Here is a 57,671-nt window from a genome sequence, read left to right as displayed (position 1 = left end):
TTTCAATCACTCCGGAGTATTTAAGTACATTATTCCACAGGGAGATGAATGTTAATTTCCCATCCTTTGTAAATAAATTCAGGGTAAGTCATGCGAAACGGTTGCTTAGAAGTACTGATAAAAAGATATATGAAGTAGCTGAAGAAGTAGGATTCTCTGATACTAAATATTTCAACAGGGTATTCAAGGATATTGAAGGAGTATCACCAAAGGAATTCAGGATGACATAAAAATGGGGGGGAAATATGTGTGGAGTACGGCAAAAACGTAAACGGTGGAAATTTATTGGGCTATTTATGTCCTTTTTCTGTGTGGTTTTATTAGCAGGATGTCATTTTGATCAGTTGAATAAAGAGAATATGGAGGATATAACCCAGAAAGAGGAATTGTTATTATGGTCATATTACGAGACTGATGCACAAAAAGAGGGGCTGGATAAGGTTACGAAATCCTTCAATGAAAATCAGGATAGATATGAGATAAAGTGGGAACATGTTCCCACCACAGAATTTGTCAGGATGATATCGAGAGCTTATACAGAGCAGGAATTACCTGATCTTGTGATAATAGATAATCCTGACATGCAGCGTTTTATTCAGCTTGGGATGTTTGAGGATATCACAGAGTATGCAGACAAACTGGATTTGGAGAAGAATTATTTTCCAACAGCTGTGGGAACTATAAAATATGAGGATAAATATTACGGAGTACCATTTAACAGTAACAATGTGTGTCTGATATACAGGCCTGATCTTTTGAAAAAGGCAAAGATTAGGCCTCCATCAACATGGGAGGAATTTGATAGAGCTGCTCATGTATTGTCAAAAGATGGAAACTACGGATTCCTCATGAGCGCAATTGATGCTGAGCAGGGAGCTTTTCAGCTTGGGAACTGGATATTGTCAGCAACAGATAAGAAAGGCCTTATTACAGAGGAAGCGGTTGAAAGAACATATGAACTTCTATCGGGACTTGTATTTGACGGATGTATGCCGGCAGATTGTATAAATTATTCTCAGACAGATGTTGCAAGAAGATTCATCGATGGAGATATTGCCATGATGGAGAACGGACCATGGATATATTCTATGCTGGATGCCGCCGGAGTCGAATATGAGATGGTTCCTATGCCTGCAAATAAAAGAAACAGCGTGGTTCTTGGGGGAGAGAATCTCGGGATAATTAAGGGAAAAAATACAGAAGGAGCAATAGAGTTTATAAAATATTGTGCTGAAAAAGGTGGCATAGAGGATTTTTGTGAGATAGCGGATTTATTACCCAGCAGGATTGAATCAGCTAAAAATCTGATTTCAAAGAAGCCTGAACTTGAAATCGTTATGGCTCAGATGGATAGTGCTGTTGCGAGGACTGATATAGATGGATGGAGTAATATTTCTAATAGTCTGACAGAAGGTTTTTTAAAGGTTATTACAGGTGAGATGACATGTGAAGAAGCTGCAAGACTAATCTATTAAAAACTAGAAACGCTATAGATTCCTGTTTTTCTTCAGAAAAACGGGAATCGTATCGGACCAGGCCCTCGCGAAATGAGGAGCGCATCCTGCAGAATAATTAGGCAAGCCTATATGAAATAGGGAATAACTTATATGAATTATTTCCACCTTTTTTAAATAATTGGAATTTTTTAATATTAAAACCTCTCTTAGAATACTTGTTAGAAGGAGATGAGAGCATCTCCGGTACATCAAAATGATGTGTAACAGGCAAACTAAAGGGAGGTATTTTTATGGGTTACAAAAAGCTAGTATCAGTCATGGCAACAATGGCAATGACAGCATCTGTCCTTACCGCTTGTGGTGGTTCAAGTTCCGCTCCTGAGGGCGCTGCAACGAATGATCCTGCTGCAGAAAAAACCGAAACTACTCAGATCAGTGATTCTGAAACAGCCAAGTCGGCATCAGGAAAAGAAGAGGTAGTTATTTGGGACTATTTTGAGACCGATGCACAAAAAGAAATGATGGATACACTGCTCACAGGCTTTAATTCATCACAGGATAAGTATGAAGCTACTCACACATATGTACCGTTTGCTGATTATGAAAAACAGCTTACCCTCGGTATAGCATCAGGCGAGCTTCCGGATGTGGTAATTCTTGATGGTTGCGATATGGCGTCATTTATCTCTATGGATCTTTTTGGTGATATTTCAGATGCGGATATTGACTGGTCTGAATATATCGAAGGACCTATGAATTCCACGATGATGGATGGAAAACATTATGGCCTTCCTTTTGCAACAAACTGTACGGCACTGTTTTACAACAAAGATATACTTGATGCAGCAGGAGTTGCTTATCCGGATGAGAATACTACCTGGGAAGAATTCCATGAAATGGCAAAGAAGCTTACAGATTATGGTGTAACCGGATTTGGTAATGCTGCTATCGGAACTGATGAGGGAACATTCCAGTGTCTGCAGTGGCTATATACCGCAGGTGGTTCATACACAGACATTGAAAATGGTAAAGATGCATATGTACTTATGCAGGATATGATAAAAGATGGTTCATGGTCTAAGGAATGCGTAAACTGGGCACAGTCAGATGTATGCTATAACTGGGAAGCAGGAAACATTGCAATGATGCAGAACGGACCATGGCAAGTACCCGGAATTGCCAAGGATGCACCTGATATTAACTATGGCGTGACAGTACTTCCTAAAAAAGATGCATCAGCAGGACAGGCAACATCCATACTTGGTGGAGAAAACATGGGCGCTGTTAAAAAGGATAATATGGAGGGCGCTAAGGCATTCCTTGAATACTATAACAAGACAGAGGTTATGGTTCAGGCTATGAAGCAGTATGGTTCATTCCCTCCCAAGACAGAAGCAGCTAAAGATACATACTGGACAAATGATCCTATTATGTCAGAGTTCATTACACAGCTATCAACGTCAATACCAAGAGGACCTTCAGCAATATGGCCTTCATATTCAAATGCTATCCAGACCGGTTTCCAGGAAGTTCTCACTCTTTCAAAGGATCCCGATAAAGCAGCCAAGGATACACAGGCAGCGGTTGATGCAGTTAAGTAATGCTACAGTAAGCGCCAAAAGCATTGGCTGCTTGCTATAAATAAAAAAATGCGGGAGGGCAACTGTTCTCCCGCAATATTTTTAGAAAGGAAGGGAAAAATGCTTGCTGAAAATAAGAAAATTAGCCTGTTTAAAGAATCCGGAAGCATTGTAAAAGAAATAAACAGTGGTGAACTTGTGGTTTTTCCTGAAAGAGAGAACACAGATAATCACCATATTATAAGAAGAAAACTGTCAAGTCAGGGGAAAATGGGATTTTTGTTTTCACTTCCGGCTTTTGTTTATATGATTGTTTTTGTGGGATATCCTACTGTCTCCAATTTCATACTTAGTCTTAAAAATGTGAATGTTTACAATTTTTCCAGGCCTGAAGCTCAGGAATTTATAGGAATCTCTAACTATATAGAACTTTTTACTGATGCGAATTCAGTTATGGGGACTGCTATAGGTAACACTCTGGTATTCACGGTATCATCGATTTTTTTCCAATTTATTATTGGATTTGTACTTGCTCTTTTATTCAGTAAGAAGTTTGTGGGATCGTCATTTTTCCGCGGTGCAACTATGATATCATGGCTTCTCCCGGTAACTGTAGCCGGACTATTATTCAAATTCATCTTTGCTACATCAGGAGGAATTGCCAATCAGTTACTGATGCAGCTTCATATCATAAATGCCCCTGTCGACTGGCTCTTAAATGGTAATACCGCAATGATTGCTATTGTGGTTGCCAACATCTGGATCGGTATTCCGTTCAATATGATGCTTCTGCTCACCGGTTTAACAACAGTTCCGGCGGATATTTATGAGAGTGCCAAAATAGATGGAGCAGGAAAACTTCAGACTTTGTTTATGATAACTATTCCGGTGATAAAGCCTGCTATAATGTCTGTTCTTACTCTTGGCTTTGTATACACATTTAAAGTATTTGACCTTGTCTGGGTTATGACCAAGGGCGGACCTATAAATGCAACTGAGCTAGTAAGTACCTATGCGTATAAATTATCCTTTGACCAGTTTGAATTCAGTAAAGGTGCGGCCTCTGCCAATATTCTTTTCCTGATACTCTTTATTGTCGGAATGTTTTATATAAAGCTTATTAATTCTGAAGAGGAGGTAATGTGATATGAGGGATAGTAAAAAAGAAACTACCTTAAGCTTCGGAGCAGGACTCCTGATATTTATTATCCTGATGTTTCCTCTCTATTGGATGGTTGTAACTGCACTAAAGACTCAGGTTGAGATATTCGAGGTACCGACACCGATCTGGCCAAGGAATCTTACATTTGAAGCATTTATAAGTCAGTTTTCAAGGTCAAGTGATACTATAAAGGGATTTAGGAACAGTTTTTTAATTGCATTTTCAGCAATGCTTATATCCACTGTATTATCCATCCCTGCTGCATATGGCCTTGCAAGATTCAGATTCAGATCAAAGAAGCTCCTTATATTATTTTTCCTGATGATGCAGATGTTACCATCAACACTTATTCTGACACCACTTTATATAATGTTTTCAAAAATGGGGCTTTTGAATAATTACCTTGCTCCGATAATAGCAGATGCTACCTTGGGAATTCCTTTTTCAATAATAATTCTGCGCACATACTTTTTGTCTATTCCCAAAGAGCTTGATGAAGCGGCTGCTATAGATGGTTGCAGTCCTGTTGCATCCTTTATAAAAATTATGCTTCCAATAGCAAAGCCGGGAGTTATAGTGGCAGCTGTATTTTCATTTGTATATGCCTGGGGCGATCTTATTTATGGAATTACCTTTATGACAGATCCCAATAAACGTCCGATAACTTCAAATATTTATAACTATGTACAGCAATATCAGACTTTATGGAATGCAACCATGGCATTTGGAATAGTTGCTATTTTCCCTATCGTTATTATTTTCATATTCATGCAGAAATATATTGTAAGCGGACTGACTAATGGTGCGGTTAAGGCATAGGAGGCAAAATGAAATACAAAGCAAATTCAACGATACCGCTTTCAGACATAAAGATAAATGATGGTTATTTTAACAAATACAGAGATCTTGTGGGGAAAGTGATCATACCTTATCAATGGGATGTTCTTAATGACAGACTTGAGGATGTTGAAACAAGCCACTGCATCGAGAATTTCAAAATTGCTGCCGGGCTATCAAACGGTTCTTTTCAGGGTGCAGTTTTTCAGGACACAGATCTGGCAAAATGGCTTGAGGCTGTGGGATTTTACCTGTCATCCTATGGAAGAGATGAAAAACTGGAGAAGCTGGCAGATGATGCTATTGATCTTATAGAAAAAGCACAGCAGCCTGATGGATATCTTGATACATATTTTATAATATGCGCTCCTGATAAGAAGTGGAAAGATCTTCAGGAGGGGCATGAATTATATACCGCAGGGCATATGATGGAAGCTGCTGTGGCATATTATGAGGCGACCGGAAAAGAAAAATTCCTGAATGTAGTAAGAAAGCTGGCAGATCTTCTGGTTAAGACCTTCGGAGATGAAGATGGAAAATGTAAGGGATATCCGGGTCATCCTGAGGTCGAAGTAGGTCTTATAAAATTGTATAGAATTACCGGAGAAAAGAAATATTTAGAGCTTGCCAGATTTTTTGTAAATGCAAGAGGCGTAGGCGAAAACTATTTTCTTGAAGAGGAAAAGAAAGCGGATTTTGAGCGAATATTCCCGGATTTCAATGACTATGATCCGGCATATTCTCAATCGCATAAACCTGTGAGGGAGCAGAAAACAGCGGAAGGACATGCTGTAAGGGCTGTTTATCTCTACAGTGCAATGGCTGATCTGGCGGCTGAATATGGGGATGATGAGCTTACTGAATGCTGCATAAATCTGTGGGATAACATAGTTCACAAAAGAATGTATATAACAGGAAGCATTGGTTCCTCAGGCTTTCTGGAGCGATTCACCACGGATTATGATTTACCCAATGACTGTAATTATTCGGAATCCTGTGCATCTATAGGTCTTGCAATGTTCGGAAAAAGGATGGCAGAGCTCACACATGATGCAACATATTTTGATGATGTAGAGAGAGCGCTTTATAATACTGTTTTATCTGGTATTGCAATGGATGGTAAGGGATTTTTCTATGTTAATCCATTGGAAGTATGGCCGGATGCATGTATGGAACATACATCCAGAGCCCATGTAAAAAGCGAGAGGCAAAAGTGGTTTGGAGTAGCATGCTGTCCGCCCAATATAGCAAGAACCCTTGCTTCCCTGGGGCAGTATATATTTTGCAGCAGAGAGGATGGAATAGATATCAATCTTTTTATCTCCTCTGAAACAAAGGCAACAATATGCGATAAGCCTGTGATCATACGCATAGACAGCAGGATTCCATGGGAAGGAGATGTGAAGATTCAGATAGAATCAATTGATGAGAATGACGAATTAGCAGGGGAAATATATATTCGCGTGCCATATTATGCTGAAAACTGTGTTGTAGGCATGAAGGCTGATAATATGGATATAGATGGAGCTGAATATGAGATAAGTCATGGATATATTCCGCTAACTTTAAAGGGAAAAAGCTATACTGTTACTATGAAATTTGATATGAAGGCATCATTTGTTCATGCAAATCCGTTGGTACGTGCTGATAGCGGTAAAGTCGCAATCATGAAAGGACCTCTTGTATACTGTCTGGAGGAACAGGATAATTTTGAGAATCTTGCTTCTGTATTTATCAAATCTGATGTGGAAATTGGCGAAGAATTCGATACAAGTACATTTGGAGGAAGTGCTAAACTATCCTTCGATGGCTTCAAATTGAGTGAAGAAGGATGGGATAGCAGAACTCTATATGGGAAAAGGAGTCCTCATTTCGATAAAGTAAAACTGACTGCAATTCCTTATGCTTACTGGGGGAATCGGCAGCATAATCGTGAAATGATCGTATGGATTAAGGAAATTAACCATATTGTTTAATGATGCAGTTAGTTTACGGCGGGTCTTATGAAGATAAGACTCGTTATTTTTTTGAGCAGAGCATTTACGTTTCGATGAGTATATGGATTTTGTGCACTTTCACATTTGTAATTTTGGCGGAGTTTCAATAAAATGGGAGATAATATTAAAACGATTAAAATGTTATTGCTTGCAAAAATAAGAGGGAAAGTATGGAAAAAGAAACTATTAAGAAAGGCCTTATAATGGAAGGCGGTGCTATGCGTGGAATGTTTACCGCCGGAGTCACTGATGTTTTCATGGAAAACGGCATCGAGTTTGATGGGGCAGCTGGAATATCAGCAGGTGCGATTTTTGGATGTAACTATAAATCTCATCAGATAGGCCGAACAATCAGATACAACAAAAAGTATGGCAGGGATTCCAGATATTGCAGCATAAGATCGCTAATTAAAACCGGGGATTTGTATGGTGTTGAGTTCTGTTATCATACTGTACCGGAAAAACTGGATATTTTTGATCGTGAAACTTTTGAAAACAGCCCAATGGAATTCCATGTGGGAGCGACGGATGTAGCAACCGGAAGAATCGCTTTTCACAATTGTCTTGATGGAAGAGCAAAAGACATAGAGTGGATGCGGGCTTCGGCATCCATGCCATTTGTATCAAGACCTGTGAAGATTGATGGGAGATTATATCTTGATGGTGGCATAACAGATCCTGTTCCTTTCAGACACATGGAGAAGCTCGGATATAACCGAAATGTAATTATATTGACACAGCCCAAAGGATATCAGAAGAAAAATCATCACAATTCTGCTTTGATAAAGATGCTTCTGAGAAAATACCCTAAAGTTGCTGAAGCTATGATTAGGCGCCCTAAGATTTACAATCATCAGATGGAAGAAATCATGGATAGGGAAAATAGTGGACAATGTCTTGTGATCCGTCCACCGGAACCGCTTGGAATCAGCCGTACAGAAAATGATCCATCAGAGCTTGAGTGGGTTTATCAGGTAGGCCGCATAGAAGGTAAAAAGCGGCTTCAGGAGGTTATCAATTTTTTAAAGGGGTAAGCCTGGAGAAAACAGGTAATGAAGAATCAGAATAGTTTGTTTATAACGTTTTTATACATGAGTCCAATAAGATTTAAAGCCCAAAATGCAAAAATGATTATTTTTTGATTGAGACTATTAATTTTATTTGGAATTTTCCGATATACATATAGCAATGGATTGCCGGACGTTGGTGGAATGATTCCGCCAGGGTCTGGCTTTTTGTTTGAGCAAGTCCTCTTGTGGAGGCTTAGCCAAGCCTTGCCTAGTGCAGCTGTTTGTTTAAGTATGGAGGTGTTTCGATGTATATGAACAAAATAAAGGAACTAACAGGTCAGGGACATATTTATACCCATAGTCTGAAGCCAAGTGAAAATATGCGATCCAAATCTACATTTCTTGAAATGTTTAACAATGCTGCACAGGAATATGTGAAGGACAACAGACCATGCGAGTATTTTGACCTGGCTGGCAAAGATGGAATAATTCAATACAATAGGGCAACATTTGTCTGCAATAAAGAAAATAATACATTAGAACTGGGGGACTGCTCTAATGAAAGTAACTGCATTCGTGTGAAGCTATCAAAGGGTGGAAGTCTTCTTGTGAACAGGGAAAATGTTGATGAACTTCTGATGAGCATTGGTATGTTTTCATCTAAAGATCAGGGGCTCATCATGCAGGCTGTAATGAAGGATAAGATGGCTCAGGCTGCAAAAGATAAGCTTGAGAAAGGTGATGAAGCAGAAAAACTGATGGAAATGGTAAAATAATCGGTTTTTCATAAATAGTATGGCAGAGAGTTTAAACTGATATATATGTTGGTAGATTAAATCAGTAATAAGCTGTAATGTCTAATAGGCAAATGGCAAGAAAAAGTCGTTCCGGAATGTGTGATAACCGGAACGACTTTTTGGATATATAGTTCATCGACAAATGATGAAAACGTAACAGGTTCAGGTTATGACTTAAAGAATTTCATTTCTTCGTTCAGCTTATTAGCAATTTCTTTAAGTCCGTTAGCGGATCCTGCAAGATAATTGCTATAATAAGAGGGACAGCTGCTACAAGGAGCATTACACCAATAAGTTTTGTTTATATATTCCCGTGGGCTTAGGATAATGGGGCTGTTTATGACATGATTTTTTGAAAATAAGATAAATTAAATAAATATAAAATATATTATATTTAAGAAGGCGAATGAAATGATTAATGTATTTGGTACATTGGGACCAGCCTGTAATAGCAGAATAATTTTAAAGGATATGTTTGCATACGGTATGACCGGAATCAGAATCAATCTGTCACATGTCATGTTGTCAGATTGCATTGAGAGCATAGATAGGATTCATGATGCTGCAAAAGATATCGGGATTGTTCCGCTTATTCTCATTGATATGCAGGGGCCAGAGCTAAGAATAGGGAGATTTGAAGGCGAGATCAGCTTAGAAGAGGATGATCTGATACAACTTGGTAAAGAGGGAATACCGCTAAGTGATAAAGTAATTGCCGGTATGCAGGAAAATGATGAGATTCTGTTAGATGATGGAAAGATAATGGGGATAGTAACTTCAATATCAGAGGGCTGCGCCGAAATGAAGGTGCAGCGCGGCGGCAGACTTACTCAAAGAAAGAGCATACTGATAAAAGGAAAGGACATTATTCTTCCGGCAATTACCGATGATGACATGGAGAATTTAAAAATTGCCAAAGGGCTTGGGGTAACCGGAATAATGCAGCCTTTTGTAAGAAGCAGGGCCGACCTTTTGCAGGTGAAGGATGCGCTTGAAACTTGTGGATGCAGTGACCTTAGGATTTATGGAAAGATAGAGAATAGACTGGGAATCCGGAATATTACAGATTTTATGGATTTATGTGATGAGATAATAATTGCCAGAGGTGATCTGGGTAACAGTATGCCTCTATGGGAGCTTCCTCGCGTACAAAAAGAGATTTCAAAGGTATGTAACGATAATAAAAAGCCTTTCATGGTAGTAACACAAATGCTTGCATCAATGGAAAAGAGTGCAGTCCCGACCAGGGCTGAAGTAAGTGATATTTATAATGCTGTTCTTGACGGAGCTGCATCTGTGATGGTAACGGGAGAGACTGCAATAGGGGAAAATCCTGTAGAAGTTATCAAATATCTGTATAATACTTCACAAGAAGCACTGCAATCAGTTAATTTAAGGAAGTATTAAGATTTGATGGACATTTGTTAGACAACGTATTTTATAATTTTTATAAGTTATGTTTATTAGGAGGGTAGATAGTTGAAAAAGTCAAAATTATTTCTTATGAATTTGGGGATTTGTATTCTCATAGCCGGGTGTACGCCACCTGCACAAAGTAGTTCAGAGAACCTGTTTGAGGCAAAGTCTGAGGAAAACGCTGCAAATTCAGCAGAGGAAACCACTTCAAAAGAAACTGCCAGTGATAGTACGGAAGAGGGAGTAAGCAACGAAAAGGGTGCTCTTAACGATGTGGTTTCAGGGAATGGAAAAATAAGCCTTAAATACTATACCGATAACGTTATGGGTAAATCAGATGATGCCTATATAGATGAGGTATTAGGACTTATTCCTGCCAATGAGGAATACACAATATCTGAATTGGTGGAGAAGTTAAATGAGATTGTACATGATGAGAATAATTATTTTTCTGAAGGAGATGTGACAGCTACTGAGTTTGCGTACCTTGATTGCGGTGCAGATAATGTACCTGAACTTGCCCTTAGATTTGTCGGACCATTTGTCGAACCTGAGAGTGAGGTTACTTTGATATTCAAGGAAATGGATGGAAAAGCTCAGCTCATATACGGGTTTGTTATATGGTCGCGAAGTTTTACCGAAATAAATAACAATGGAGTTATATCCGGTGATGGCAGCAATGGAGCTTCTAACCACTGTTCACATATGTCATACATTGATTCTGACGGAGTATGCAAATTTGGATATTACGAGGAGCAGGAGCTTGATTTTGACAGTTTTGCTGATTTTAAGAACCATGATGACTATGATATATCATCTCTTAACGGAACGATAGGCACGTATTCCTTAAGACTTGAGCAATCTCAGGATGTAAACACTGACTTTGATTATTATACTTACGAAGTATTTGATAAAGATTCTTATGAAAAGATGGATGTTCAGGATCTCTATACGGACAGTGAATATAAGAAAATCATGGATTGCTTCAAGGATTATAATATTGTTTCCATGGATGAATATGAGCAAGCAAAAGAAGACAAGCTCAAATCAATAGGGATTACTGATGATATAAAAAATGCGATGGGTCCCTCTTTTGAAAATATAGATTCGACTGATGCCGATACTAAATCAAAGGATACTGAGAATGAAGCACAGAAAAAAAATGAGCCAGCTCAAATTGTTGATGATGGAACAGTGCAAAGTGAAATTGCAATGACTGAAGCAAAGCATCAGGAATATGAGAATCTTGATTGGGGCGCAATGCCTCAGGTTGAGCTTAATATCACTACAGGTGAGATGTATGATCTATGGGATAAGGAGCTTAATTCTATATGGAACAACCTTATGGAGGAAGTAGCTCCTGAGAAGAAGGAAGAGCTTCTTTCAGATCAAAGAGCCTGGATAAATAGAAAAGAGGCGGCGGTTAAAGCGGCCGGAAAAGAAGCAGAAGGAGGAAGCCTTCAGCCTCAACTCGAAAACGGAATGGCCTGGTCATATACTAGAAAGCGAGTTTATTATCTGGCGTCTGTTCTTGCTAATGTAAGAGGTGAGGATTTTGTAATTCCTTCAGAAGTTGAAGAAAGCTATAAGGATGTAGATACAGAAGATAAAGCCGTTAAGGTATCTGATAATGAAGCTGAAAATACAGAGAATAAAATTTCAGAGGATCAGGCATATAATGCTGTAATAAACTACTGTAAATCAAATAATCCGAATTTTACAACTGAACCTAACAAGGAAGGATACACAGAGTACTGGGATGTTTCAACAAACGAAGAAGGAGAGATAGTTGTACTGTATCGCTCGTATACAGCAGCCCAGACCCGTTATTATGTCAATCCAACTACCGGGGATACATATGTCACAGAGTTAGTACCGGGAATAATTGATGAGGAGCAGATGACCGGAGAAAAGTTTAATGCCAGGGATTATCTTGCTGAATAACTGTTTGGATTTTTGTATTTAACGGGGAAAATAAGATTTTCCTAATAGATTCTAAAAGGATTGAAATTAAGTAAAAGAGAGGCTGTAAATCTGCAGCCTCTCTTTCTGTAACAGTATTCAATTATTTTTCATAAGATCTTCAATTTTGTGGAAAGCAGGTTTGGGAGAGTAGTCACTATAGAAGATTCGGGTATTTGTAGTGTCTCCCTCTCTGTAATGGTCAATAAGACCAAATAGTGTAACACTTGTGATATTGGCAGGTCCGCCATTTTCATCATCAAGTGATAAAAGAAGTGAGAACACATCACCGTATCTTTTACCCTGTTTCTCAAACTGTTCATCTGTTTCTTCATCGACCCCGATAGAAAGTTCAGTGATGTGAATTTCAAGTCCAAGTTCGGCAAACTTTCGTATAGCAGTTTCAATCATCTGATCAGAAGGATAATCAATTCCCCAATAGCCCTGCATTCCAATGCCATCAATAAGACCTTTTTCCTTAAGTGATTCACAAAGTGTATAAATGGCATTTGTTTTAACCGGCTGATAGGTATTGTAGTCATTGTAAAAGAGCTTAACGTCACTGTCGGCATATTTTCTGGCATAGGTAAAAGCTGCCTCCACATAATCAGGACCTATGGTATCATACCAGGGATTTGGATCCTCACCGCATTTGGTTCTGCACATGAAATCACTTTCAGGGTCATAGCTGTCAGGTTCAACAGCCTCGTTTACAACATCCCAGCAATAGATTACGCCCGGATATTCCTCCTGAACATGTGTTATGAGCTGCTTGATATAGCTCTCCATGCGCATGAGCATGGTATCCTTATCTACATATTCGCCATCATCTGTGTAACCTTCTCTGAAGAACCATCCAGGTGCCTGAGTGTGCCATACAAGCGTGTGGCCGCGCATCTTCATACCATTTTCTTTGCACCATTCAAGAGTAGGATCAATTGAACCAAAGAAAAGAGCAGGAGTTCCATCACCTGTTTTCAGGCTCTCAATGGATCCTTGCTGATCAAGTATGTAGCCGCTTTTCATAAGGTTCGTCATAGTGCAGCTATTAAAATGCTTTTTAGACAGTTCCATGTATTCCGGAAGATTAAGAGTCTGATTTTCCAGAGTACTTCCATTAATGCCGACTCCAAGCATGAAATTATCTGCATATAAATCCTTCAGTGAAGCCGCATTTAATGAATCTTCAATTGTTTCTTTCGGTTGTTCATCCGAGGACTCATCATTTTCAGACGAACCATTACTATCTGAAGCATCGTTGTCATCTGATGCATCAATAGCCTCTTCGATGTCATCTGCTACATCGTTGTTTGCCGCATCGCTTTCTGCTTCAGAACTACCCGGAACTCCGGTATTCTCTATAGTAGATGCTGATTGAGCCGATGCGGATGAGCTACTTTCAGCGCTTGCAGCATTTGTATTGCTGTTTCCGCAACCGGCTAAAAGCCCCATAGTTAAAGCCAGTGCTATCAATGTTTTCTTTCTCATGATCATGAAAATATACCTCCCCTTTATGATTTTCTCCATTCTGTTGATAGTATAGACGTTATATAAAGACCAATCTAATCATTATTTGTGATTCACATATATAATGTTGCTAAATCACAACAGGAATCATGGGAAATTACTCATGATATAAAGGTGACATCAGACTGCTAATATCGATATAATAGATATATCTGCCGCTAACTATAGAGCCTTGGGCGATATTACTGGTGGGTGGCAATTATAAAAAAGGACACGATAGTATAAATGAAAAAGTCAGATATTAAATATAAGCTGGCAGAAGCTATGAAAATATGCATGAAAACCACTACTGTGGAAAATATCACAGTTAAACAGATTGTGGAGGAATGTGGAGTTTCAAGACAGAGCTTTTACCGTAATTTCATAGATAAATACGATTTGATTAACTGGTATTTTGATCGCCTGCTGGAGCAATCCTTCAAGGAGATGGGAAGTGGAGAGACCATTCGTGAAGGGCTGATTAAAAAGTTTGAATATATCAAGCAGGAGAGACTGTTTTTCACAGCGGGTTTTAAAGGTGATGATCAGAATAATCTAAAAGAGCATGACTTCATAATGATATATGAATTTTATTGTGATCTGATCCGTAAAAAGACTGGCGAAAATCTTGATAAGCATACAAGAAAGCTTCTAGAAATGTATTGCCAGTCATCAATTTATATGACAGTTCAATGGCTCATGAAAGGTATGAAGGAAAAAGAAGAGGAACTGGCGGATTTAATGATAGATGCCATGCCGGGGACGTTACACACGTTGTTTAAGAGTATAGGATTAGTTGAATAGTCCGCTAAAACTGTGGCTTTGGGAAATTTTGATTAATGTTACACATGTATCTATTTGTAACTTATATTTGTAGTTGGCCTGATGATAGAATATTAAATATGGGGTGTGTTAACGAATTAACACATAAATGATTTAGCAAAAAGGAGTGAATAATAATGGCTAACAGAATTTCTCTTAATCCAACATCCTATCATGGTGCTGGTGCAATCCAGGAAGTAGTTAATGAGATCAATGCACATGGTTTCAAGAAGGCATTTGTAGCTTCTGACCCGGATCTCATCAAGTTTGGTGTTACAGGCAAGGTTACAGAATTACTTGATAAGGCTAATATTCCTTACGAGATTTATTCAGATATTAAACCCAATCCTACTATTGAAAATGTAACGAATGGTGTTGAGGCTTTCAAGAAGTCAGATGCTGATTGCATCGTAGCAATCGGTGGTGGATCTTCTATGGATACATCCAAGGCAATAGGTATCATCATAACCAATCCTGAGTTTGCTGATGTTCGTTCCCTTGAAGGTGTTGCAGATACAAAGAATCCCTGCGTGCCTATTATTGCGGTTCCTACTACAGCAGGTACAGCAGCTGAGGTTACTATCAATTATGTAATCACTGATGTTGAAAAGGAGAGAAAGTTCGTATGCGTTGATACACACGATATGCCTATAGTTGCAGTTGTTGATCCTGAGATGATGGCTTCAATGCCCAAGGGCCTTACTGCAGCAACTGGTATGGATGCGCTTACTCATGCAATTGAAGGTTATACAACTAAGGCTGCATGGGAGATGACAGATATGTTCCATCTCGAAGCTATCCGTCTTATTTCAAAGAATCTGCGTGATGCAGTAGAGAATAAGAAGGAAGGACGTGAGGGCATGGCTCTTGGTCAGTACATTGCCGGGATGGGATTCTCAAATGTAGGTCTTGGAATTGACCATGCTATGGCTCATACACTTTCAGCTCATTATGATACTCCTCACGGAGTTGCATGTGCTATGTTCCTTCCTATTTCCATGGAATTCAACCGTGAATACACAGGTGAGAGATTACGTGAAGTTGCAAGAGCTATGGGCGTAGAAGGTGTGGATAATATGTCACAGGAAGAATACCGTGATGCTGCTATAGCAGCAGTTAAGAAGCTTTCTGAGGATGTAGGTATTCCGAAGACTCTTGATAAGATCAAGGAAGAGGATTTGGATCAGCTTGCTACGGATGCTCTTAATGACGCATGCTATCCCGGAAATCCCCGTGAAGCTACAAAAGAACAGGTTATCGAAATGTTCAGAATGCTTATGGCATAATCGAAAATTATTTTGAAATTATTAAAGGTGTCAGGATTATAATATCCTGGCATCTTTTTTTGAACAAAGGTTTCATGAGCTTACCATACAAGTCCCGGGTATTTTCTGGGGTGGCCGGGCTTGCTATAATGGTATTCTGGACCAATTCAGAATAATTATAAATACAAAATAAAGGTGTAAAAATGCGAATATATTATCATCTGCCGGGACTATTTGAATTTTATGAGCTTTATAGGATTTTTCTTAAGCTCTTTCGTGAACATAGGGAATATTTCTACGATTGGTGCGATATAGGATCAATATATGGAGCACCGGATGACTGCCTCTGGGGAGGCGGCAGAGTAGGATATGGAGATGAAAAGCCTGAGAATGTTGCAGCACTGATGAAGGAATACAATATATCTGCAAGGCTTACTTTCAGCAATTCTCTTCTTCGGGAAGATCATTTATCTGATAAAAAGTGTAACCTGTTATGCGAATTATTTGAAAATTCCGGTGAAACTGAGAATGGAGTAATTATTTGTTCAGATATACTGATGGAATATATTAAAGAAAAATATCCAGAATTGTACTTTGTTTCATCAACAACGAAGGTTCTCACGGATTTTGATGAATTTGAAAAAGAATTAAATCGTGAGGATTTCAGATTTGTTGTGCCGGATTTCAGACTCAATAAAAAGTATGACAGATTGCAGGTTTTAAATGAAATACAAAAGCATAAGGTGGAATTTCTATGCAATGAATGTTGTCCATATGGATGCACTGAAAGAAAAAAATGCTATGAAAATGTCAGCAGAAAAAATCTTGGGGAAGATTGCGAAGATCATATCTGTAAGTCACCCGGTGCCCAAAATGGTTATAGATTTTCAGAGGCCATGAAAAATCCGGGTTTCATAGGAGTAGATGATATAAAAAACATCTATGCTCCTATGGGATTTGATAACTTTAAAATAGAAGGACGAAGCCTCGGAAGTGCCATGGTTTTAGAGTTTTTGCTCTACTATATGACAAAACCTGAATACGTCCTGTCTGTCAGGGAAGAAATATATCTGGACAGTATGCTGGATCTGTTTTAATAGAAGAATCAGGTTTGTATATGAGATTATATAAGCCCTGCAAATACTGTTGCGAATATTACAGTAAGAATACCGGCAACGGCGATTGACAGTGAACTCATGGCACCTTCAATTTCTCCGATTTCCATTGCCTTTGCAGTTCCAATCGCATGTGCTGCAGTTCCAAGTGCGAGACCTTTTGAAATTGGCTCATGGATTCTGAATATTTTGCAAATAAACTCTCCCAAAATATTTCCAAGAACTCCGGTGATAACGATGACCGCAACAGTGATAGTCACATATCCGCCCAGCTCTTCTGATACACCCATTCCTATGGCTGTTGTGATGGACTTGGGAAGAAGTGTAACGTAGCTTTTATGGGAAAGTCCCATGAGCTTTGCTAAAACAAATACAGTGACAAGGCTTGTAAGGACGCCGGATGTGATGCCCAAAATGACAGCCTTAGCGTTATTTTTAAGAAGTTCCCATTCCTCATACAAGGGGATGGCGAGGCATACCGTGGCAGGGGTAAGAAGCCAGCTTAGATACTTTGCTCCCTCGTTATATGTGTCGTAGTCAATTCCACATGTAAATAAAAACAGAATAGTTACTATTATTGATATAAGTAAAGGATTGAAAAATCCGAACCCAAATTTCTTTTTTAACCATACACCTAATCCGTAGGAAGCAAGGCTGATCGTAACACCAGCATAGGCGCTGTTTTGCATAAATTCTGTCATTACGCTGCCTCCTTCAGATCTTTATGATCATTCTGATCCTTATGGATAATAATCTGTGAAACAGATCCGGTTGCAGCCATTACTGTAAAGATTGTGATAACAGTAATAATTGATACAGGAACAAGAACAGGCTGGAGTACGTTCCATGATGACATCAGCCCTACACCGGCGGGGATGAACATGACCGGCATTATTTCGATGAGGAATTTTCCGGTCTCCTTAACCTGATCCAGTTTGATTATTCCAGTGAGGAGTAAAACAAACATAAGAACCATTCCATAGATGCTTGAAGGTATCGGAAGTGGAAGGATTGCTTTAAGAATTTCTCCCACTAGGGAAACTAAAAGGATTAATAAAAACTGCTTTAAGTACTTCATTGATTTTTACCTCTATATATAAAAATATCCCACACATTATACAAGAATAGAATTAAGAATCAAGTCGGTAATATTTAAACGTGCTCAATCTATTTTTATAGAGGATTTTTTGAATATTAATTACTGAAACTACTATGTATTTAGTCAATTATCTGACTAATTTTGCATCTGCAAGTGTGCAGTAGGTTGTTCCATTCTCTTCGTAGGTCTTAAAGGTTCCAATGACTGTTACAAAATCCTCGGTATCTGCCGGATAATTACCATCGGACAACTGGAATTCGATGCCTTGGGCGCAGCAGGCTGTTGCATCCTGGATTATGCATGCGTAATAATCATTTCCGCTGTTATCATCATGATAATGATCATAAAGACCGTCCATTTTAATGGTTTTTCCAATATAGTTCTCAGGATAATACATCATTTGATAAACTTCAGAGTAGACCATAGTTGCAGATAATACTGTAATATCAACATCCACTGAAGGATCCGGCTTGAGTTCAACTGATTCTGTGTTATCTTCGTTAGTCGCATTTGTATTATTTTCATTTTCAGATTTTTCATTGGTTGAAGCGGCAGTGCTCTGACTTGTCTGTTCCTCTAAAACCTGCTTTACAGAAGGGGCTGATTGAACAGCGACTGATTTTGAGATTAGTGATTTATCAGCGTTGCTTTTGCAGGCAGATATCGGTATTAACATAAGAAGAATCAGACATGGTAATAGTAATATTTTTTTCATGTTCTTACGCCTCCTAAAAATCCGCTGATCAGATAACAGACAGCGAATGCAACGACCTGTGTTGCCACAATTGTTGATCCCACAGGAGTTCCTGCAAGGATAGAGATAAGGATTCCTGCCACAGCACATATGACAGAGATGAATGCTGAAAAAATCGTAACCTTTTTAAAGCTTCCAAATAATCTCATGGCTGTAAGAGCCGGAAAAATGATAAGCGCTGATATAAGAAGAGAACCTACCAGATTCATGGCAAGGACAATTATTATGGCAATAACAGTTGCAATAAGCAGGTTGTATGCATTTACATTTGTTCCGATAGCTCTTGAGAAGTTTTCATCAAAGGTTATGGCAAAAAGCTTGTTATAGAATAGAATAAAAAGTATCACTACCAGCGCAGATAGTACTATGCTGAGCCACATCTCAAACCTGGTAAGTGTCAGGATTGAGGTTGAGCCAAAAAGTGTTGAGCACACATCTCCTGAGAGATTACTGGAGGTGCCGAATATGTGCATCAAAAGATAACCAAAGGCAAGGGCACCAACAGAAATCATAGCTATTGCCGCATCACCTTTGATTTTGGTATTTTGTCCTGTTCTAAGAAGGAGGATGGCGCTGATAATTGTAATAGGCAATACCAGAACCATCTTGTTTGTAAGATTAAAAACACTTGCTATTGCAATTGCTCCGAAAGCTACATGTGAAAGGCCATCCCCTATGAAGGAAAATCTTTTGAGAACTAATGTTACTCCTAACAAAGAAGAGCATAATGCCACAAGAGTTCCGACAATAAGGGCATATCTTACGAAAGGATATTGCATGTATTCAAATAATATTTTCATTTAAAGGGTCTCCTTTGAAAGCTGTAAGTATTCCTCTTTTGTGCCGAAAAAGAGATCATCTCCTACAAAAAGAATATGACTGGCGTATTCCAGGGCGGCATGAATATCATGAGATATCATAATGATGCTCATGCCGCTATGATTCAGATTATTTATAAGAGAATACATCTCTTTTGTTACTATAGGATCAAGTCCGGCAACAGGTTCATCGAGAAGCAATACCTTCTTGGCTGCGCATAATGCTCTGGAAAGAAGTACTCGTTGCTGCTGTCCGCCTGAAAGATCTCTATAGCATCTTTTGGCAAGGTCTGTTATGCCCATTTTCTCCATGTTTTCCTTTGCAAGCTGTTTTTGCTTTGCGCTGTAAAAAGGGTTAAAACCGGTCTTTGACTGGCATCCTGAGAGAACGATCTCTTCCACTGATGCAGGAAAATCTTTTTGTACCACTGTCTGCTGGGGAAGATATCCTATTTCATTTTTCTTAAGGCCATCGCCGAATAATACTTCTCCATCAAGTGGATTGGATAATCCAAGTATGGTTTTCATAAGAGTTGTTTTACCGGATCCGTTTTCACCAATGATACAAAGATAGTTTCCTTCATTCACGGTAAAATTAATCCCGCTTATAATTGCCTGGGAATCATATCCGAGAACCAGGTCTTTCACAGTAAGTAGAGCCATTACAAAATCCTTTTAAAAACTACTTTTATTAACGCCAATGCACGAGTCGGGTGGACATGATTGTATTTTCACCTGGCTATGCACGGGGAGTTACTTTTGTGTTGTTAACGATTTGAGGACAGAGCTTCTTTTAGAACCTCCAGATTATTTTCCATGATAGACAGGTAAGAGGCTCCGTTTTCAACATCTTTTGCTGTCGTGCTTTGCATTGAATCCAATGTCAGAATCTGTTGATCTTTTGTGGCAGTATTTTGGACAATGGTTTCAGCAATTTTATGGTCTGCACCCTCAATAGTCAGCACAGAGGAGAGTCCCAGTTCGTCTACCTTTCCGGCAAGAAAAGCGATTGTTTCAAAGCTTGCCTCAGTTTCTGCAGAGCATCCGACAAAAGCAGCATAGTAATCAAGGCCATAGTCATCAGTCATGTATCTGAAGGGGAAGCGGTCTCCAAAAAGAACGGTTTTCATAGCAGCAGAGGAAACAGCATCCGCATATTTTGAGTCGAGATTGTCAAGTTTTTTTGAATAATCATCGGTATTGGCACGATAATATGATGCGTTTTCCGGATCTATGGTTTCCAAAGCACCTTCGATACTTTCGCAAATGGCCTTGGCATTTTTCAGAGAAAGCCATACATGTTCGTCATATTCAGGACCTTCTTCTTCACCTTCAGCTTCTTCGCTATCTTCTTCCTCGGCTTCCATACCTTCCACCAATTCCTCTTCTTTAATGGAGCTGCCAAGAGTATCAAGCAGATTTATTACGATCATATTTTCATTGAGACTTTCCTTAAGTGCATCCTCAACCCACTCATCGGACTCGCCGCCAACATATATAAATAAGTCGCAATCGGCTATATTGGCTATATCCATGGCTGTGGGCTGATAGCTGTGAAGGTCAACTCCGTTATCAAGAAGCATATATACCTCAGCGTCATCTTTTTTGTCACCAAGAATGGCGTTGACCCAGTCATACTCAGGGAAAATAGTGGTCACAATTTTTGCTTTTTTATCTGAAGATTCTATATTTTCAGATGTCACGGTGTTTTTGGTTTCAGAAGCTGCAGCGTCAATATTCTTAGAACCGCAGGCAGTAAGAGTAAGCAATATCGATGATATTGCAATAACAGATATTATTCTTTTCATTTAATAAATCCTCCCGATATGGTTAGTGATTAAAAAAGTGCATAAAGATTCCGTCAAAGGGCAGAAATTCCCTGCAGTTTTAATTATTTAATCGCACCATTTCGGAGACAGGAGTGGAATAAATACGATGGTTGCCGATCTCAGAAATCACGGCAACAGGAAGTGTTATGACAATCAAAGCTACAGCCAGAGCGATTATGCCATCGCCTAACTGATTGAGATTGTTTTCACACTGATGAAGTATTGCACAGACAGGACACTCATCGCCTGTACAATCATGAAGCGACTCAGTCGCCACAAAGATAGCAGAAAAAAGCACAACAAAAACCATTGTCATACCCAGTATGGCAACGAGGAAATTAACAATGAAATTATGTTTTCCACTAATTGTTTGCATGCAGTGCTTTCCCTTTCAAAATTGCGACCATTATATAGCGAGTAGTTTGTAAATGTCAATTATTAAAGTTATTTATTGTTACAATAATTTCACGATTTCTTGAACGCAATAAGGAGAAAGCGTTCAAGAATCATGCCTTCGGCAGGATACGCCCCTCGCTTTGCGAGGGCCTGGTTCAATATGAGAATAGAATTTCTGAAGAAATTCAATTTTCTATACGTAATTGTAGGCAAAATGCGGCTCTTTTCTGTATAATAATTGAATGAAAAAGGTTTTGAAAAAATTTCTGAATGTAACATTTATAGAGGAGGAACCATCATGACGAAGTCATGATTCGGAATGGTTCCGACCGATAGGGCAGGATTACGAAGTAATCGTGCCAATACACAAAGAGGAGGAATGGCATGAATTACATTTATGAAATGCCGGCAGAAATGTTGGCAGAGACTAACAAAAGGGGACATGTCGAACCGATAGAATATGATTCACAGACTTATGATAAGGATGAGAGACCACTTCGTAAAACGGCGCTGGTATATCTTCCTTACGGATATGATAAATCTGCGAAATATAATGTTCTATATCTTCTTCATGGGGGTGGATGCAATCACAATTATTGGTTCAAGGATTTTCCTGATACAGTAACTATCCTGGATAATATGATTGAGAAAAAGATTTGTGATCCATGCATTATAGTTACTCCGACTTTTTATCATGACGAAGAGGATCAGCATGTTCATGATGAGTCAAGATGTGAGAACTTTATGCATGAACTGAAAAATGACCTTATTCCGGCTATAGAGAGCAAATATGCATGCTATACAGACGGTGACGTATCTGAAGACAATCTTATAAAAACCAGAAACCATCGCGCTTTCGCAGGACTTTCTCTTGGCTCTATGACAACATATCGCGCGGCATTTTATAACAACTTTAATCTTTTTGCATGGTATGGACCGTTTTCAGGTTGTTGCGGACCCTTCGGAGATCATGATATAGAAGTTGAAAGAATCTGCAATACATTAAAGGATGGAAAATCCAAGGGATATGAACTTGGATTTATGTTCTGCTGCAATGGGGATAAGGACATTGCATTCGAAGAACACAAGGATATAATGGAAAAAGCTGTTAGCAAGACAGATCTTCTTGTTCCGGGAAAGAACTATGATTTTTATATAATTCCCGGAGGTGTCCACGACATAAAAGCGTGGCAGTTGCATCTGTATCATGCTTTACAGATTTTTTTCAAGGAATGATTTTTAGTTATTCGGAGGACTGACATTTAATATGAATGTCTTTGACATTATCGGACCTGTTATGATAGGTCCTTCAAGTTCTCATACAGCGGGAGCTGTGAGACTTGGCAGGGTTGTTAATAAATTAATGGATGGCAATATTCCAAAGGAAGTGGAGATTACACTTTCCGGGTCTTTTGCCCAGACTTACATGGGACATGGGACTGACAGGGCACTTCTTGCAGGAATTATGGGTTATCACAGCTATTCTCCGGAGATAAGAGATGCTTTGAAGATAGCAAGCGATAGAGGCATTAATTACAGCTTTAAAAAAGAGAACATAAAAGGCGCACATCCAAATACAGCTGTTATTCAATATGAGCTTGATGATGGAACTATAGGTTTCATGCAGGGAGCCAGTGTAGGTGGCGGGAATATACTTGTTAATCAGATAAACGGAATGAACGTCGATTTTAACGGGGATAATAATACTATTCTCGTGATGCATGAGGACAAACCCGGTGTAATAGCAAGTGTTACGAATGTGATGCACTGGAAGTATGCAGAGCTGAATATTTCAAATTTTCATCTGTCAAGGGAAGAAAAGGGCGGAAATGCGATCATGACAATAGAAATAGATTCGCTTCCTCCGGAGACCCTTATAGAAGATATCAGAGAGCTGGAGAATGTTTCAAACGCTCTTCTTATCAGAAGACTTTAATATGTTTTGGAGAAAAAATGCTTAAATACGATTCAATCGCTGAGCTTATACAGGCAGCGGAGGCAGAGAATAAAAAGATCAGTGAGATAGTTCTTAAGGACCATGCCATCAGCATGGAAAAAAGTGAAACAGAGTTATATGAAAAAATGGAAATGGATTTTTTCATAATGAGCGATGCTGTAAAAGAAGGGCAGAAAAAGGACCAGAGATCCATGTCCGGGCTTACCGGTGGTGAAGGCTATAAGATGAAAGAGTACGCGGACAAAAGAGAGAGTCTCTGCGGACCCTTCATGTCAAGAGCTATCTCCAGAGCACTGGCTGTTGCAGGGTGTAACGCTTCAATGGGTAAGATAGTGGCTGCGCCAACTGCAGGAAGTTGTGGTATATTACCGGGATGCCTTGTGTCTTTATATGAGGACAGGGGCTTTGATTTGAAGGATATAATAATGTCTATGTTTACGGCAGGAGCCTTCGGACTTGTTATAGCACAAAGGGCGAGTATAGCCGGTGCGCAGGGCGGTTGCCAGGCCGAATGCGGAAGTGCGGCAGGTATGGCAGCTGCGTCACTTGTAGAGGTAATGGGAGGAACTCCCGCTATGTGCGGACATGCCTGCGCTATGGCGCTGACAAGCCAGATGGGACTTGTGTGTGATCCTGTTGCAGGACTCGTGGAAATTCCTTGTATCAAGAGGAATGCGTCAGGACTTATGATTGCGTTTTCCAGTGCAGATATGGCTCTTTCAGGGATTAAAGCTAAAATTCCTGTTGATGAGTGCATAGATGCCATGCGTGAAGTCGGGGATGCGCTTCCAAGTTCCCTCAAGGAGACTGCAGGAGGCGGACTTGCAACTACGCCCACAGGCTTAAAGCTCAAAAAGAAAGTATTGAGGGTGTGAGACTGGGGGTATTATGGCATTTCTTTTAATTTTTATTATTTATCTTTCATTTATATCGCTTGGATTACCGGATTCACTTCTTGGAAGTACCTGGCCAAGCATGTATTCTGACCTGGGATCTACAATTACAGGTGCAGGAACTCTGGCAATGCTAATAAGCGGATGTACTATCATATCAAGTCTTATGGCAGATAAGGTGATTCACAAATTCGGAACGGCAAAGGTGACAGCTTTTTCTGTTGCCATGACTGCTATTGCGCTGTTTGGATTTTCAACGTGCACAAGTTATCTTATGATGGCAGCATGGTGCATCCCCTACGGATTGGGAGCAGGCGCAGTTGATTCGGCTCTTAATAATTATGTGGCGCTTCATTACAGTTCAAGGCATATGTCCTGGCTTCATTGTATGTGGGGAGTTGGTGCATCAGTCGGACCGTGGATAATGTCATTATGTCTTACAAACGGACTCAGATGGCCCAGCGGATACAGAACAATCAGCCTTTTGCAGGTGATACTGACTGTTATTCTTATTATATCGATTCCCATGTGGAAAACAGAATCCCATGCGGAAAGTGATGAGGAAAAACGAAATGTTCTAAGTTTGCGAAAAGCCATCGCGCTGCCGGGAGCAAAAACAATACTTGTGGCCTTTTTCTGTTATTGCTCTCTGGAAATGGCAACCGGTCTGTGGGCTCCCAGTTGGCTCGTTACGGAGAAAGGCATAAGCGCCACAGAAGCAGCCGGACTTGGAGCGCTTTTTTATCTTGGTATTACCATCGGAAGGGCTATAAGCGGATTTATATCCAACAGAATGGGTGATCAGAACATGATAAGGATTGGCGAATTTATCATTGTCATAGGTGTAATAATCCTTATGTTTTCAAACAATCTCACCGCGTCCAAGTTTTCTCTGGTATTAGTTGGACTTGGTTGTGCACCGGTTTATCCGAGTATAATTCACTCAACACCTGACAGATTCGGCAAAGAAAATTCTCAGTCACTGGTTGGCATTCAAATGGCTGCAGCTTATATGGGCTCGACCTTTGCGCCTAAGATCTTTGGGCTTATCAGTGATTACATTGGTATGTTCATGTATCCATTCTATCTGTGTACCTTTGTGGTATTGATGATACTTATGACTGAAAGAGGAAGTAAGCATATTAGTTAATTGGTGAATTTCCATTTTTCTTAGGAAAACGGAAAGCGTATCGGACTAAACGAGGGGCGTGTCCTGTTATATATTTTATTTGGGTAGTGTAAAGTAAGTTATGAAAATTGTGAACTGTCCTAAGGGATCCACCGCAAGCGGTACCCATTAGGACCATGAAAGAAGGAAAGCAAAATGAAAAAAGAAAATCTGACAAAATACACGGACTTTATTGTTGATGAAACAACCAGGCTTCTGAATATCGATTCTCCCACGGGCTACACTGAGGAAGCGGCTGCATGGGTTAAGAAGGAATTTGAGGCGCTTGGATATGAAGCGGTTCTTACAAATAAGGGCGGCGTAGTTGTAAACCTTACCGGAAAGGATAAAGATAACGGCTTATTATTAGAGGCTCATACCGATACTCTTGGAGGAATGGTTGCAACAATTAAGGATAACGGAAGACTTCAGCTTACCAATTTGGGCGGAATGAATCCCAACAATGCAGAAACAGAAAATGTAAGAGTCGTTACTAAATTTGACGGAATATATGAAGGAACGTTCCAGTTAAACAATGCTTCAATCCATGTAAATGGTGAATACAACGACACAAAAAGAACATGGGAAAACTGCGAAGTAGTACTTGATGAGGATGTTAAATCAAAGGAAGATACCGAAAAGCTTGGAATATCAGTGGGAGATATAGTCTGTTTTGAACCGAATGTAAGAGTTACCAAAAGCGGTTATATCAAGTCAAGATTTTTGGATGATAAGCTTAGTGTAGGTATATTACTTGGGCTTGCAAAGTATATAAAGGATAAGAAATTAACTCCTAAAAGAGCATTATATGCACATATCACCGTTTTTGAGGAAGTTGGACACGGCGGTTGCGGCAATGTTCCGGAGGGATGTACAGAAGCAATATCAGTGGATATGGGCTGTGTTGGAGACGGACTTACCTGTACTGAAAAGCAGGTTTCCATCTGCGCAAAGGACAGCGGCGGCCCTTACAGCTATCCTGTGGTTCAGGGGCTTGTTCAGGCAGCAAGAGACAGTGGGGCTGATTATGCTATAGATATTTATCCGCATTACGGAAGTGATGTTGAGGCAACACTTTCCGCAGGAAGTGATCTTAAGCATGGTCTTATAGGTGCAGGAGTATATGCTTCTCACGGATATGAAAGAAGTCATAGAGACGGTGCTGAGAATGTGCTCAGACTCCTGATTCAATACGCAATATAATGATGATAGCTTTGCATACTAAGAAGCTGGCAACTTGTAACGGGTTGTCAGTTTTTTTCATGTTTAAATAGAGCTTCTTTGGAAAACGCTGATATATGAATTTAATATAGTGATTAAGCAAAGTATATCAATAATATAGGAGAAAAATTAATCACACAACATCTAGCGAATGAATGTTCGGGATATGTATAAATGAAGATGCCATAAGCCCAACTGCAAAAAGGGATTTGAGATTTAATGTCCAATAAAATGTACATAACAATATCTAGTGGTTGCATTTTAGAACAAACGTTCTTATAATGTAAAGCACAAAGAACATATGTTTGCAAACAGATTTTGACTGCCAGTCCTTTAGATATGAGATAGAAAGTGGTGATTATGTGGAAGAGAGGATTATACTTCATTCGGACTGCAATTGTTTCTACGCTGCCGTGGAAATGCTGCATAATCCCGGGTTGAGGGACGTTCCTATGGCAGTTGGAGGAGATCCGGAAGCAAGACATGGAATTGTCCTTACGGCAAACTATATAGCAAAAAGGCGCGGAGTCAAAACCGGAATGGCGCTTTGGCAGGCAAGGGAAGCCTGCAGGGATGTTGTCTTTGTCTCTCCGCATTATGACGAGTATATCAGGTTTTCAAGAAAAGCCAGAAAAATATACAGTGATTACACAGATCTTGTGGAGCCATATGGTCTTGATGAATCATGGATTGACATTACTGATGCGGCAAAAATGCTAAAGACTTCTGATGGAATGTCCATCGCAAGAGAAATCTCAGACAGGATAAAGGCAGAGCTTGGAATCACAGTTTCAATCGGAGTTTCATGGAACAAGATCTTTTCCAAGTTCGGATCTGACTATAAAAAGCCTGATGCAATCACCCCGATAACAAGGGACAACTACAGAGACATCCTTTGGAAAAGTCCTGCATCCGATCTTCTGTATGTAGGAAGACGGACAAGTCTTAAGCTGAGAAAATACGGGATTCTTACTATAGGTGATCTTGCGCAGGCAGATCCGGAATTTCTTCATGATATTTTTGGAAAAATAGGATATGTGTTGTCTGCATTTGCAAGAGGCGAAGACCATACGCCTGTTTCAGCAATAGGAGATTATGCACCGATAAAAAGTATCGGTAACAGTACTACAACGCCAAGAGACCTTGTTAGTGATGACGATGTGAGGATGGTTTTATATCTTCTTTCAGAGAGTGTGGCAGCAAGGCTCAGGGAGAACCATTTCATAGGTGATGTCATAGGAATAAGCATCAGGGATAATGGACTTTACAGTTTCACAAGGCAGCACAGAGTAAAAATACCTACTAACATTTCAGAGGAAATAGCAGGTTATGCCTGGCAACTGTTTAAGGAGAACTACAATTGGGAGCATCCGATACGAAGTGTTGGCGTGAGGGTATCAAATCTTGTACCGGATACATCTCCGCACCAGACAGATATTTTCTTAAGTGAGGAGATTCGGGAAAAATATTTGAAAGCAGACATTGCTGTGACAGATCTAAGGCGCAGATTTGGTTATGATGCTGTGCTGAGGGGAATCATGTACTATGACAAGGTCCTGTCAGGGCTTGATGCCAAGGCTGATGACCACATGATACATCCGGTGGGATATTTTCAAAACGGCAATAATGTTCTTGGTGAAAAGGAAGGATAAAGAAGAAATTATGGCTAAGAGGATAGGACATAAAGTATATGTTGATACTATAGTTGAGTTTTCGGATGAAGGCATTGTCAGACCGCTTTCCATAGAATGGGAGGATGGGACGAGATACGATATCACCAGGGTTAAAAACTGTGTTCCCGGGGCAAGCAGAAGAGCCGGAGGAGCAGGTCTTCTTTATACATGCATAGTTGATGGCAAGGAGATTCATCTGTATTTTGAGGATTGTCCTTCAGGGGCAAAGTGGTTTCTTGAATCAAAGGCATAGGATTAAGAATTTCTTCAGAAATTCTTAATCCGTAATGGACCAGGCTTCATCGTAAGATGAAGGCGTGTCTGGCAAAGCCAGATTTCCGAACGATTTTTCCTTGTTGTCGTTCGGAAAGGCACAGGATTCAGAAATTTCTTCAGAAATTTAGAAAGCTATAAAAGCCGGAAAGTGAGGGCTGATTATGATATATGCAATAGATTTTGATGGTACGTTGAGTTTTGGCATCTGGCCGGAAGTGGGACCTGCAAATAAAGTGCTTATCGATTTTCTTATAAGGAAACAAAATGAAGGCGATAAGTTGATACTCTGGACCTGCAGAGCAGGAGAACCACTTGCAAAAGCAATTGAATTCTGCAGAGAAAATGGACTGAACTTTGATGCAATTAATGATAATCTGCCGGAGATTGTTGAAAAGTACGGATCTAATTCCAGGAAGATTACCTGTGATGTCTATATTGATGACAGGGCTTGCAATATCTTTTCATATAATATGTGCGCAGGTGGTATAATTTGAACATTGAATCTTATTTTAATATATAGGACAGATAATATGTACTCTTGCAATCATTAGAGTATATAAAAAAGCGAAATAATAGTACTTAAAAAGGAGATTTTTTGTTCAATGAGAAAGGCAAGAACAGAGAAAGAAAATGCTATCAGAGAGAAGATGCTCTCTGAATTATATGCAAATGAATACAACAAGTTTATTGGCTTTGAGGTATTGGAGCTTAGTCCGACATACAGCAAATCAAGGATAAAATGTGATGAGAGGCTTCACAATACATATGGAAGTATTCATGGAGGAGCACTTCTTTCATTTGTCGATGCTATGGCAGGTGCAACGGGAAGTATGAGCGGATACTATGTAACAACAGTGTCTGCTAATCTTAATTTCCTGCTCCCTGCTGTCAATACGGAGTACATTTACTGCGAATGTATGAAACTTAAGACCGGTAAGCATATTTTGGTATTTGATATCAGAGTAACGGATGATGAAGGGAATCTGTTGGATAGCGGAGAATTCTCATTTTATGCCAGCAAGGTTGCTGTGCTTGACGGTAATCTGAAATTCGGTCAGTCATCTGCCAAATAATCGTATCAGGCATATTGTTTGTACTTCTTATCGAAAACGGCTTTTTGGAAGAGCGTGTGAGAATGCATGGAATAATGGCGCGAATAGAAGTGCCTGCACGGGATATCATGAAGCTTGCAGAAGATACGATGAGAGAAAAGATTTATGAGAAATTCAAGAAAATAGGTTTTCTGTTTGTGACATTGGATCTGAAAGGCTATAGACTTGGAAGCATGAATGCAACTTTATAAAAAAGCATGAAATGAGCAGTTTACATTCATTTATGGATAGTAGACTGCTCTTTTTGTATATATAATCTATATTGGAGTTGGTTAACAGTAGCGTATGTCCTTTGGGCGCTTACGGTATCTGTATCCGATTGGACAGAGTCAGATATAAAGTAGCATATATAGGGGTGAAAAACTATGGAAAACATATGTATTGATGACAAGTGGATATTCAGAAGAGGATTTGTGGATTCTCTTGGGATGTTAAATGAAGATCCCGGGGTAGAGGTAAATCTCCCTCATGATGGGATGATAGGTACTGAGGTTGAGGCAGCTGCTCCGGCAAAATCTGACAGTGGATATTTCGTCGGAGGACTTACAAATTATACAAAATATGTGGATATACCCAAGGAATGGGAAAATGAAAGTGTCGGTCTTAAGTTCGACGGGGCTATGATGAACGTAACCGTTGATATCAATGGATGCAAGGTAGGAAGCCAGCACTATGGCTATGCACCATTTTATGTTGATTTAACTGATTATGTGACTTTCGGAGAGACAAACAGAATTACGATTAACTGTAATACAAGTATGTATGTGAATTCGAGATGGTATACAGGATCAGGCTTATACAGAGGTGTGATGCTCTGCCATGGTCCCAAAGTGAATATAGTTCCTGATGGAGTTTTTGTGCGCACAAAAGAGGTATCAGATGGTTATGCCTTTTTGGAGGCGGAAGTGGAGATTAGAAATTCTACGACGGAGAACAGGCTTGCCAAGGTTACTGTGTCAATCTGTGAGGAAGGTTCGGATGATGTTCTTAGTTCATCAGGGCGTGTCATTCAGATAAATGCAGGAAAGGTTCAGAAGGCTGATATTGCAATAAACCTCAAAGACCCTAAATTATGGGATGTTGAACATCCTAATCTTTACAAGGTTATAGCGAGGGTCGAGAGTATTGGAACATATCGCACGCACATTATTTCAGAAAAAGCGGAGGCTTTTGATATTTCCGAGACTCTTTTTGGAGTGCGTACTATAACAGCTGATGCTCTGCGCGGTCTTAGAATAAATGGTGAGACAGTAAAGCTTAAAGGTGGATGTCTTCATCATGACAATGGTCTTCTTGGAGCGGTTTCATTGTATGAAGCTGAAGCAAGAAAAGTGAAAAAGCTTAAAGAAACAGGCTTTAATGCTATAAGAACAGCTCACAACCCGCCTTCAGCAGCGCTTGTAGAAGCCTGTGACAGACTGGGCATGTATATTTTTGATGAAGCTTTTGATGCTTGGGGAATTGCTAAGCGCGGAGGAGATTACAGTCAGTTTTTTGATAACGACTGGGAGAAGGATTTAACTGCATTTATAAGAAGAGACAGAAATCATCCGTCAGTAATCATCTGGTCAACAGGTAATGAGATTCCCGAAAGGGGAGGCTTAAACGATGGATATGCCATAGCCACCAAACTTGCAGATACAATCAAAAAACTGGATGGAACAAGACCGGTAAGCAATGGAATATGTTCCTTGTGGAGTGGCCTTGATGATGAGCTTATGAAAGGACAGAGTCAGATGCAGAACTCATCTGAAGGACTTATTGATACCAGTTGGGAGACAATCACTGAGCCATTTACCAATGGTCTTGATATTGTCGGATATAACTATATGGAAGAATTATATGAAAGAGACCATGAGTTATTCCCGGAGAGAGTTATGCTGGGATCTGAGAATTTCCCCAAGGAGATAGGATTCAGATGGCCGCTCGTGGAAAGACTTCCCTATGTAATAGGAGATTTCACCTGGACAGCCTGGGATTACCTCGGAGAGGCAGGAATTGGAAAAGCAGCCTACATAGAAGATGAAAATGATCCTGTTGTTAAATCCAACGGATGGGCTCTCATGCCAAGTGCAGGATCACCGTATCCCTGGAGATGCGCTAATGATGCGGACTATGACATATTGGGACATCTGATGCCACAGGGCGCTTACAGAAGCGTGGTCTGGGGGAATGAAAAGACATATCTCTTTACACTTCATCCCGAGTATTTTGGAAAGATTGAAGTCATGACAATGTGGGGATTCCCTGCTATTACACCGACCTGGAACTATAAAGGATGGGAGAATAAGCCTGTTCGCCTGGTTGTATTCTCAAAAGCAGAAGAAGTCGAGGTGTTTGTAAATGGTAAGTCAATCGGAAGAAAGCCTGTTAATATGGAACGTCCGATGCCAAATTCTGCATATTTTGACACTGAATATGCACCAGGAAAGGTAGAAGCCGTAAGCTACGCAGGCGGTAAAGAGGTCAGCAGAGACATTCTGGTAACAACCGGAGAGCCTGCCAGGATCAGATTGATTCCTGAAAAGAAGACAGCTAAAGCTGATGGTCATGACCTTATCTACGTTGGAATTGAAATAACTGATAATGAAGGCAATGTGGTGCCTTGCGGAGAACTTAAGATAAATGCTGAAGTCTCAGGATGCGCAGTACTTGCCGGTTTTGGTTCAGGAAATCCTAAGACCGAGGATAATTACACAGACGGAGAATCAGAAAGCTTCCGCGGACGTGCAATGGCAATACTGCGCTCCGGATACTCCAAAGGAAAGGTGATCATTAAGGTATCAGCCGACGGACTTGATAGTGTTCAAGAGGATTTTGAGTTGGATAGCCAATAATAAATGATAGTGACGATATACCGCAATTCACTATCGGGAATATGGCTTATTTGGATCAGTGAACTGACACGTAGATGATTTCATCAAAAATCAGTGTCACTTCGCAAGATTAGCACTAACTGAGCAGTTTACATTCATTTGTGAAGAGTAGACTGCTCTTTTAATTTGTATAATTTTATAATCAGATTTTAAGGAGATGAGACTAATGGAAGAATCAATTAAATTTGTAAAAAATCCAATAATAAAAGATATCTATACAGCTGATCCGGCGCCAATGGTATATGGAGATACATTGTATTTATATACAACTCATGACGAGGATGAACTGATAAATGATTTTTATACAATGAAGGACTGGAGATGTTTTTCTACAAAGGATATGGCACATTGGGAAGATCATGGAGTGATTTTTTCACTTGATGATATAAGCTGGGCCGATGACAGGGCGTGGGCGCCACAGGCAGTGGAGCGAAACGGGAAATTTTATCTCTACTGCCCGGTGCACAAAAAAGACGGAGGGATGGCTATAGCAGTTGGTATATCTGACAATCCGGCAGGACCGTTTAAGGATCTTGGTTATCCGCTTGTGGATGAGGGAGACTGGAATGATATTGATCCGACTGTTTTTATAGATGATGATGGACAGGCATACCTGTACTTTGGAAACCCGGAACTTAGATATGTACTTTTGAATGAGGATATGATTTCTTATGATAAAGAAGTGGGAATAGTCAAAGTTCCGATGACAGAGGAGTCCTTTGCAAAGGGTAGCCATGATACAGGAACCTCTTACGGTGAAGGACCATGGTTTTATAAGAGAAATGGGTTATATTATATGGTTTATGCAGCATTTGGGGTTGATAAGCAGAATGAGCATCTTGCATATTCTGTATCAGATTCGGCTACAGGACCATGGAAATATGGCGGTGTTCTGATGACAGAGGAAGGTGGAGTTTTTACAAATCACCCCGGTATTGCTGATTTCAAGGGACACTCTTACCTCTTTTATCACACCGGTGATCTGCCGGGAGGAAGCCTCTTCCACAGAAGCGTATGCGTGGCAGAGTTTTCCTACAATGAAGACGGATCAATTGATACGATTGATAAATGCGACAGTTTCAGAGCTTTGGATATAGTTAAGTGAAGAATTGCAAATTTTGTACTGATACATATTGACACATCCACACCGATTAATTATAGATAAAGGAAAGAATGCTTAATTGTGAGGAGGGATGAGTTTTGAATTGTACAAACTGTGGTAGCGTGATAAGAAAGGGACAGAAATTTTGCGGTAAATGCGGAACGATGGTTCCCGGGGAACATATTGAACAGAAGGATACCTTTTATGTTAGGAAACTTCCGATGGTAATGATAGTGCTTTTGACTTTGGGACTTATCATTACATCTTTTACCATGGAGTCCGGAAGCATGACGGTTGCCATGGGAATTTCCTTCATTCAGGCGATTATCCTGATTTTCTTTATTTACAGACTTGACAGGATCGAACCGGAGCCGGTTTCTCTTCTTTTGAAGCTGTTTTTGTGGGGAGCCCTGGCAGTGCCTATAGTAGCAACCATTATCGAGAATATCATCGAGGCTGGGGTGAGTGTGATAGCTGACCAGGGAACTATAATGTTCAATATTCTGGATGCGTTTTTGGTTGCAGCTTTTACTGAAGAAATATGTAAATATGCTGTGCTGAAAAAGTTTACCTGGAAGCATCCGGCATTTAATTTCCGCTTTGACGGAGTGGTCTATTCTACCACAGTTGCAATTGGATTCGAAGTAGTTGAAAACCTGCTCTATCTTTTTGATTCAGATGCCAGTACGGCATATCTGCGGTCGGCTTTTCCTGGACACTGCATTTTTGGAATATACATGGGATACTATTACGGGCAGGCTAAGAGTCTTGAACTTATGGGTGATGCTAGAGGCTCAGCAAAAATGAGGCGCAAAGGTGTTCTTACAGCCATTATGATTCATGGAATTTATGATTCTGTTGCCATGATTTGCAGTGACAGCAGTAATGAATTACTCATGTACTCATGCCTGCTGGCTCTTGTGGTAATTATGTGTGTACTTAATGTCAATGCATATAAAAACATTAAAAAATTTGCACACGAAGATAAGCCGGTATAATGAAGATAATATTTTCTTTTCCTATTTGTTAGACATTTGTTGGACAACGTGATTTAAAATACAAAATCGAAGAATCGTTTTGTAGAAAAAACTGATAATTTGTTTAGCTAAAGCAAGTTTCACGAACAGCAAATAACGAAAGAGGGGAAAGAAAAATGATTGATATTCAATATTTGTTATGGCTCCAGGAAATTAGAAATGCAACAGGCGGACTTTTTGATGAGTTTTTTAATAGCATTTCAAAAGTAGCGGTAGATATTATGCCTTTTCTGCCATTTTTCATTTTCTGGGCAGTGGATAGGAAATGGGGTTACCGTGCTCTTATGACTTTAGGAGTAGGAGAACTGATAAATGGAGTGATCAAACTGACGGTTTGTGCCTACCGTCCCTGGATAAGATCAGATCTGATTGAGCCTGCGGGTGATTCAAAAGTAGCAGCAACCGGATATTCGTTCCCTAGTGGACATACTATGAGCGCGACGTGTACCTATGGTACAACATTTGCCTGGCAGAGAAATAAGCGGACATGGCTCGCTGTAATCTGTGCAGTACTGATAGCTCTGACCGGATTTTCAAGAAATTTTCTTGGTGTACATACTCCGCAGGATGTTATTGTAGGTTTTACAGAAGCTGTGATAATAATCTGCATAGTAGGAGCTGTTCAGAAGAGAATAGATGGTAATGAAAAAACACTCGATATCTTGTCAGTTGTTGGAGTTATCGCTGTAATATTATCCCTGATATATATTACTCAGAAACCTTATCCCATGGATTATGTAGACGGAGCACTCCTCGTAGATCCCGGAAAGATGATGAATGATAGCTTTAAGGCGTGTGGTGCATTTATCGGACTCTTAATTGGAAGCTATGTTGAGCGCCACTATATCAAGTATGAGATTCCTGTTGGAGCAAAAGATCTTCCGATTCTGTCGTTTGTAGGATTTATGATTGCTTTCACCTGGAAAGAATACTTTGCACCGGCAACAATCGTTGCAGCGCTTGGTGGACATTGGGGACACTTCATATCCCGCTGCATCTTATGGTTTTTTGTTGTGGCTATCTGGCCAATGGTGATACAGAAGGTATGCAATTATAAGGTACTTAAAGATCAGTCTGAAAAATATGCATAATTACTAAATGCTAAAAATATTTTGAATCTGTAGAACAAAAATGCAATTCAGATGATCCTGATGGCCGCGAGCTGAAGATGATCTACAGATGTGCAATTGAGGCGATCAGGATGATGCAGACAGAAAAGGTTAAAAAACTACTTAGCGAAGATGCTAAAGTGATAAGCGAGCAGAATAAAGCGAAACGATCATAAATGTACTAGTGAAATAGATATTAGAAATTCCATTGAATATGGGGTTATCGGCGGATGGTTATTTACATCATCATCCGCCGATAGCCCCATATTTTTATGAAATATATAACTTTTTACCAGACAAAAGTTACTGCGTTTGCAATATCTTCAGTAATTGTATTATCTTTTACGAGCTTTTTGAGCCATTTTTCCAGGTTGTCTACTTTGTGGTTAGTCTGGATAAAGTGAACTTTTTTGCCATTTACATCATTTGAAAGAAATAATTCGTACATATACATAAGAGAAAACCTCCATTTAATCATCTTATTTTTTTTTCATTTTCTTTGGCCATTTGAATGTTCTTTTTGCGCGTCCGATTACTATATCGTTGAGAGGGTAAATTTACTTTAGGGCAAATTTGAATGTTTTTTAAATACTTTTTACGTGGAGTTTGTTGAAAATTTTATTCAGAACACAAGGTTTAGTATGGTGTTGACTTATTTTTCTACATAAATTGGCTAATTGTTAGCGAAAAATTTCATAGGGCTGTATGTATTAGGTTGCGTGTATATGGTCAGAATAGTATGATCACATATTGTGTCTCAAAATCAAATGGAAAACCATCTGAATTTGTTTTAAGAATTACTCAGACAAATCTCATTACTTATAGATTCCTTAATTTCATCAGAAATTCGGGAATCGCATTTTCCTTATTGCGTTCAAGAAGTCATGACTTTTTGTGGGCAAAAGCGGAAATCTATGCATTTAATCCCAACAGTCTGTCGCAGGCATCTGTTATTCTGGAGGAATTAATGATAAAGAACACACCGGCTCCGGTAATAACAAATATCAGTGCAGGTCCAACGCCTTCAGAAAGGAACGGGAAGATAGAGAATATTCCAAAGAAAATAACAGGGATAACGCTGCAAACACAGAGCACTATTCCCATTGCCAGCATGGTTGATTTGCTGCTTATGTTATCAGCTTTCTCATTTCTGATGTATTCCTCTGCAACAGAGTCAAGGATTGAAACGCCTCTCCTAAGAAAGCTCCATTCCTTGTTCTTGGCAGAAGAAAGAATGATAAGTCCAACTCCCAATGCCACAGCAATAAATAGGAATACTACACCAAGAGCACTGAAAAAGTCACCCAAAAATCCGTAAAAATTTTCGCTTATGGCGCTTCCCATAATGGGGCCTGTAGGAGCAATAATACAGCAGGCAACACCAAGGCCTAAAAGGAATCTGCTAAAGGTGCAGTCATCCAAAAAAGCATTTGCTTCATCTACAGATATCAGGCGGAGTTCACGGTTCTGTGATTTCCCCCCTCTATATGTCACCTGTTTAACTTCCACAGGTGGATTCGGAATCCCCTGTACTCCATGAGTAAAAGTTTCATTAGGCTTAAATGATTCATCAGGTCTTCGTACTGTTCCCTTTTCTATGGCTCCCAAGGAGTCCTTTAGATCATCGATAGTTCCAAACTCTGTGATGATCTTCCCAACGGCCTCATTTTCTGACATTCCGCTTTCTATAAGCTCATTATACTTATCCTCTGTCATAGACATGATTTCTTCTTTTGCACGCCTTGCTGCGTCAGTGTCCGGCAGGCTCATGAACATTGTCTCAAGATATTTTCTTATTGTCTCCATAGTCTATTGGCTCCCCTGTTCTAATAAAAATCCCTCTATTTACTGCGATATAAATCGCTCAATAACATCCTTGGTCAACTGCCACTCTTCACACTTCTCCTGATAATACTTTTGTCCGGAGTCAGTTATCTGATAGTAAGTGCGTCTCTTCCCATTGTCAGCCTCCCGACTGAAGGAGATAATAAATCCGTTCTTCTCAAGCCTGGTAAACGCCGAATAAAGAGTTGTTTCTTTTATCAGATATTTATCCTCGGACATAGCCCTGATGTTTTTGGATATCTCATATCCATAAGAAGGCTCTTTTCTTAGGAGAAAGAGGATAATGGTGTCGTTATAACCCCGGATCACATCACTGCTGATCTGCTGCATAAAAATCACCCGCGTTTATATTTTATACTACGATAATCGTTACTACGACTGTCATAGTAAATATACTACTGCTGTCGTAGTATGTCAACATAAAAACTGGCTTTAGGCAAGTAATAAACTCGACTTATTTGATGACAGTAGCCCAGTGTGCTGTCTCACTCATAATTAACCCAATTATTAGTAAATGATTTTATCTGCTTCATCTGAAAATCTTGATGATGCCTCAGTGATTGCCATTATTCTTATTGGAACGTTAATATTCCTTCTGCCTTGGCTGCTTCGTATGATACTATTAAAATGTACATATGCAAAATTTTGTGAAATTGTCACGGATTAGTTTTTCAACTGCTTAAGGAGGGGATAGTTATGGCAGTTTACAGATGTAGAGTATGCGGATACATATTTGATGAGGAAAAAGAAGGGAAAAGCATAAGGGATATTGATGTCTGTCCAAGATGCAAACAACCGGATGACCGCTTTGAACTTGTAGAAGGAGAACCAAAAAGCGGGGATGAAAATAAAACTTCATAATATGGTTGAAACCGGGATGCATATACAAATGCAAAAGCAGGTTTCATCTCAAAATTTCGTTAGAATGACAGAGGATAAAATAAAATGAGTTTTTTATTTGTGGCGCTTGGTGGTGCGCTGGGAGCAGTAGCGAGATATGCTATAAGCCTAATACCAGTGAGAGCAGGTTTTCCTGTTCTCACGCTTATAACAAATATAATAGGAGCTATCCTTATAGGATTTATAGTTGGAATAACTGATAGAAAAGGAAACGTATCTCCTAATACGGTTCTTTTTTGGAAGACCGGAGTGTGTGGAGGATTCACTACGTTCTCAACCTTTTCACTTGAATCATATCAGTTGTTCGAAAACAAAACATATGCTCTTGGAGGAGTATATGTCGCTCTGAGCGTTTGTTGTTGTATTTTTGGTATCTATTTAGGAAAGAAGTTGGCAACAGTAGTATTAGTGTAGCTGTTTCATATTTTATCTAAATAATATAGTCGAGAAATATATAAACAGCTACACTGATTCCCGGTGATTAGCGAAGTCTGTATAGATGCCCTAGTTAGATTAGCAAAAACTCTTACTCAACTACAATCTCTATTATCTGAGATGATTTCTTCATTTTTTTGGAGGCACCGATATTTACCTTGGATTTATAGGTTCCTTTTGGAGCACCCTTTTTAAATGTGAGAGTGATCTTTTTCTTCAGTATATTTTCTAAGCTTCCTGGAAGAGGTGTTCTTTATCTTCAATTTCCCATTAGAACCGGCAACTTTTATGGTTACTTTCTGAGATTTCTTCTTTAATTTAGATACCTTGAGCTTAGACTTATTAGCAGTTACTGTAGCTTTGTTTTTCGGCGAACCTATTGTACTTATTGGGACGAAAAAAAACAGGTTAAGGAGCATAGTTATGCATAGTTCGGCAAGACATAGAGGGTATGGGCTGCTTATGTGGAATGAGTGTTGGACATATGTTGGACAGTATCTATTATTCTAGTGCTTGGAGGAAAGATAGATGAAAAAGTTAATGGTTCTAACGTATGTAACAACATTATTTTTGTTTTGCAGTTCCTGCGGAGTAAAGGAACTGACCATGCATAATCTGGCTAATGCCATGGTGAATGCTACTGTAAGCAAAACAAAAGGATGCCTTGTGAAAATCGACGGTTTTCCAAGTGGAGATTTTCAGGTTGAAGAATCATTCCCGGATAAGGCGGGATATATTGATAGTACACTTGCCATGAATAGCATGTTCAGTTTTAATGGCTATTCAGGTCAGGGTGAGGTCTTCTTTGAAATATCGGAGGATATTCAGGACTTCGATCTTTTTATAAATAATCATGAAATTGAAACTGCAGGCATTGCCGGTGGCAATTACGTATTGGATATATCAGATATTAGTCTTAATGGAAACAATACAATTCAGATTTCTAATATAGAGACTTTAAATCCCGAAAGCAAAATCACAGTAAAAATACCATATCCTACAGTAATTGAAGGAACACCGAAGGATGTGAATATTGATGAGAAACCGTTAGAGCTAATCGATAAAATCATAAGTGCAGATGTCGAAAACGGTTTTTCCAGTGCACAGCTGGCAATTGTCAAGGATGGACGGTGTGTATACCAGAACTCATGGGGGCTTTTAAACTCATATGAAAAAAACGGAGAGAGGATTACAAAAGGTATACCCGTAACAAACGATACCATGTATGATCTTGCATCTAATACAAAAATGTATTCAGCAGCATACGCTATTCAGTACCTTATTGACAAGGAAAAAATCTCTATTAATACAAAAGTAACGGATATTTTGGGTGATGAATTTGTATCAGAAACACTGGAAGTGCCGTTTGCAAGCTTTGATGGAAACTATCCGGGGCTTGATACTATAAAGGAATGGAAATCGAGAATAACGATAAAAGATCTTTTGATGCACAGAGCAGGCTTCCCGGATAGCGGCCATTATCATAATGATAAGTATGACACTGTAAATCAGAAACTGACATTTGATGTTGATAACATTCTATATGTTAAGGATGCGGATAAGGAAAAGACTTTCAGAGAGGGAATTTGTCGCACACCGCTTATGACAGAACCTGGGACAGTAACCAGATATTCTGATATCGATTATATGATTCTGGGATTGATTGTGGAAAAGATTTCAGGGACAGATCTTAATACCTTTCTTAAAGAAACTTTTTGGAAACCGATGGGGCTTGAACACATTACATATTGCCCGTTGGAGAACGGATTTGGAAAAGACGACTGCGCAGCAACGGAACTGAGTGGAAATACCAGAGAGGGCATCATAGATTTTCCCGGAGTCCGCACAGAGACTATTCAGGGAGAAGTTCATGATGAGGAATGTTATTATACCATGGAAGGAATGTCGGGCCACGCAGGACTATTTGCTAATGCAACCGATCTTGCAAAACTTGCATCTGTAATGCTCACAGGCGGATATGGCAATAATGCTTTTTTCTCAAATAATACTAGAGAGCTCTTTATTGCACCTCAGGCAGGTAACAATCCCAACTATGGAATAGGTTGGTGGAGAGAAGCGGATGGCATGAGAGAGTGGTATTTTGGAACACAGTCTCCGGATAGCACAGTTGGCCACCAGGGCTGGACAGGGACACTGACAATGATAGATTTTGAAAACAATCTGGTTCTGGTTTATCTCACTAATTCCATAAATACTCCCATATGGGAACCAACCTGCATCGAAAATGCCAATCAGTTCTGCGGAAAATACTACACTGCATCTACATTGGGATTTGTTCCGCAGATATTCTATATGGGAAGTGGTAATATGCCGGATTCGGAAAGAGCTTTAAGATCCCTTTCATCTGATATGGAAAAGGAAGAACAGAAGCTGATCGAAAAAGCAGCAGAGGATAGTGGCGAGGATTTGAGCAAAAATCATCCACTGATGAAGAGCCTTAGAGCAATACATCAAGTAAATGAATAGTGTTATGGCGTTATGTTTTTTTGAAAAATGATGAACATTTAAGATAAAAACTTCAAGGAATAGATTTATGTTTGAGAGTTCTGCCGCATATGCTAATTTAACGATTTGCAGTAGTAGATTAATTGTTAAAGGATGGCCACGCCAGAACAACAGAGCTTTTGGCGATGGAACTTCATACTAGTGTCATGGATGTTACCAGACAGATGGAATATCTGGAAAATATGGGAATCATAAAGAGAGTGGTATTTTCACCGAAAGGATGCTCCGGATGCAGTGGTTGTTCTTCAGGACAGAAGGACGAAGGACATACCTGTAAAGGATGCATGCCACAGGATGGATTTCAAAACATGGGCCAGATGTGGGAAGTGGTGAAATAACCTGAACAGAGAGAGTTAAATAAAGAATAATCGTGAAAACAACAGAGCAGTATAAGAAAGGGGCTATCGCTTTAGATGATTAGATCTAAAGCAAAGCCCCTTGTTTTCTGTGTAGAAGTATTGCGGAAATATAATTAGAATAACTCTTATAAGAAGGAATTAGTCCCACCAATAACTTCCGTAAAATCTGTCTACATGATCACCTGTTATCGCCACATCAAAAATACCTAAAAGTGCCGGGCCGCCGCTGGAATAGCTGTCAGGATCAGACTTTGTCAGCTCGTCATTTTTAAGGAACCACTCAAGCACTGACTGGCCTTTTTCATAATTTCCAAAAAAACTCATATCGCAGGAAGAATCAAAGGTTGTATCTTTATCGATGATAAGAGTCATCTTTTTTTCATCATCACCCATCAATGAAGTGGTGCTGACGCCGCTTAAAACAACTTGATCCTTTGAAAAAAGCATAACATCATGGGAATACACCGTGTAATAAATGCGATGCATCACTCTTTTTCCGGAAAACTTGATGTATGCGTTGTCATAACCGGAGGTCTTAGCATTAGTAAGAGCACCTTCTGCAGATGACTCCGTCTCAAATCTGTCGTAGGTCACACAGTAAAACGGCTGTGAGTTCAGATTTTCCCACTCAGGTGAAAAGACAACCGATGCTATAGCTCCCTGATCTTCTATTTGCTGAGCCAGCTTCTGGGCGTCCTCCAGATTCTTATATGCGCCAATCCACACGCCATAAAAGCCATCATCATAATGGTCACTTGGTAAAGTATAAGCATCATAATTATAATCGTCAGTCAGCACCTCTCTGACCATATCCATTGTCACAAAAGGCACATCATCCGCATCTATTTTCTCAAGAACCATGTGACTTTTACCGTCTTTTAACAAGGAATTATCGTATATAAAATCAAGCTCTATGGTATCATCATCCTTCATATCAAACTGCGCTTCATATTCCATGGGCATACTGCCGCTGCCAAGAATACTGTATGTTCCGCAGAGCTTATCCCCATCAATAAAGTGATATTCACCACCTGCAAAGAAAACCTCAACGCCGGGAGTCTTTCTGTAAATCTTGAACATTCCTTTCTCACCGTATTCAACATAAAGAGGACTATCGGAGCCTTTTTCGCGCCAGATTCCTATCATTTTTTCTGATGGATTTCCTGTACCTGCTTCATCACTGAACATATAAGGAAAAGCATCCTCCACCCTATCATCATGATCAAAATGACATGTTTCCTCTTTTCCGGAGAAAAATGCACCTGTAAAATCTATGCCATTATCAGCAATCACCAATTTGCAAGGCTCGGGCGCACTTTGATATTTGCCCATATTGGACATTATGGAAAAGGCCAATATATTGCAGACAAAAACATTATCATTCTGGTTTTTGGCTACATCTTTATCATCAGGAATAAGCTCAGCGCCCCAGAAAGTATATGCGCCAAGATAATCAGAATCCTCATCATCTTCGGAAATTCCCACATGGGCATAGAGATTGTCAGCAAACTCATAGATATCAAGAATATAATATTCGCCTTCGCTGCTTTTACAGCTATATTTTCCGCAAAGGCGCTTAGAAAGCGACAGCTTTGCATCCACCGGTGCTGTAGAAGCGGATTCACCATTTTTTCCAAGCACAAAGCCATTATCATCAGCCTGAACATCTTCAGTCAAAGTCACATCATCAGGCGAAACTTCCTGTGGTTTATCAGCCAAAGGCTCCAGCTCCGAAGTATCCTCCAGTACCTTTGAAGGCGTTTCAAAACTACTCTTAGTCCCTGCATCAGCGGCAGCCTTAGAGCAACCGGATGTGATCATAAGTGTCACCATAAGAACCAGTAATACTGCATTTTTCTTCATTTGACCCCCTGCTTGAAAACACTGTAAACTCCTCTTCGATTATAGCAGATATATGGTAAACTATGCACCATTTGCAATGAAATATGAAAATGATCTCTGCGACTGGCAGACTGAGGACGGATGCTTCACTCACTTTGTCACTGAGGAACATTCTTCGAGCTTAACGGAGCCACAGAACCTCGTTTAACTAAATAACCATTGATATGAATGTTAATTGACATATGGTCGTGCTGGGTCATGCGGGCGTAGAGGCGCTCTGTGGCAATGCGTCCGATATAGTTTCTCGGAATATGAATCGTTGTGAGAGGCGGTTCAACATAGCTTGAAACTGTTATATCATCAAAGCCGATAATGGAGATATCCTCTGGAACTCTGTATCCGCGCTTCTGGAAAGCTCGCATGGCTCCAATGGCCAAAATGTCGTTTTCTGCAAAATAACTTGGAGCAAGCTCCTCTTTTCTATCAATTATTTCAAGCATTTCCGTCTCTGCATCTTCGATTGTGGAGGCGGTTATTTCATGCATTATCGACTTTGATTTTGTCATCATATTGTATTTTAAGGCATCGTAGAAACCTTCAGTGCGCTGGTCAAAGTCATAGGTTCTGGTGGTAGAACGGATACATCCCGGCTGGCAGGCTCTTTTTTTTATAAGATAGTTTGTGGCCATAAAGCCTGCATCTCTGTTGTTTATCTCAATAAAGTCAATCTTACTGCTTGTAAAATGGGCTTCTATTACGCATATGGGGAATGAACAGAATGACATTAGAGACATTTCCCTCTCTTCAATTATGAAACCCAGAATAAGCATCCCGGAGGCATGACAGGTCTCTAGTTCTTTTAATTCCCTTTCCAGATTCTCATAACCTGTAACATAATGAACAACAGTGCGAATTCCCAGTTCACTGGCGGTGAATTCGATTCCGTCTATTGTATCTCTGAAAAAGTCATTTCCTGTAGTACCAGTAAATGAAATATATTGTACTATATGGATGATTCCGTCACCCTTGTGTTTTTTACTTCCACCAGGGGTCATTCCATGTTCAATAGCAGCCTTCTTAACCATACTTCTGGTTTTTTCACTGACGCCCGGTTTGTCATTCAGAGCAAAAGAAACAGCTGTTTCTGATAAGCCTAAGAGTTTTGCAAGTTCTTTAGATGTCATTATTTTATCCTCCTACAATTTTTTATCACACATAATATCTTAAGTCCACCGAAAATTTAGTTAAATTTAGTAAATTCCAGAGGTTTTAGCAATACAAATTTAGTAAAGGGGATTATAAAATATAACTGTCAGTTGATTTAGAAATATTTGATTTCTTGGGAGAAAAGTGGAAACAGTTCGCAAGAAGTCATGAGTTACAAAAAAGCAATAAGTGGAAGTACAAAAGGAGAGGGAGCAAGCTTTATGGGATTGAAAATTATTGATTGCAAAACAGAATACAGAACAAATCCGTTGGGAATAGATTCCAAAAAGCCAAGATTTTCCTGGAAAATTGAGAGCGATAAGGATAATACCCTGCAAAAAAATTACAGACTGGAAGTAACAAGAACAGATGGTACAGTAATCTGGGATTCAGGGGAAGTAGAAGATTCCGGAATGAGTGAAGTAGTTTATGAAGGAATTAAGCTTAAGGCAGGAACAACGTATTACTGGACTGTGAAAACAGCTGATAATCATGGTCAGACTGCAGAAAGTGGTAAGAACTTTTTTGAAACAGGTTTTATGGATGAATCTCCTGAGAGCTTCGGAGGTGCAAAATGGATTGGACCATCAAAATACAACCTGAGTTCTGATGTGAGAGGTGTATTTGGATTAAAGGTCAGATTTAAATTTGATGATGAAAGTAACCGCTTCGGTGTGATTTTCGGACGAGGCGATAAGAGAATAAAGGACAGAGATAACTATTTTAAATATGAGATTGATTGTTCAGAAGAACCCTATAAGCTGAAGATATACAGAGTTGGAATAGCTCCTGAAGACAGAGAAGATGTTCCTTATGCTGAAGTTAATATCTGTGACTATGATGACAAGGATAAAAATCCTATTATTTCTAAGGACAATTTGTATGACGAACATGTTATAGATATTCAGGTTATGGGGAACAGTGCGTATGCGCTAATTGATGAGAAAAGAGTTGATGTCACTGTAACAAAAACGTTTTTTGGAGAAATGGAAGCTCCAAGAGTATTGAATCCTCTGGGCGATAATGATGTAAATACATATCCGAGACTTAACGATATAGGATTTTTTGTCCCTAAAGGACAGGGGGTTACTGTAAACAGGATTGAAGTCAGAAATCTGAGGAAGCCCTATGGCATAGTTTATCTTGATACGAAAACCTATCACATAAATCCTATGCAGGCATCAAATGATTCTTCGTCTATTCTTTTAAGCACAAAGGACAGCGATGCTGTTATAACGAAAAATCCCAGCCATACGTCGATTCCTATGCTAAGAAGTATATTTAGGGTGGAATCAAAAAAACTTGCAAAGGCGAGGCTTTATGCTACTGCAAGGGGAATATATGAGTGCAGCGTAAATGGAAAGCCCGTTACGGACACTTGGTTTAATCCCGGACAGACTCAGTATGACAGACATATGATGTATCAGACCTATGATATTACAGATATGCTTTCTGAAGGTGAGAATGCTATTGGTGTAATTCTTGCATCAGGCTGGTGGAGCGATGCGCAGACATTCGTGCTTGGTAATTATAACTATTACGGAGATCGTGAATCCTTTCTTGGAAGGATAGAGTTGGAGTATGAAGACGGAAGTGTTCAGAATTATGAGACCAATACTTCTGACTGGAAATATTATGATGAAGGACCATGGACCTACGCCGGATTTTTCCACGGTGAACATTATGATGCAAACAAATATCCGGGAATAAAGGGCTTTGATACGCCTGAATATGACGATTCTAAATGGATGAAGCCCGATGTAATTCCTGTAATACAGATAAGAAAATCGGAAACAATGTCTAAGGGACCTATGCAGTGGCCTGAGGTAAACCTTACAGAACCCTCATTTATCGGACAGATTGGGGATGGAATCAGAGTTTCCTATGAGCTTACTGCCAAGTCAGTAACTGAGATAGAAAAAGGTATTTACATCTATGATATGGGTGTAAATGTGGCCGGTGTTCCAAGACTTCATCTCTATGGAGAGAAGGGACAGGTTGCAACTCTTCGATATGCAGAGCTTCTTTATCCTGACATAGCAGAATTTGCAGGAAAAACAGGAACCCTAATGGTTGAAAACCTAAGAGATGCAGACTGCACAGACCTTTACACATTTGCAGGGGATGAAGGCGGAGAGGACTACACACCTAAATTTACATTCAGAGGCTACAGATATATTGAGATTAGTGGGGTTACCAAAAAGCCTGAGCTATCAGAGGTTAAGATGTTGGTGCTCTCATCGGCATATGATATGAGCTCATCGCTTGAAACCTCAGACGAGCTTACAAATAAATTCATTGATAATGTCAGAAGATCACAGCAGTCGAATTTTATTGGAATTCCCACTGACTGTCCTCAAAGAAACGAGAGAATGGGCTGGGATGGTGATACTTCAATTTTTGCAAGAACAGCAACCTTTAATGCCGACACCAGAATGTTCTATGAAAACTGGCTTATGGCAATGAGAGATCTTCAGGAAGAAAATGGAAAATATCCTGATATTGCGCCTGTTGGCGGCGGCTTTGGTGGTTATACCTATGAGAGCTCTGCGCTACATGTGACCTATGAGCTTTTCCAGCAGTATGGTGACATCCAGGTTATCCGGGATAATATTGAAGCCATGAAACTTTTCATGAATTATTCTGAAAAGATGTGGGCGGAAGGTAATCTGGCAGGCGGATTTACACTTGGAGACTGGCTTGCACCTGAGGAGACGGATCTTGGACTTATATGTCATGCTTTTTATGGATATAACGCCTATGTGATGTCAAAAATGGCAAGAGCTATAGGTGATGATAAATATGCTGATGCCTACGGCAGCTTATACGATGAGTTAAAAACATCGTTTAATGATAAGTATTTTGATTACAAAACCGGAAAAACTGCAGATCACACTCAGTGCTCCTACGCATTACCACTTGCTTTTAAAATGGTAAAGGATGAATTTGTACAAAAGGTGGGAGACAGATTAAGCGAGAAGACCAGAGAGACAGGACATCTTGTGAAGACAGGATTTTTTGGAACAGCGCCGCTTAACCCGATGCTCACTATGACAGGACATGAGGATGATGCATTTAAGCTAATGACTCAGACAGCCTGCCCTTCATGGCTATATCCTGTAACTCAGGGTGCCACAAGCATTTGGGAGAGATGGGATTCCTTCACTATAGAGAATGGTTTTGGTGGTCACAATAGCATGAATTCCTTTAACCATTACTCTCTCGGTGCGGTTTTAGAGTGGTTTTACATGTATGTACTTGGAATTCAGAGGGATGAGGATATGCCGGGTTACAGACATTTTTATGTAAAGCCTTGCATAAATACAGCGTATGAGTATGTGAAGGGCCATTTTACATCGCCTTATGGAGTAATAAAAGCAGAGTGGAAGCATGATAGAGAGACAGGAAAATACACCTATTTACTGGAGGTTCCTGCAGGCGCTTCTGCAACGATTTGTCTTGAGGATAAGGCTACTAAGGTAGGAAGCGGACATCATGAGTTTACTCTGACATGAATAACTTTAGAGGAAATGTGGCAGGGGTGGTTGCATATCAGTCCGGAGTGAAATTATATTAAGAAGGAAAAAATATGACAAAAGACATTATTCTAAACAAAACCAAGGCACTTATATGTTTTTACCAGGAAGGCTGCTCCATGTGTTTGGAAGTGGAACCGCTGACTGGTATTCTGGAGAAAAAAGATATTGAGATTATCAAATTTTCCTGCGATGAGTCTCACGAACTTCTTTATGAATTTGGCGGTGATGGGACACCATACTGGGTACTGATTCTTAATGGCGAGATTGCTAAGGGGATTTGTCCTACAGAAAACAGTGATGATTTGTTCTCTTTTCTCACAGATGAGTGCGGAATCTGCCTCTCCGATGATGAATTTAACAATGCGATGCTTGAGGGCAAGGAAAAAAGAGAGTATCAGGAGATGGTAGTAGCAGAAATCCTGTTTCGATCAAAGGAATCTGACGAAGATAGTCTGACATATGCCGCCAGGCTTAAGATAGTCCGACCCTGTATAGTGTCAGAGACTGACGAGGACCTTAAAAAGTGCATCAGTGATAACACAAAGCATTTTACCGAAAGACTTAGGGCATCTATGGAAAAAGAGGGTGGAGACACTGAGGCCAGAAGGAGAATACTTGAGAAACTTCCTGAAATGGAAGAAGAAATCTTCAACGAGATTAAAGAGATAAAAGAAATCTCTTCTCATTGAAGATTTCTTAATGCTTCAACGTATTCTTTTAATTTCTGAATAAAAATATCTATTTCTTCTTTTGTATTCTCATAGCTTAGTGTAACACGGATAGAAGAGCGGGCGTCGGCTGCAGACATGCCGATGGCCGTGAGAACATGACTTGGCCGTGAGTTGGATGAGGAGCAGGCTGAGCCGGTGGAAATAAATATTTCATTACCGGATAATAGTTCCATGATTTCTGTGCCATTCACCTGTGGAATTGAAAAATGCGCATTGCCAGGGAGCCTGCCAACGCTGCTTCCGTTCAATTTTGCTCCGGGAATTTCGGAAAGAACCCTTGAAATCAGGTAGTCTCTTAAATCCGTTTCTTTTCTGGATCTCTCTGACAGGTGAATCCTGCTAAGCCTTGCCGCTTCACCAAGACCAATGATCGAAGGGACATTAAGAGTACCGGATCTTAGCCCCTGTTCCTGCCCGCCTCCATAAAGGTAAGGTGAAATCCGAACGCCTTTCCTTATATAGAGGAGACCAACTCCTTTAGGAGCGCCAAGCTTGTGACCGCTGGCTGATAAAAGATCGATATTCATGTCATTTACATCTATAGGGATATGCCCAAAAGCCTGCACTGCATCAGTGTGAAAAAGTATTTTCCTGGATCTGCACAGAGCGCCAATGGCTTTAATGTCGGTTATGGTTCCTATCTCGTTATTGGCAGTCATGACGGAAACCAGAGCCGTTTCCTCTTTTAGAGCGCTTTCAATGGAAGAAGCAGAAATATCGCCATTTTCACTCGGTGAGAGAAAAGTGACACTGCGCCCAAGTTCTTCTATTTTTTTACATGGATTTAAAACAGCATGATGTTCTGCCAAAGAAGTAATGATGTGCCGATTCTCAGGCACTGAAAAAATAGCGGTGTTGTCACTTTCTGTACCGCCTGATGTAAAAACTATCTCAGAAGGATCTGCTCCAATTAATTCAGCACAAAACTCCCTGGCTTTTTCAACAGCTTTTTTTGCTTCAAGACCGAAATGGTGTGCGGCAGAAGGATTTGCAAACTGCTGACTAAAATAGGGAAGCATAGCCTCCAGAACTTCCGGATTAACTTTTGTTGTTGCTGCATTATCAAGATATATCATATGTCAATATTTATGAAAATATAATAAAGGTTTAATGGCTCCTTTTAAATAATATTATACAATTAATATAGTATACTTCTAAGCAATAAACAATGATTTAGATGGAAAGGAATAATTGTTACTTAAGCGGGGCTTAGATAAGGCTTTAGTAACAAGGGTCACTGATATGGCTGATAATAAAAAGAAAGATATAAATGAAGTTGTAAGAAATATTGAAGAATTGACGGATAAACAGTTGGAAAAAGTTGCTGGTGGGGTTAAAAAAACTTGTCCGGCCGGACAAGTTTTGGTTGGAAATAAATGCGAGAAAAAAAAGAAACCATGACTTATAATGTATCAGCGAGAAGTAAAGAGGCCAGGCGGTACTATAGGAAATCCTTATAGGAGAGTTTGACATTTTTTCTAAATATGGGTATTCTATGATAATTTAGATTTATAAGGGAGCAATCAGACTGGTTGCTGCCCTTTCGGTTGGCGAATAACTTATGCTAATGCCGGGGACTTTATGGTCTCCGGTATTATTTTGTAAAAAACGAACTTGATCCGGCGGAGCATCTTTCAAACATGTATATACAGAAAAAATGTTTACTACAGATATAGACAAAGCAAGAGAGCTTGTCAGAATCGCCAATGAGAAAAATCTGTATATTGGGGTGGCTCCCGATACTGTTTTGGGTGCCGGGACACAGACCGCCAAACTAGCTTTGGAACGTGGGATGATAGGTGAAGTGACAGGCGGTGTGGTATCGATCAATCGAAACCAGAACCTTAATTCTGAACTTTTCAGATTCCTTCAGGAAGATGGCGGGGCACTATCCTATGACGTGGGGATATATTACATAGCTACCTTGGTATCCCTTCTTGGACCGGTGAAGGAAGTCAGTGGATTCACTGCTCCTGCACCAGTGCATAACAGGGAGCTTTTGTTTACTGATGAATCAAAGGACAGCTGGCAGATACCCGGAAGTAATATTGTAGCTGCAACATTGAAATTTGAGAGTGGTGCGCTGGTAAGCCTTCACATCAACGGTAACACCATTAATTCCGAACAGAATCTCATAATGCTGTTTGGAACAAACGGAATTATGAAGGTCGGAAATCCGGATACATTTAGCGGACAGACAGAAATTCTTTTGCCGGAGAACGACTGGGTAACACTTCCGTTTAGCCACGGTTATAACGGCACAAACAAAATGTCCGATCCTATGCCCTTTGACCATTACGGAAGCAGAGGTGTCGGTGTGGCAGAACTTGCTTACTCGATCCGTGCAGGAAGAGTTAACAGATGCAGTAAGGAGTATGGTCTTCATTGTATGGAGATATTGGTGGGAATTGATATCGCCGCAGCATCCGGGAAAATCTATGAGGTGGAATCACGTTTTGAGATGACAGCACTTACTCCCGGCTATTATTCCACTGTATTTGGAGGCTTAGGGAGAGGAGATGCTGAGCGCTCTCTTATGTAAATATAAGGGAATGTTGCAATAAAACATATTGACTTTGCCCCTGATGTAGCCTATATGATAGTAAGACAAATTTGCAAAGGAATTTTTTGCGCTTTATAAAAAGATAATAGAAGTCTAATAGATGTCTAATATTTCCTATCAGCAGATCTTGAAATGATTGAAACATATGCCTATGATTATGATGAAATGGCATATGAAGATGATTCCATCTTAGAAATGACAAGGGGAATTACATCAGATGAATTATGCAGCTACTATTTTGGAGGAATAGGCGTATGAATGAAGATCGGGATCTGACTAAGGGGAAACCATTATCACTGATTTTAAGTTTTGCTTTTTCGTTGATAGTTGGTAATGTTTTTCAGCAGCTCTACATTATTGTAGACAGCATCATTATAGGCCAGAAAATTGGCGCCAAAGGGCTCTCAGCCATAGGCGGAACTGATTGGTATATATTCCTGGTGAATGGTTTTGCCATAGGCTTAATCCAGGGATTTTCAGTTTTATTGGGTAATAAGTATGGGGAAAAAGACGAAGCTGCTTTTTCTCAGTACTATAAAAAGGCTAAGGCAATCTGTTTCGGTCTAACCATATCTCTTGTGGCGCTTCTGCTTGGCACTTCCGGATTTGTACTAAGAGTGCTTGATACAAAAGATGAGGTGTTCTCTTTTGCTAAAACCTACGTTGATGTCATATTTGCAGGGCTTCCTTTTCTTATTTTTTATCAGCTTTTTGCTGCGGTTTTAAGAAGCAGAGGAAACAGCAAAACTCATCTTATGGCGATGACTGTTTCTTCACTGTGCAACATTGTTTTGGACATATTGTTTGTAAGCGCCCTGAATATGGGGATAGCAGGAGCGGCTCTCGGTACAATCCTTTCGGAATGCCTGGTTATGCTTATCTGTGGTTATAACGTATATAAAAACAGGCAGGGCATTGCTGATGCGACTTCCGCAAAGAGCTCCGGATTAAAGAGTGGATTTACCGTGGTAAAAGAGCTGATGACAATTGGCCTTCCAATGGCGCTTCAGAGTGTGATCACTGCAATAGGGGGGCTTATCGTCATCAATAGGATCAATCAGTATGAGCTCTCTTTTCTCACCGGATATACCATAGCAGGAAAAATATATGCACTTCTTGAGATTGCAGCATCTTCTTATGGATTAGCTGTAGTTGCATATGTGTCGCAGAATATGGGGGCAAAAGATTATGAACGTGTACGCAGCGGAGTAAAAGTAAGCGTACTGCTTGGTATTATAACGGCTATTTTATGTTCTGTGGTGATGATCATTTTTGGGCAGCCTTTGATGAAACTATTCATAGATACAGGGACTGCAAACGCCAAGGTATTTTCATATGGATACAATTATCTGCAGGTACTGGCTGTATTTTTCCCGCTTCTCTACATTTTGTATGTTGTCAGATCAACCTTGCAGGGTATGGGAAACAGCATAATTCCTATGCTTTCAAGCTTTGCGCAGCTGATAATGAGGGTGGCCTGCGCGATTTTCTTAACTCGTATCATAGGATATTATGGTATCTATTTTGGGGAAATCTGTGCCTGGGCACTTGCTGATTGTATTTTGATAATTACATATTTTGTATCTTTGCGGAGCTTGACGATCAATAAGTTGGCCGCAGACGGTGTAATAAATTGATTTAGCATTAAGATTACTTTAAGATGCGCGTAATATCGGAAGATATTGCTAAGGCTATGTACGAAGGACATGATCCGCATGACAAGTATATCGGTGAAATCGTGGATATAATTTGATAGTGATGAAAGAAATGGAAGCAATATTTGGAGAAAGTTCATATATCGATTCGTGGATGCAGCTTGTTCGAAAGGTTAGCTGGAATTTCCCCGGGCTCGAAACAGAAGAGAATTTAGAAGAACATAAGCAGACGGTATTGAAGTTTATGAACAAGCTGCAAGCTGTATGTGTCAAAGACAGTGAAACTATTGTGGGAGTTCTTCTGTTTTCACGTAATAGAAATATGATCTGTTGTCTTGCTGTGGATCCTGAATACAGGCAGCAAGGGGTGGCTTCAATCCTTCTGAGAAAAGCGCTTGCTGAATTGGATAGAAGTAGGGAAATCACGGTATCAACGTTTCGTGAAAATGATGAAAAAGGAATTGCTCCGAGAGCTTTGTATAAAAAATTCGGATTTCAAGAGGGCGAAATGACTGAGGAGTTTGGGTATCCCAATCAAGTATTTGTTTTACATCCTTACTTTCAGTTTAATAGACTATGACAAATCGGTGGATTGGAGGGGTAAACCATGTTAGAAATATTAAAAGCGAGGTTTCAGGATAATAAGAATCTTCATATGGAACTGAGTTGGCTTGACGTGGAGAAACGTTTGCTTGAGCATCCGGGCTCCATGGATGTTTTGAGAAGGATGGAGGAGAGCGGAGGAGAACCGGATACCATCGGCTATGACGAAAAGACGGGAAAGCTAATTTTCTGCGACTGCGCAAAGGAGTCCCCTTCTGGGCGCAGAAGCCTGTGCTATGACGAAAAGGCATTACAGGGGCGTGCTAAAAACCCGCCGTCAGGCAGCGCCGAATGGAAAGCAAAAGAAATCGGCGTTTTGATCATGACGGAGGAACTCTATCGCCGACTGCAAAGTCTCGGGGAATTTGATTTGAAAACGTCAAGTTGGATCATTACGCCGGATGATATTCGCGACAAGGGCGGTGCATTGTTCTGCGAACGACGTTACGGAACGGTTTTCACATTCCATAACGGGGCGGATTCGTACTATTCCGTGCGCGGGTTCAGAGGCTATACACTTATATAAACGAGGAAAAGAGGGTATTTTTGAATACAATGTATGAAAGAAGACAGCGCAAGAAGCTTGAAGAGAAAATAAGTAACTAATGATTTTAGAATATATTTATTGGCTCTTTAGGTTGGATTAAGTTAACTCGTCTATAATGAGACTGTAAGTTGAGAACAGGGCACGTTTTGATCCAGTGAATATGCTTACTGCGAATGGTAGCTCGCAATATAAAATACTCCAAAAACTTTTATGATGAACAGGAACAAATATATGGAGGATTTTTATAATGTTCAAGAAATTAGCAACTATTTTGACAACCTGTGCGATAACCGTATCTGCAGTAGCTTGTGGAAGCCAGGCTCAGCAGGTAGACAGTATCCAGACCGATTCATCGGAAAGTACTCAGGAAGAAAGTGCTTCTTCTGAAGAGGTAAAAGAAGAAGCTTCAGATTCTGCTGCAGAAACTGAAACAACTACAGATACCGGTTCTACGTTAGAGTTGGGACTTGTCAGTAACACACTTGCTGAAGATGAAGAGAGTCTAGTGGAGACATATACAGATCTTTTTGACCAGCTCACTTATACTGATGAGGAGACGGGTCTTTCTATAACTTATAATCTGTATCTTCCTGAAGGATATGATGAAAATTCAGAATACCCCATGGTTGTGTTTATAGGTGATTCGACAACTGCAGGAACCGATGCGGAGTATTCGCTTACACAGGGGCTTGGCGGCCTTGTATGGGCAACATCAGAATGGCAGTCAGTATATCCGACCATAGTAGCTGTACCAACATATCCTGAAACAATTCTTGATGACCATGATGGATATAGTACAACAGAATATGTTGAGCTCACCAAGAGATTTATTGATTACATGTCAGATGAGTACGCAGTAGATACTGATAGAATCTATGGAACAGGTCAGTCCATGGGATGCATGACGACACTCATACTTGCATCGGAATACCCGGATTTATATGCTGCGTGTATGTTTGTTGATGGTCAGTGGGATACGGAACTTCTTTCAAATCTGGAGGGGAAGACCTTCGTTTATTTTGCAGCTGAAGATGATACGAGTGCATGGACCGGAGCGCAGGACCTTATGGCCAGATATGACGCAGATGGCGTCACCTACACATATGCACAATGGGACGGAACATGGTCGGCAGATGAGCTTTCATCAGCTGCCTCAGAATTATTCAGTGGAGAAGCTACAGGAGCATACTTCATATCCTGGAAAACAGGAACAATTGATGCAGGAACAGGCAATTCACCTATGGGCGGTGGAGATGGCAGCTTTGGCGAAAGAGGAAACGGCGGGCGGATGAGTTCTTCTGAAGAAGGAGGCCTTTCAAATCCCGAGGCTGCTACAGACGCTTCTTCAGATGTAAGTGAAGATAAGCCGGCTATGGAAATGACCGGCGAGAAGCCTCAAGGAATGATGGGTGGAAATGGTGGAGGCGCCGGAGGCGGAGCTTCATACCATATGGCTTCATTCGACTACGCCTATAACTGTATAGCAGTTATGGAATGGTTGTTCCAGCAGTAAGAGAATTTAATACGGCACATTATAGCAGCTATGGAGAAATCTGTAGCTGCTTTTATTAAGTAAGGTAAATTGTGATATCATTTTAGTATGAGTCTACAGGTGTTAGGAGTGCTTTGCTATGAACAAGAATGAGAGCAAGTATTTTAAGTCAGCGGAAAAAATGCATACAGCGTTACTGACACTTCTTGACAGTAAAGATTTTGAACTTATTTCTGTTAAGGAGATATGTGAAACCGCTGGCGTTAACAGATCCACCTTTTATCTTCACTATGATAATGTAAATGATCTTCTGCATGAAACGGTGGAAGCTGTATATAAAGATTTCTTTGGGCGCTTTGGTGCTGAGGGGCCTGGAGCACTTGATATTGATGAAAAAAATGAGGATGAGCTATTTCTTGTAACACCCAAGTATCTGATGCCATATCTGGATTTTGTGGAAGCGAACCGCAAGCTCTTTTATCTGATGTATGAAAAGAACGAGATGATGGGCGCAGAAAAGACCTATGAAACCTGGTTTAAAACAATATTCGGCCCCATTCTTACAAGGTTTGGAGTTCCCCAAAAAGAACAGCCACTTATCATGGTCTTTTATCTTAAGGGCATTATCGGAGTTGTCACTGAGTGGGTACGAGGTGGATGTACCGAGTCAAAAGATGAGATCATAAGCGTCATACAGAAGTGTATCATCAAGCCATAACGCAGTAAAAACACTATATCGAATTTACAAATCAACACTTTTTACAAAACGTGTCGGGACCTGTACTCCTGAAATCAACACATTTTGCAAAAAGTGTTGTTCTTTTTATTTAATAGGAAATTTCGCCTTGGCGGCGAAACCTTGAATTAAAAGGCCCGGCAAGACCGGGCCACGCAAAGCGGAGGTATGTTGGTTTTGAATTACCAATCTACCTCATCAAAGAATTCATCATCTTCATGCATAAAGTAATCCATGTCGAGAAGGTCTTCATCATCCATCTCGCGGATTTCATTCGCCGACATGCCTTCCGGCGGGTTTTGGATGTATTTCTCTCTAAGCTTTGCTATTAGTTCTTTACTGGCCATGGCTGTTCCTCCTAGCATGATTTTATCATGCGCAGGAATACGAGGGAACACTACTGATTTTTGAGGATGGAGCTCTGCTTTTGGGACGGCATTTTCCCA

55 protein-coding genes and 1 pseudogene (1 of these 56 running past the window's edge) are annotated in these 57,671 nt (G+C 40.0%); 41 read left to right on the top strand and 15 right to left on the bottom strand.

Annotation, left to right across the window (positions count from 1 at the left end):
* The 10 genes from T501_RS12535 to T501_RS12490 all read left to right on the top strand — a co-directional run.
* On the top strand, positions 1 to 230 hold the end of the coding sequence (locus tag T501_RS12535) for a response regulator transcription factor (protein WP_044915142.1). The gene continues 1,243 nt to the left of window position 1, outside the view; 230 of the gene's 1,473 nt are visible here — the last part of the coding sequence; its start codon lies off the left edge, out of view; the stop codon is at positions 228 to 230.
* Positions 231 to 311: 81 nt separating this feature from the next.
* Positions 312 to 1,475 carry an ABC transporter substrate-binding protein gene (locus tag T501_RS12530; protein WP_197027957.1) on the top strand — a complete coding sequence of 388 codons (1,164 nt, stop codon included), beginning with the start codon at positions 312 to 314 and terminating at the stop codon, positions 1,473 to 1,475.
* A 272-nt stretch (positions 1,476 to 1,747) separates the two neighbouring features.
* On the top strand, positions 1,748 to 3,058 hold the full coding sequence (locus tag T501_RS12525) for an extracellular solute-binding protein (protein WP_044915139.1): 1,311 nt from the start codon (positions 1,748 to 1,750) through the stop codon (positions 3,056 to 3,058).
* A gap of 99 nt (positions 3,059 to 3,157) precedes the next feature.
* Positions 3,158 to 4,183 carry a carbohydrate ABC transporter permease gene (locus T501_RS12520; RefSeq protein ID WP_330377055.1) on the top strand — a complete coding sequence of 342 codons (1,026 nt, stop codon included), beginning with the start codon at positions 3,158 to 3,160 and terminating at the stop codon, positions 4,181 to 4,183.
* Position 4,184: 1 nt separating this feature from the next.
* Positions 4,185 to 5,018 carry a carbohydrate ABC transporter permease gene (locus T501_RS12515; RefSeq protein ID WP_026511664.1) on the top strand — a complete coding sequence of 278 codons (834 nt, stop codon included), beginning with the start codon at positions 4,185 to 4,187 and terminating at the stop codon, positions 5,016 to 5,018.
* Between the two features lie 8 nt (positions 5,019 to 5,026).
* On the top strand, positions 5,027 to 7,012 hold the full coding sequence (locus T501_RS12510) for a glycoside hydrolase family 127 protein (RefSeq protein WP_044915138.1): 1,986 nt from the start codon (positions 5,027 to 5,029) through the stop codon (positions 7,010 to 7,012).
* 191 nt (positions 7,013 to 7,203) lie between these two features.
* Positions 7,204 to 8,067, top strand: coding sequence for a patatin-like phospholipase family protein (locus tag T501_RS12505; RefSeq protein WP_330377054.1), 864 nt, complete (start codon positions 7,204 to 7,206; stop codon positions 8,065 to 8,067).
* Between the two features lie 287 nt (positions 8,068 to 8,354).
* Positions 8,355 to 8,819, top strand: a complete 465-nt coding sequence (locus T501_RS12500) for a hypothetical protein (protein WP_207641192.1) — start codon at positions 8,355 to 8,357, stop codon at positions 8,817 to 8,819.
* Between the two features lie 432 nt (positions 8,820 to 9,251).
* Positions 9,252 to 10,247 carry a pyruvate kinase gene (locus tag T501_RS12495; protein WP_044915135.1) on the top strand — a complete coding sequence of 332 codons (996 nt, stop codon included), beginning with the start codon at positions 9,252 to 9,254 and terminating at the stop codon, positions 10,245 to 10,247.
* Positions 10,248 to 10,319: 72 nt separating this feature from the next.
* Positions 10,320 to 12,200, top strand: a complete 1,881-nt coding sequence (locus T501_RS12490; RefSeq protein ID WP_044915134.1) for a lysozyme inhibitor LprI family protein — start codon at positions 10,320 to 10,322, stop codon at positions 12,198 to 12,200.
* Between the two features lie 117 nt (positions 12,201 to 12,317).
* On the opposite strand, the gene T501_RS12485 is transcribed toward T501_RS12490, so the two are convergent.
* The gene (locus T501_RS12485) at positions 12,318 to 13,712 is read right to left on the bottom strand and encodes an endo-1,4-beta-xylanase (RefSeq protein ID WP_050008296.1); all 1,395 of its coding nucleotides are present in this window, start codon (positions 13,710 to 13,712) and stop codon (positions 12,318 to 12,320) included.
* 258 nt (positions 13,713 to 13,970) lie between these two features.
* On the opposite strand from T501_RS12485, the gene T501_RS12480 reads away from it, so the two are divergent.
* From T501_RS12480 to T501_RS12470, 3 genes are all read left to right on the top strand, one after another.
* Positions 13,971 to 14,528 (top strand): TetR/AcrR family transcriptional regulator, encoded by a 558-nt coding sequence (locus tag T501_RS12480; protein WP_044915133.1) that lies wholly within the window; start codon positions 13,971 to 13,973, stop codon positions 14,526 to 14,528.
* A 155-nt stretch (positions 14,529 to 14,683) separates the two neighbouring features.
* Complete coding sequence (fucO, locus tag T501_RS12475; protein WP_044915132.1) at positions 14,684 to 15,832, top strand: lactaldehyde reductase; 1,149 nt, start codon at positions 14,684 to 14,686, stop codon at positions 15,830 to 15,832.
* Between the two features lie 182 nt (positions 15,833 to 16,014).
* The gene (locus T501_RS12470; RefSeq protein ID WP_044915131.1) at positions 16,015 to 16,908 is read left to right on the top strand and encodes a hypothetical protein; all 894 of its coding nucleotides are present in this window, start codon (positions 16,015 to 16,017) and stop codon (positions 16,906 to 16,908) included.
* Positions 16,909 to 16,934: 26 nt separating this feature from the next.
* Here the strand turns inward: T501_RS12470 and T501_RS12465 are convergent, their stop codons facing one another.
* The 7 genes from T501_RS12465 to T501_RS12435 form a co-directional block, all read right to left on the bottom strand.
* Positions 16,935 to 17,627, bottom strand: a complete 693-nt coding sequence (locus tag T501_RS12465) for an LrgB family protein (RefSeq protein WP_026511673.1) — start codon at positions 17,625 to 17,627, stop codon at positions 16,935 to 16,937.
* On the bottom strand, positions 17,627 to 18,004 hold the full coding sequence (locus T501_RS12460; RefSeq protein ID WP_026511674.1) for a CidA/LrgA family protein: 378 nt from the start codon (positions 18,002 to 18,004) through the stop codon (positions 17,627 to 17,629). The genes T501_RS12465 and T501_RS12460 overlap by 1 nt, the downstream gene beginning before the upstream one ends.
* Before the next feature lie 148 nt (positions 18,005 to 18,152).
* Complete coding sequence (locus tag T501_RS12455; RefSeq protein ID WP_050008295.1) at positions 18,153 to 18,740, bottom strand: hypothetical protein; 588 nt, start codon at positions 18,738 to 18,740, stop codon at positions 18,153 to 18,155.
* Entirely contained in the window at positions 18,737 to 19,579 is an 843-nt protein-coding gene (locus T501_RS12450; RefSeq protein WP_044915130.1) for a metal ABC transporter permease, read from the bottom strand. Before T501_RS12450 ends, T501_RS12455 begins: the two co-directional genes overlap by 4 nt.
* Positions 19,580 to 20,260 (bottom strand): metal ABC transporter ATP-binding protein, encoded by a 681-nt coding sequence (locus T501_RS12445; protein WP_026511676.1) that lies wholly within the window; start codon positions 20,258 to 20,260, stop codon positions 19,580 to 19,582.
* Between the two features lie 104 nt (positions 20,261 to 20,364).
* Positions 20,365 to 21,405, bottom strand: coding sequence for a metal ABC transporter substrate-binding protein (locus tag T501_RS12440; RefSeq protein WP_044915129.1), 1,041 nt, complete (start codon positions 21,403 to 21,405; stop codon positions 20,365 to 20,367).
* 79 nt (positions 21,406 to 21,484) lie between these two features.
* Positions 21,485 to 21,802 carry a hypothetical protein gene (locus tag T501_RS12435; protein ID WP_044915127.1) on the bottom strand — a complete coding sequence of 106 codons (318 nt, stop codon included), beginning with the start codon at positions 21,800 to 21,802 and terminating at the stop codon, positions 21,485 to 21,487.
* A gap of 404 nt (positions 21,803 to 22,206) precedes the next feature.
* Between T501_RS12435 and T501_RS12430 the strand changes: the two genes are divergently transcribed.
* The 14 genes from T501_RS12430 to T501_RS12365 all read left to right on the top strand — a co-directional run bounded on the left by T501_RS12430 (position 22,207) and on the right by T501_RS12365 (position 36,228).
* Positions 22,207 to 23,058: an alpha/beta hydrolase gene (locus T501_RS12430; protein ID WP_026511678.1), complete on the top strand. Its 852-nt coding sequence runs from the start codon at positions 22,207 to 22,209 to the stop codon at positions 23,056 to 23,058.
* 31 nt (positions 23,059 to 23,089) lie between these two features.
* Complete coding sequence (sdaAB, locus tag T501_RS12425; RefSeq protein WP_044915125.1) at positions 23,090 to 23,758, top strand: L-serine ammonia-lyase, iron-sulfur-dependent subunit beta; 669 nt, start codon at positions 23,090 to 23,092, stop codon at positions 23,756 to 23,758.
* A 17-nt stretch (positions 23,759 to 23,775) separates the two neighbouring features.
* A complete protein-coding gene (sdaAA, locus tag T501_RS12420) occupies positions 23,776 to 24,654 on the top strand; it encodes an L-serine ammonia-lyase, iron-sulfur-dependent, subunit alpha (protein WP_026511680.1) in 879 nt (292 codons plus the stop codon).
* A gap of 13 nt (positions 24,655 to 24,667) precedes the next feature.
* Entirely contained in the window at positions 24,668 to 25,822 is a 1,155-nt protein-coding gene (locus T501_RS12415; protein ID WP_026511681.1) for an MFS transporter, read from the top strand.
* Between the two features lie 174 nt (positions 25,823 to 25,996).
* Positions 25,997 to 27,043: a M42 family metallopeptidase gene (locus tag T501_RS12410; protein ID WP_081675381.1), complete on the top strand. Its 1,047-nt coding sequence runs from the start codon at positions 25,997 to 25,999 to the stop codon at positions 27,041 to 27,043.
* 380 nt (positions 27,044 to 27,423) lie between these two features.
* The gene (gene dinB, locus T501_RS12405) at positions 27,424 to 28,713 is read left to right on the top strand and encodes a DNA polymerase IV (RefSeq protein WP_044915151.1); all 1,290 of its coding nucleotides are present in this window, start codon (positions 27,424 to 27,426) and stop codon (positions 28,711 to 28,713) included.
* A gap of 10 nt (positions 28,714 to 28,723) precedes the next feature.
* Positions 28,724 to 28,987: a hypothetical protein gene (locus T501_RS12400; RefSeq protein ID WP_044915124.1), complete on the top strand. Its 264-nt coding sequence runs from the start codon at positions 28,724 to 28,726 to the stop codon at positions 28,985 to 28,987.
* Positions 28,988 to 29,171: 184 nt separating this feature from the next.
* The gene (locus T501_RS12395; protein WP_026511684.1) at positions 29,172 to 29,504 is read left to right on the top strand and encodes a hypothetical protein; all 333 of its coding nucleotides are present in this window, start codon (positions 29,172 to 29,174) and stop codon (positions 29,502 to 29,504) included.
* A 108-nt stretch (positions 29,505 to 29,612) separates the two neighbouring features.
* A complete protein-coding gene (locus tag T501_RS12390) occupies positions 29,613 to 30,083 on the top strand; it encodes a PaaI family thioesterase (protein ID WP_026511685.1) in 471 nt (156 codons plus the stop codon).
* 14 nt (positions 30,084 to 30,097) lie between these two features.
* Positions 30,098 to 30,313, top strand: coding sequence for an adenine nucleotide alpha-hydrolase family protein (locus T501_RS12385; protein ID WP_044915123.1), 216 nt, complete (start codon positions 30,098 to 30,100; stop codon positions 30,311 to 30,313).
* A 174-nt stretch (positions 30,314 to 30,487) separates the two neighbouring features.
* Positions 30,488 to 32,959 carry a glycoside hydrolase family 2 TIM barrel-domain containing protein gene (locus T501_RS12380; protein WP_044915121.1) on the top strand — a complete coding sequence of 824 codons (2,472 nt, stop codon included), beginning with the start codon at positions 30,488 to 30,490 and terminating at the stop codon, positions 32,957 to 32,959.
* 205 nt (positions 32,960 to 33,164) lie between these two features.
* A complete protein-coding gene (locus tag T501_RS12375; RefSeq protein ID WP_049945924.1) occupies positions 33,165 to 34,103 on the top strand; it encodes a glycoside hydrolase family 43 protein in 939 nt (312 codons plus the stop codon).
* 95 nt (positions 34,104 to 34,198) lie between these two features.
* Positions 34,199 to 35,098 carry a PrsW family glutamic-type intramembrane protease gene (locus tag T501_RS12370; protein WP_044915119.1) on the top strand — a complete coding sequence of 300 codons (900 nt, stop codon included), beginning with the start codon at positions 34,199 to 34,201 and terminating at the stop codon, positions 35,096 to 35,098.
* A gap of 155 nt (positions 35,099 to 35,253) precedes the next feature.
* Complete coding sequence (locus T501_RS12365) at positions 35,254 to 36,228, top strand: phosphatase PAP2 family protein (protein WP_242845526.1); 975 nt, start codon at positions 35,254 to 35,256, stop codon at positions 36,226 to 36,228.
* 307 nt (positions 36,229 to 36,535) lie between these two features.
* Here T501_RS12365 and T501_RS21340 read toward each other — a convergent pair whose 3' ends face one another.
* The 3 genes from T501_RS21340 to T501_RS12355 all read right to left on the bottom strand — a co-directional run bounded on the left by T501_RS21340 (position 36,536) and on the right by T501_RS12355 (position 38,421).
* The gene (locus T501_RS21340; protein WP_155994854.1) at positions 36,536 to 36,700 is read right to left on the bottom strand and encodes a hypothetical protein; all 165 of its coding nucleotides are present in this window, start codon (positions 36,698 to 36,700) and stop codon (positions 36,536 to 36,538) included.
* 458 nt (positions 36,701 to 37,158) lie between these two features.
* Positions 37,159 to 38,052, bottom strand: a complete 894-nt coding sequence (locus tag T501_RS12360; RefSeq protein WP_044915117.1) for a permease prefix domain 1-containing protein — start codon at positions 38,050 to 38,052, stop codon at positions 37,159 to 37,161.
* Between the two features lie 39 nt (positions 38,053 to 38,091).
* Positions 38,092 to 38,421: a PadR family transcriptional regulator gene (locus tag T501_RS12355; protein WP_026511995.1), complete on the bottom strand. Its 330-nt coding sequence runs from the start codon at positions 38,419 to 38,421 to the stop codon at positions 38,092 to 38,094.
* Positions 38,422 to 38,787: 366 nt separating this feature from the next.
* Between T501_RS12355 and T501_RS21335 the strand changes: the two genes are divergently transcribed.
* The 4 genes from T501_RS21335 to T501_RS12340 all read left to right on the top strand — a co-directional run bounded on the left by T501_RS21335 (position 38,788) and on the right by T501_RS12340 (position 42,290).
* The gene (locus T501_RS21335; protein WP_155831555.1) at positions 38,788 to 38,952 is read left to right on the top strand and encodes a rubredoxin-like domain-containing protein; all 165 of its coding nucleotides are present in this window, start codon (positions 38,788 to 38,790) and stop codon (positions 38,950 to 38,952) included.
* Between the two features lie 84 nt (positions 38,953 to 39,036).
* Positions 39,037 to 39,405 carry a fluoride efflux transporter CrcB gene (gene crcB / locus T501_RS12350; RefSeq protein WP_026511996.1) on the top strand — a complete coding sequence of 123 codons (369 nt, stop codon included), beginning with the start codon at positions 39,037 to 39,039 and terminating at the stop codon, positions 39,403 to 39,405.
* 549 nt (positions 39,406 to 39,954) lie between these two features.
* Positions 39,955 to 41,913 carry a serine hydrolase gene (locus tag T501_RS12345; RefSeq protein ID WP_050008294.1) on the top strand — a complete coding sequence of 653 codons (1,959 nt, stop codon included), beginning with the start codon at positions 39,955 to 39,957 and terminating at the stop codon, positions 41,911 to 41,913.
* Positions 41,914 to 42,035: 122 nt separating this feature from the next.
* Positions 42,036 to 42,290, top strand: coding sequence for a hypothetical protein (locus T501_RS12340; protein WP_155994853.1), 255 nt, complete (start codon positions 42,036 to 42,038; stop codon positions 42,288 to 42,290).
* Positions 42,291 to 42,449: 159 nt separating this feature from the next.
* On the opposite strand, the gene T501_RS12335 is transcribed toward T501_RS12340, so the two are convergent.
* Positions 42,450 to 44,174, bottom strand: a complete 1,725-nt coding sequence (locus tag T501_RS12335) for an SPOR domain-containing protein (RefSeq protein WP_044915113.1) — start codon at positions 44,172 to 44,174, stop codon at positions 42,450 to 42,452.
* A 137-nt stretch (positions 44,175 to 44,311) separates the two neighbouring features.
* Positions 44,312 to 45,337, bottom strand: coding sequence for a LacI family DNA-binding transcriptional regulator (locus tag T501_RS12330; protein WP_044915111.1), 1,026 nt, complete (start codon positions 45,335 to 45,337; stop codon positions 44,312 to 44,314).
* 189 nt (positions 45,338 to 45,526) lie between these two features.
* Between T501_RS12330 and T501_RS12325 the strand changes: the two genes are divergently transcribed.
* Positions 45,527 to 48,874, top strand: coding sequence for an alpha-L-rhamnosidase (locus T501_RS12325; RefSeq protein ID WP_050008293.1), 3,348 nt, complete (start codon positions 45,527 to 45,529; stop codon positions 48,872 to 48,874).
* Between the two features lie 74 nt (positions 48,875 to 48,948).
* Entirely contained in the window at positions 48,949 to 49,587 is a 639-nt protein-coding gene (locus T501_RS12320; RefSeq protein ID WP_044915110.1) for a thioredoxin domain-containing protein, read from the top strand.
* Here the strand turns inward: T501_RS12320 and T501_RS12315 are convergent.
* Positions 49,581 to 50,705 (bottom strand): cysteine desulfurase family protein, encoded by a 1,125-nt coding sequence (locus T501_RS12315; protein WP_044915109.1) that lies wholly within the window; start codon positions 50,703 to 50,705, stop codon positions 49,581 to 49,583. The two genes, T501_RS12320 and T501_RS12315, sit on opposite strands and share 7 nt — an antisense overlap.
* 166 nt (positions 50,706 to 50,871) lie before the next feature.
* On the opposite strand from T501_RS12315, the gene T501_RS12310 reads away from it, so the two are divergent.
* The 8 genes from T501_RS12310 to T501_RS12280 all read left to right on the top strand — a co-directional run bounded on the left by T501_RS12310 (position 50,872) and on the right by T501_RS12280 (position 57,207).
* Positions 50,872 to 51,030: a bacteriocin gene (locus tag T501_RS12310; RefSeq protein WP_155831546.1), complete on the top strand. Its 159-nt coding sequence runs from the start codon at positions 50,872 to 50,874 to the stop codon at positions 51,028 to 51,030.
* A 256-nt stretch (positions 51,031 to 51,286) separates the two neighbouring features.
* The gene (locus T501_RS12305) at positions 51,287 to 52,171 is read left to right on the top strand and encodes a Gfo/Idh/MocA family protein (RefSeq protein WP_026511789.1); all 885 of its coding nucleotides are present in this window, start codon (positions 51,287 to 51,289) and stop codon (positions 52,169 to 52,171) included.
* Positions 52,172 to 52,324: 153 nt separating this feature from the next.
* A complete protein-coding gene (locus T501_RS22390; protein WP_255347433.1) occupies positions 52,325 to 52,450 on the top strand; it encodes a hypothetical protein in 126 nt (41 codons plus the stop codon).
* A complete protein-coding gene (locus T501_RS12300) occupies positions 52,447 to 53,829 on the top strand; it encodes an MATE family efflux transporter (protein WP_044915108.1) in 1,383 nt (460 codons plus the stop codon). The genes T501_RS22390 and T501_RS12300 overlap by 4 nt, the downstream gene beginning before the upstream one ends.
* Before the next feature lie 121 nt (positions 53,830 to 53,950).
* Complete coding sequence (locus T501_RS12295) at positions 53,951 to 54,427, top strand: GNAT family N-acetyltransferase (protein ID WP_044915144.1); 477 nt, start codon at positions 53,951 to 53,953, stop codon at positions 54,425 to 54,427.
* A gap of 27 nt (positions 54,428 to 54,454) precedes the next feature.
* Complete coding sequence (locus tag T501_RS12290) at positions 54,455 to 54,976, top strand: DUF4256 domain-containing protein (protein WP_044915107.1); 522 nt, start codon at positions 54,455 to 54,457, stop codon at positions 54,974 to 54,976.
* 268 nt (positions 54,977 to 55,244) lie between these two features.
* The gene (locus T501_RS20325) at positions 55,245 to 56,510 is read left to right on the top strand and encodes a carboxylesterase family protein (protein WP_050008291.1); all 1,266 of its coding nucleotides are present in this window, start codon (positions 55,245 to 55,247) and stop codon (positions 56,508 to 56,510) included.
* Positions 56,511 to 56,628: 118 nt separating this feature from the next.
* Positions 56,629 to 57,207 carry a TetR/AcrR family transcriptional regulator gene (locus T501_RS12280; RefSeq protein WP_044915106.1) on the top strand — a complete coding sequence of 193 codons (579 nt, stop codon included), beginning with the start codon at positions 56,629 to 56,631 and terminating at the stop codon, positions 57,205 to 57,207.
* A gap of 200 nt (positions 57,208 to 57,407) precedes the next feature.
* Here T501_RS12280 and T501_RS21920 read toward each other — a convergent pair.
* Positions 57,408 to 57,671: pseudogene (locus T501_RS21920) on the bottom strand (hypothetical protein); the annotation flags it as partial.

The organism is Butyrivibrio sp. WCE2006, assembly GCF_000701985.1.
Lineage (GTDB): Bacteria > Bacillota > Clostridia > Lachnospirales > Lachnospiraceae > Butyrivibrio.
This window is presented reverse-complemented; position numbering and strand designations above follow the sequence as displayed.

Coding starts and splice junctions, on each gene's coding strand:
- T501_RS12310 (WP_155831546.1), top strand. CDS start 50,872: ATGGCTGATAATAAAAAGAAAGATATAAATGAAGTTGTAAGAAATATT.
- T501_RS12415 (WP_026511681.1), top strand. CDS start 24,668: ATGGCATTTCTTTTAATTTTTATTATTTATCTTTCATTTATATCGCTT.
- T501_RS12290 (WP_044915107.1), top strand. CDS start 54,455: ATGTTAGAAATATTAAAAGCGAGGTTTCAGGATAATAAGAATCTTCAT.
- T501_RS12295 (WP_044915144.1), top strand. CDS start 53,951: ATGAAAGAAATGGAAGCAATATTTGGAGAAAGTTCATATATCGATTCG.
- T501_RS12510 (WP_044915138.1), top strand. CDS start 5,027: ATGAAATACAAAGCAAATTCAACGATACCGCTTTCAGACATAAAGATA.
- T501_RS12525 (WP_044915139.1), top strand. CDS start 1,748: ATGGGTTACAAAAAGCTAGTATCAGTCATGGCAACAATGGCAATGACA.
- crcB (WP_026511996.1), top strand. CDS start 39,037: ATGAGTTTTTTATTTGTGGCGCTTGGTGGTGCGCTGGGAGCAGTAGCG.
- T501_RS12315 (WP_044915109.1), bottom strand. CDS start 50,705: ATGATATATCTTGATAATGCAGCAACAACAAAAGTTAATCCGGAAGTT.
- T501_RS12515 (WP_026511664.1), top strand. CDS start 4,185: ATGAGGGATAGTAAAAAAGAAACTACCTTAAGCTTCGGAGCAGGACTC.
- T501_RS12430 (WP_026511678.1), top strand. CDS start 22,207: ATGAATTACATTTATGAAATGCCGGCAGAAATGTTGGCAGAGACTAAC.
- T501_RS12400 (WP_044915124.1), top strand. CDS start 28,724: ATGGCTAAGAGGATAGGACATAAAGTATATGTTGATACTATAGTTGAG.
- T501_RS21335 (WP_155831555.1), top strand. CDS start 38,788: ATGGCAGTTTACAGATGTAGAGTATGCGGATACATATTTGATGAGGAA.
- T501_RS12335 (WP_044915113.1), bottom strand. CDS start 44,174: ATGAAGAAAAATGCAGTATTACTGGTTCTTATGGTGACACTTATGATC.
- T501_RS12445 (WP_026511676.1), bottom strand. CDS start 20,260: ATGGCTCTACTTACTGTGAAAGACCTGGTTCTCGGATATGATTCCCAG.
- T501_RS12455 (WP_050008295.1), bottom strand. CDS start 18,740: ATGAAAAAAATATTACTATTACCATGTCTGATTCTTCTTATGTTAATA.
- T501_RS21340 (WP_155994854.1), bottom strand. CDS start 36,700: ATGTATATGTACGAATTATTTCTTTCAAATGATGTAAATGGCAAAAAA.
- T501_RS12390 (WP_026511685.1), top strand. CDS start 29,613: ATGAGAAAGGCAAGAACAGAGAAAGAAAATGCTATCAGAGAGAAGATG.
- T501_RS12450 (WP_044915130.1), bottom strand. CDS start 19,579: ATGAAAATATTATTTGAATACATGCAATATCCTTTCGTAAGATATGCC.
- T501_RS12395 (WP_026511684.1), top strand. CDS start 29,172: ATGATATATGCAATAGATTTTGATGGTACGTTGAGTTTTGGCATCTGG.
- T501_RS12365 (WP_242845526.1), top strand. CDS start 35,254: ATGATTGATATTCAATATTTGTTATGGCTCCAGGAAATTAGAAATGCA.
- T501_RS12520 (WP_330377055.1), top strand. CDS start 3,158: ATGCTTGCTGAAAATAAGAAAATTAGCCTGTTTAAAGAATCCGGAAGC.
- T501_RS12485 (WP_050008296.1), bottom strand. CDS start 13,712: ATGATCATGAGAAAGAAAACATTGATAGCACTGGCTTTAACTATGGGG.
- T501_RS12500 (WP_207641192.1), top strand. CDS start 8,355: ATGAACAAAATAAAGGAACTAACAGGTCAGGGACATATTTATACCCAT.
- T501_RS12280 (WP_044915106.1), top strand. CDS start 56,629: ATGAACAAGAATGAGAGCAAGTATTTTAAGTCAGCGGAAAAAATGCAT.
- T501_RS12480 (WP_044915133.1), top strand. CDS start 13,971: ATGAAAAAGTCAGATATTAAATATAAGCTGGCAGAAGCTATGAAAATA.
- T501_RS12470 (WP_044915131.1), top strand. CDS start 16,015: ATGCGAATATATTATCATCTGCCGGGACTATTTGAATTTTATGAGCTT.
- T501_RS12305 (WP_026511789.1), top strand. CDS start 51,287: ATGTTTACTACAGATATAGACAAAGCAAGAGAGCTTGTCAGAATCGCC.
- T501_RS12300 (WP_044915108.1), top strand. CDS start 52,447: ATGAATGAAGATCGGGATCTGACTAAGGGGAAACCATTATCACTGATT.
- sdaAA (WP_026511680.1), top strand. CDS start 23,776: ATGCTTAAATACGATTCAATCGCTGAGCTTATACAGGCAGCGGAGGCA.
- T501_RS12360 (WP_044915117.1), bottom strand. CDS start 38,052: ATGGAGACAATAAGAAAATATCTTGAGACAATGTTCATGAGCCTGCCG.
- T501_RS12375 (WP_049945924.1), top strand. CDS start 33,165: ATGGAAGAATCAATTAAATTTGTAAAAAATCCAATAATAAAAGATATC.
- T501_RS12320 (WP_044915110.1), top strand. CDS start 48,949: ATGACAAAAGACATTATTCTAAACAAAACCAAGGCACTTATATGTTTT.
- T501_RS12495 (WP_044915135.1), top strand. CDS start 9,252: ATGATTAATGTATTTGGTACATTGGGACCAGCCTGTAATAGCAGAATA.
- T501_RS20325 (WP_050008291.1), top strand. CDS start 55,245: ATGTTCAAGAAATTAGCAACTATTTTGACAACCTGTGCGATAACCGTA.
- T501_RS12410 (WP_081675381.1), top strand. CDS start 25,997: ATGAAAAAAGAAAATCTGACAAAATACACGGACTTTATTGTTGATGAA.
- T501_RS12465 (WP_026511673.1), bottom strand. CDS start 17,627: ATGACAGAATTTATGCAAAACAGCGCCTATGCTGGTGTTACGATCAGC.
- T501_RS12440 (WP_044915129.1), bottom strand. CDS start 21,405: ATGAAAAGAATAATATCTGTTATTGCAATATCATCGATATTGCTTACT.
- T501_RS12380 (WP_044915121.1), top strand. CDS start 30,488: ATGGAAAACATATGTATTGATGACAAGTGGATATTCAGAAGAGGATTT.
- T501_RS22390 (WP_255347433.1), top strand. CDS start 52,325: ATGATTGAAACATATGCCTATGATTATGATGAAATGGCATATGAAGAT.
- sdaAB (WP_044915125.1), top strand. CDS start 23,090: ATGAATGTCTTTGACATTATCGGACCTGTTATGATAGGTCCTTCAAGT.
- T501_RS12325 (WP_050008293.1), top strand. CDS start 45,527: ATGAGTTACAAAAAAGCAATAAGTGGAAGTACAAAAGGAGAGGGAGCA.
- T501_RS12460 (WP_026511674.1), bottom strand. CDS start 18,004: ATGAAGTACTTAAAGCAGTTTTTATTAATCCTTTTAGTTTCCCTAGTG.
- T501_RS12435 (WP_044915127.1), bottom strand. CDS start 21,802: ATGCAAACAATTAGTGGAAAACATAATTTCATTGTTAATTTCCTCGTT.
- T501_RS12505 (WP_330377054.1), top strand. CDS start 7,204: ATGGAAAAAGAAACTATTAAGAAAGGCCTTATAATGGAAGGCGGTGCT.
- T501_RS12330 (WP_044915111.1), bottom strand. CDS start 45,337: ATGACATCTAAAGAACTTGCAAAACTCTTAGGCTTATCAGAAACAGCT.
- T501_RS12355 (WP_026511995.1), bottom strand. CDS start 38,421: ATGCAGCAGATCAGCAGTGATGTGATCCGGGGTTATAACGACACCATT.
- fucO (WP_044915132.1), top strand. CDS start 14,684: ATGGCTAACAGAATTTCTCTTAATCCAACATCCTATCATGGTGCTGGT.
- T501_RS12345 (WP_050008294.1), top strand. CDS start 39,955: ATGAAAAAGTTAATGGTTCTAACGTATGTAACAACATTATTTTTGTTT.